Genomic DNA, 47,259 nt, shown 5'->3' on the forward strand with positions numbered 1-47,259 from the left:
GGCGCAGCGGACGGGACTCGAACCCGCGACCCCCGGCGTGACAGGCCGGTATTCTAACCAACTGAACTACCGCTGCACTTCAACAATTTTCATTGCTATACAAACGATTTATTGAACTTAAGTGGCGCAGCGGACGGGACTCGAACCCGCGACCCCCGGCGTGACAGGCCGGTATTCTAACCAACTGAACTACCGCTGCACTATAAATTCAACGTTAAAGCTTGGTGGGCGCTGACGGGATCGAACCGCCGACATTCTGCTTGTAAGGCAGACGCTCTACCAACTGAGCTAAGCGCCCTAACGACTTCATCGTTTGTGAGGTGCATTATAGAGAATCTTTACCGACTGTCAAACGCTTTTCTCCACGTTTTTCACTTTTTGCGTTTGAGTGATTAAAAAATAGATCATTTTGATATATTTTGAGCTTTTTTGTTTATTATTTATCTATTTATCGTGATTTAAATTGAATCTTTCATACTTTATTTTATTCCCCTGTTTTGAAATATTGCGATTTTTAGCTTTTATTTTGCTTTAGAAATACAATTCGGCAATTTTTATTCTATTTTGAGCTTTTATTTTCAATGCATCTTAGCACCTTAAAATGACTGAAATTTTGTAGAGCGCTTTATTTTAAAATTTTAATTTATGTTTCAACTTGCTCTTCTGGACGCGTCCAAAGCCAAATTGCCACAATTAACATGGTTAAATTGGTAAAAATTTTGACCGCTACAGGCGCATTGGTAAATAGCATTAAGATTGCACTTGCTGTCATCATGAGGCTTGCTAACCATTTTGCTTTGCGTGGCACAGTACCATGTTCACGCCATGCTCTTAACGTTTTACCGTATTTAGGATGATTCAATAACCAATCATGTACTTGTGGCCAACCTTTTGATGCTGCCCACAATGCCAAAATTAAAAAAACTGTTGTTGGCATACCTGGCAATATTGCACCAATAAAGCCAAGGACAATAAAAATAATCACCAGGCTACGCCAAAACAAAATTCGCATAGATCAACTCAATTTTTCAAACTTCGTTAGTATATATGTTTTATGATTAAACACTGTATTTTCTTTCTTTGGATCATTGCTTTTGAATGCGATCAATATCAGTTATTTTGAACCTTGGTTAAAATTTAAAACACCGATCGTTCGACAGTTAGCATTTGTGGTTGCAAGTCCTAATATTCTTGCGCAAATCCCAAATGATTTAGCGATTCAGCATTCATTTCAATTACATCCAGATCATTTTTGGCAACAACATTATCTACAATATGAAACTCGTCTTGAACAATTAGATCGAGATCCCACAGAATTACTTTATTTTATCGCACAACTGAAAAGCACACGTTTAGGCTTACGCTTTGAATATTTGATGTGGTTTTGGTTAAAAGATCACAGATTTCATGCCTTCAAATTGCTCGGACACAGCATTCAAATGTTTCAAGGGCAACGGACTTTAGGGGAAATTGACTTCTTAATTTTGAATGAAAATACTCAACAAATCGAACATTGGGAGGTCGCTTTAAAATATTATTTAGCTGAGGCAGATTTTCAACTGCAACATTGGTATGGTTTAAACCGACAGGATACGCTGCTGCGAAAACTCAAACATTTCACAGAAAAACAGTTTCAATTCACCGCTGTACAGTCGCACGAAATTCAAAAACGCTTTAGCGTGTTAAAGGGGCAATTATATTACCCAAATCATTATTTCCCATATAAAACAGAAACTTGGATAAATAAGATGCGCCGTATCGGTCATTGGGGACGCACAATTCCACAGCAAAAATATTATGCCTTAACACGCCACGAATGGATTTGTCCAAATATTACACAAAGCACAAATAATGCAATATGGTGGACAAATGGTTTATATAAGCATCAGGATCAGCAAGATTTTTATATGTACCGTCAACCTCATATCCTCAATATTCATGTGCAAAAAGTGTAAAAATCACCCGAAAAATATACAAAATATAACCAAGCACTCATAAAACAATCATATTCAACTGTATATGATTTTTTTAATCTATCTAGGCATCAGAATAATTTTAAACTGGAGATCAATGATGAAAAAAGTTTTAGCAGCTTCAATTATGTTAGCGTTTGTTTTAACAGGCTGTAATACCATTAAAGGGGCTGGTCAAGACGTATCTAAAGCAGGAAACGCAGTGACAAACTCTGCTGAAAAAGTCGAAAATAAACTTTAATTTAAATAATAAAAAAAGCCTTATCTTTTGATAAGGCTTTTTTTATTTTTATAGCAAAGAATAAATTCAACTCAGAAAGCTTTTTGGTTTTCATTCAAAACGATCTTCTCTATTATAGGCTTTCCCCTTTCAGATTTTATTTTTAACCATGAATGCCTCAGACACTTTGGATCTCAGCCTCGCACTCTTACGTCAACCCTCAGTCACACCAGTCGATCATAGTTGCCAAAACATGATGGCTGAGCGTTTAGCTGCTGTCGGTTTCAACATTGAACATATGCGCTTTGAGGATGTCGACAATCTATGGGCACGCCGTGGTACAGAAGCACCTGTTTTTTGCTTTGCAGGCCACACAGATGTTGTTCCAACGGGGCATTTAGATGCTTGGGAATCTGATCCATTTTTACCAGAAATTCGTGATGGTAAGTTGTATGGTCGTGGCAGTGCAGATATGAAAACCGCTTTAGCTGCAATGGTGGTTGCTTCTGAACGCTTTGTCAAAAAACATCCAAACCATAAAGGTTCAATTGCCTTTTTGATTACCTCAGATGAAGAAGGTCCATCGATCAATGGTACAGTCAAAGTTGTTGAGACCCTTGAAGCACGTCATGAAAAAATGACATGGTGCTTGGTCGGTGAACCTTCTAGTACTTCAACATTAGGGGACATTATCAAAAATGGTCGCCGTGGTTCTTTAAACTGCGTTCTTACTGTCAAAGGTAAGCAAGGTCATGTTGCTTATCCTCATCTTGCGATTAATCCTATCCACACAGCATCAAAAGCATTGGCTGAAATGTGTGAGACAGTATGGGACAATGGTAATGAATATTTCCCAGCAACATCTTTCCAAATTTCAAATATTCAAGCGGGTACAGGTGCAACCAATGTTGTGCCTGGCACAATGACAGTGACCTTCAATTTCCGTTATTCCACTGAAGTGACTGCGGAACAATTAAAAGCCCGTGTGCTAGAAATATTAGATCGTCATCAAGTCGACTATGAAGCACAATGGACTTTATCTGGTTTACCATTTTTAACACCTGTCGGTGAGTTGGTAAATGCGGCAACAACAGCAATTAAAAATGTCACAGGTACAACTGCTGAACTTTCAACCAGTGGTGGTACTTCGGATGGTCGTTTCATTGCACCCACAGGCGCACAAGTTCTTGAATTAGGCGTATTAAATGCAACAATTCACCAGATTAATGAACATGTAAATATTGATGAATTAGATCCATTGACCGATATTTATGAACAAATTTTAGAACAATTATTGACTTAAAATAGAAAAAATAAGGAATGTCTAGACATTCCTTATTTTATCAGCTTAGGCCGTTAAACCTAATGTTTGTTGAATTTTAGCTAAATTAGGGACATGAAATTTTTCATCGCCGACCCGTACCATATATAAGATTGTTTCATCTTTAGATTGGTTTTCTTCATCCACAACCTCAGAAATACGCAAACGAATCGAACGTGGCATTTCATTACATAATAATGCAAAACGCTCATTTGCTGATTCCCCTTCAACCACCAAGGCAACACCTAAGGCTGTATTCGGATCACTGACTCGAAAAGCAGGCAATTTGTGATCATGCCACTCTACTGTTTTCACTTGTGTTGGACTATCGAGTGCGGAAATGACAATATTTTGTGGTAATAACATTGGTGCTTTATCATAACAATCAATGATATATGCATCAATAAAACCCGTTGATACCGTAATAAGGTGCTGAAGCTCCTGCGTATTGGTTTGATCTAAAATCGATCCTTTGCCATTTTGAGACATCATTACTCCTTATTGTGCAACCAACAAATTCTGAATATTTTCCAACAAATCAGCTTCTTGGAATGGTTTACCCATATAATTCGTCACACCTAAACTAAATGCACGTTCACGATGTTTTTCACCTGTTCTTGAAGTAATCATAATGATTGGCAACTCATGATGAATTTCATGGTGGCGAATCCAATTGGTCACCTCAAAACCATCCATACGTGGCATTTCAATATCAAGCAACATTAAGTCTGGTTTGACATTTTCCAACTGCTCAATCGCATCTACACCATCTTTGGCAGTGATGACATCAAAGTTATGACGTTCAAGCAAACGCGAAGTCACTTTACGTACTGTCACTGAGTCATCCACAATCATTACCAAATGACGCTGATCACGGTGACGCGTTAACTCTCGTTGATCATTCGCTGCTTGACGTTTATTACTCAAAGCCTGACGTGCAATATTTTGTGCATCTAAAATTAAACAGACTTGACCATCACCCAAAATTGTTGCACCGGCCACAGCACCAATTGACGTAAACTGCTTGCCAATTGGTTTTACAACAATCTGTGAGCGTGAACCAATCAACTGATCGACCAATAATGCTGTATTTTTACCACTGTTATTTTTAATGAGTAACACAGGTAAAGAGTGGGCAATACCAGAGAAACGTGGCATCGGTTGGTGTGCCACAAACTCAGCCATATAACGCAAGTTATAGCGTTGCTGATCGATGACAAAGTCTTCTTTATTACTATGGAAATATTCTTCCAAGGTACTTGGTGCAATACGTACAATACGATCAATTTGCGATAATGGTACAGCAAATTGCTGATCACCCACTTTCACCATCAAGGCATCACTCACTGCAACAGTAGTTGGCACACGAATGGTAAAAGTTGAACCTTGACCAAGTACCGAAGACACTGAGACTTGCCCACCAAGTGACTTAATTTCACTTTGTACCACATCCAATCCAACACCACGCCCAGAAATCTGAGTAACTTGTTGCGCAGTACTGAAGCCATGATGAAAAATATATTGCAATATTTCTTCATCAGACACGCTTTGATCAGCTTGAATCAAACCATTTTGCAATGCTTTGGCTTTGATGATTTTCGGATCAATTCCCTTTCCATCATCCTTAAACTCAACCAAGACATCTGTACCTTGACGACTAATATTCAGCTCAATGCGTCCTGTTGCAGGCTTATTACATTGCTCGCGAATAGACGTTTCTTCAATACCATGGTCAATTGCATTACGTAACATGTGTTCTAATGGAGACATGAGCTTTTCAAGAATATTACGATCCAATTCACCTTCTGTATTATGTACAATCAGCTCTGTTGGTCGATTTAAACTTGAAGCCGTTTGACGTACCAAACGTTGTAAACGTGGTAATAAGCGGGTAAATGGTACCAAACGAGTACGCATTAAACCTTCTTGAATTTCAGCTTGAATACGTGCTTGTTGTAACAATAAACCTTCTGTATCACGAATTTTTTCAGCCAATGTGCTCTTAAAATCCACCAAGTCCGATGCAGATTCGGCAAGTGACTTAGATAACTGATTTAAAGAAGAATATTGGTCCATTTCAAGTGGATCAAAATCAGCATAACGTGAATTTGAATCACCATGCTTAGCAATAATTTGTGACTCTAATTCCCCTTCCATTCGGCGTAACTGATCTGCCAAACGTTGAATCGCCAATTCCATTTCCGACAGCGTATTACCAAACTGCCCCAAATCCATTTCAATACGTGAACGGTTAATTGAGTTCTCACCCGACAAATCGATCATTTTTTCAATCAAGTCTGCCGAGATACGAATCATCTCATTGCTGTTTTCAACTTGCTCAACTTGCCCCCATTCACCCAACATTGATGGTGGTTCAGTACCATCACCTTGAATAAACTCAACGCTCTGATTATCCCAAAAGATATCATTGCTAATTATTTTTTCAGGTAATTGTGCCGATACATCAACATACTGAATATTTTTAAGACCCGTTTTGATCGAATCAAAATGCTCATAATTATTCGACAAAATGGCATTTTTCAACCAATTAAATGCTTTACTCAATAACTGATCATAAGCATTTGAGTTGAAATTATGCAAACCAAAACGTTCAAATGTATTTTCTAATTCATATGCAATATCAGATATTTGTGTATAACCAACCATTTTTGCACCACCTTTTAAAGTGTGGGCAATACGTTGTAATTGCAATAATAGACTACGACTACTACGCTCATCAAACCATTGATCTAAAATATCATCAGCACGTGCCAATAATTCTTCAGCTTCTTCTGCAAAAGCATCTTGTGCCACATTTTCGACTGAAGAATTATTTTGTATCGCAGCGACAGCTCCCATTTCATCAACTGGCGCCTGTGCTTCAAATTGCTGAATAGAATCAGACTGCCCTACATGTTCAGGCTCTGCAACGGCAGAAGGCTCATCCGATGTATCGAATGCAAGTTTGATCGGCTGTTGCTTTTCAATGGCTTGCAAAAGACCTAAAAGATGAACAGCTGGATAATCAATCCCTTGTTCACGAATCACTTGAATACGTTCTGCAATTTCATCCTGAACCATACGAATGGTTTGCATCAACGCCGCATTTACAGGAATTTGTTGCTTAATAATTCGTTCATAAATTGATTCTAAATGATGGGCAATCAGACCAATATGCTCTGCTTGTACCATATTCGCACCACCCTTTAAGGTATGCAAATAACGCATCAAATTATTTAATGACGTCAGATTTTGGGTATCAGAGAACCATACCGTTAAATCCTGATCAATCCCCACCAACAGCTCATCTGCTTCTTCAAGGAAAATATCCAAGACCTCAGCATCAAAGTCTTTAAAACTATCGGCAGAATGTAAATATTGCTGATCTTTTGCAATCAGATTAAAGATTTGATTGCTATTAAATTCAGCTGTCGCTGCAGTTTCAGGAAGAGTGATCGTTTCCAAATCTACAGTTTCAAGTGACTCTGTCTGTGCAGAATCCACAGCTTCAATCTGTTCAATGTCTTGTATAACATAGTCATACAATTGTTCTAAAACATGTTGACCATTTTCATTTAAAACGACGCGTTGACCAGATGCTAATGCATCAAATAGATGAATAAACTCTTGATGTGCTTGATTAAACAGCTCAAATACATAATCTGTATTCAGTAAACGTTGATCAGCCAATATATGTTCATAAGCAACTTTTAATGCCAAGCTAATATCATGAATACCTTGTGCTGCGCGGTTGTCTGTATGTTCAATTAATACATCAGCTTCACGCATTAAGCTTTCAAAATATGCTGGATATTCAACTTTGGCTTTTTGATCAAAATCAAATTCAGCATCAAGCAAATGCTCAATATTTAAGTCAACCAGTTGAGAAACGAGATCTTGCTGATGCTCATTACTTTCTAAATATTCAGTTTGGAAATCATAACGTTCCCAAGCATCATTAAACTTTTGACAAATAACTTTTTGTTGTTCTGAACTATTTTCTTGCACCAGTGTATGCAAATAATCTCGAACAAATTCAGTATAATGTATTAAAAGTGCATTTTCATTGGTGCTATGCTGTGTATCGTCTTTTAACAAAATTTTAAATAATTGTTCAACTTTACTACTCGCATGAAATACATCATCCACATGCGCCATCGCTGAACTACCACGCAAGGTGTGTAATGCACGAATCAAGCGGTTATAGTGATCTGGGGTATGCTGTTCAATGCTTAAGAACGTGTCAATTGACGCCAGATGTTCTTCAGACTCTTCAATAAAGATTGCAATAGTCTCGGCCAGAAATCGACGATCCTCAGCTTCGTCAACCGCCTCCTTGTGATTCTCAAGTGAAGTTTTTTCAGACGAAATAACTTCTGGTTGTTCTGGCATAGTCACAGGACTTTCAGGAGTTACAGGCTCTACCATAGCAGTCGTTGGTTTTGCTTGTGCTATAACCTCAGCCGCATCATCGGTTGTAGAATATTCTAAGCCTGTCAAAACATCTGCACTATTTAATTGCGCTGAAAGTGCAAGTAATTCTTCAAGTGCTGGCTCAATACTCAGATTTTGTTGAATCTGTTGTCCCAACAAAACCAAAGGTCTTAAATCTAACTGATGCGCTTGTGCTTTGGCAAAATCATCATGCAGCTTAAATTTATAAATATTAAATACCGCATTGACATATTGCTGTAATGGTTGAGATAAACTCAAACTTTTAGCAATCACACGATTTAATGTATCTTCAACCGTCCAAGCCAACTCACCTGATGACTTTGCGCCCACCATACGACCAGACCCTTTCAAAGTATGGAAATTACGGCGAATTACAGTCAAAAGTTCTGCATCTGACGGTTCACTTAACCATTGTGTTAACAACGGCTGAACATTTTCGATGATCTCTTCGATCTCTTCCACAAAGATTTCTAAAATTTCAGGATCTTGGTCCACAAATTCGTCTTGGGGAAGATTTATATTTTCAACTAAATCTTTTAATATTTTTTTCATAGCTCAGGCTTCTATCATAGTTCCTTAGAGGGACTAAAACCTATCAACAGCTTAATTTTATTAACAATAAATTAAGTGATCTAAGCGTGATTAATACCCAAAGAATACTTTTACACAGTACTCTTTGGGTTGCTAAATTATTGCTCTGGTAATTTAAAGTCAGATACAGATTGACGTAACGAGTCTGCCATACTTGCTAACTCTGATACCGAACGTGCTGTATCAAACGTCGCAGTGGTCGTTTGCGATGTAATCTCTTGTACAATATTCATCGTATTTGCAATATGACCTGCTGACGCTGACTGTAGTTTTGCTGAGTCAGAAATGTTTTCAATCAATTTTGCCAAGCTGCTTGATACGCTTTGAATTTCATCCAAGGCAACACCGGCATCTTTTGCCAAATGCGCACCACGTACAACTTCCGAAGTGGTTTGCTCCATTGAGATTACCGCTTCATTGGTATCTGTTTGAATGGTTTTTACCAGTGTTTCAATCTGTTTAGTTGCTGAAGCTGAACGTTCTGCAAGACGTTGTACCTCATCGGCTACGACTGCGAAACCTCGACCTGCTTCACCTGCCATCGATGCCTGAATTGCAGCATTCAATGCCAAGATATTCGTTTGATCGGCAATATCGTTAATCAAAGAGACAATGTTACCAATCTCTTGTGATGATTCACCCAAACGTTTAATACGTTTAGACGTTTCTTGAATCTGTTCACGAATCGTATCCATACCTTCGATTGAACGGTTTACCACTTCCGCTCCATTCGATGCAATTTGTACCGAACGTTGTGCTACGTCTGCTGATTCAGTCGCATTGGCAGATACGTGCTCAATCGATTGTGCGATTTCATTAATTGCGGTAGACGCACCTGCAATTTCTTGCGCCTGATGCTCAGATGCCTCAGCCAACTGGTTAGTAATCAACTGAGTGTTTTGGGTATAGCTTGCAACTTCTTGAGACGTTTCATTGATTCGCGATACAAGGTCACGTAATTGGTCGATTGCAAAGTTAATCGAGTCGGCAATTGCACCCGTAAAGTCTTCCGATACTGTTGCATACGAACTCAAGTCACCATCCGCTAAGTCAGCAATCTCATCAAGTAAACGTAAAATTGCATTTTGGTTACGGTCATACTCATCTTGTAAACGAGTTACACGAACTTTATCAGCTTCACCACGTAAAGTTAAAAGTTTGAATACAGAGAACAAGAAAATACCAAGCATGATCACTAATAATACGCCAGGAATAACCGTCGTTGCCCAAGAGCTACTGCTGAGATTATTTAAATCTTTTAACAGCTGATCAGATTTAGCAAAAATATTCGTCGATGCTTGACGTACTTTTACAATTTTTGAAGAGTTCTTTAAAATACTATCTGATGCAGATTTTAAGACATCATTATAATCAGACTGAATACTTTGTAATGACTCACGCATAGAAGGTTGATCAATACGTGTTACACCAAGCTCTGCACTGCCTTTAAGTTGAGCATCAAGATATGCACCAAATGTTTCGGTATCAGCATTAAAGTCATCTGCCGATGCACGCGCATTTTCAGAACCACTTAAAACTGATGAAATAGAACGTAAAATACGTTCGGCGATAAACACTTGGTTTTTCGCCAACACCACCTGTGAACTTGGCATATTTTCACGTGCCATTTGGTTCACCATTAAGTTGTATTCTGCCTGAATTCCAGGAATAACATCACTCATGGTAACGTTAGTATCATATAATTGATTAATTACTTTTTGTTCAGATGCAATTAAACTGATATCTGCTGAGACTTCTGACCAAAGTTTTTCTACTTTTTTCATGTCCGCATTTGATGAGTGAATATCTTTAACAATTTCCAAGTTTTCATCAAATTTCTTTTGCGATGCAACAAGATCTTTAATCGTATCTTCTTTACCAGAAGCCGTTGCCTCTGTCGCCTGACGAGACATGGTTTGAGAAAGTAACTTTAACTCACCAATACTACGTGTTAAGTCATTGTTTCGTGGAACATTATACAATAATGTAAGCAAACAAATTACAGCGACAATGATGGTCACCAAAGCTGTAATCAGATATGGTTTCGATTTATCACTGTCGCCGAATAACTTGGAAAACTGATCCAATTGCGTTTGCAACTTTGATGCTGCAATTGGATTATTTTTCTGCGTATTTTCAGATGTATTTTTCTTTTTTAGCTTAAAGCCCATTCAGCTTCTCCCCGAAACGCTTAACCTAACATTGAGCGTAGAAACTCGTTTATTTAAATTTTTCCGATGCATTCATGTATTTAGGATCACTCAACAATTGGCTGAACAAAAATATATTCCACGCACGATTATGCTGTTGAAAATACCCTTGACAGTATGTTTTTAGCTTCTTTTCTAAATTTTTGTTTTCTGAAAAAAAACTTTTTTTATTGAAATGTTGAATCCCCAAAACTTGATCTACAATCAAACCGACATAATGATCATTATGGCTAATGCATAAAACTTTTTGTGTTGGTGTAAACTGACTTCTTTGTCCAGAAATAAAATAGGTTAAATCTGATACTGACAGTAAACGTCCCCGAATATTTGCAAGTCCTTTTACCCAATTTTGTACGTTTGGAACTGCTGTACATTTAGGTGGGTAAATCACTTCGGTCACTTCACCTAGTGGAGCAACAAAATATTGCCCCATCATTTCAAATGCAATGCCTGACCATCTATTTACTTCACTTTCTTTATCAACGTAGTTTTGATTTCCACGTTTTGACAGTCGAAGTAATTCGATAAATCCATTTGCTGCCATAATTATCCCGTAGTGAGATGCTGTTTAATCACATTGATTAAGACATTCTCATCAATTGGTTTGGTTAAATAATCACATGCACCTTGGCGTTTTCCCCAAACACGGTCAGTATCTTGATCTTTGGTACTGACAATCACCACAGGAATATGCTTTGTTGTTGCACCGCGTGCGATTTGACGTGTCGCCTGAAAGCCATTTACACCCGGCATCACAACATCCATCAAAACCAAATCTGGCTGTTCAGCTTGTGTTAACGTGACCCCATCAGCACCATTATTGGCTTCTAGAACATCATAGCCATGCCGACTTAAAATTTCTTTAAAACGATACATCTCTGTAGGAGAGTCGTCTACGATTAAAATTTTTGCCATCTTATTTCCCCATTCAGAATTTAAAATTAAACATGTTTCCGAATAGCATTTAATAATTCATCTTTACTAAATGGTTTAGTTAAATACTCATCCGATCCTACGACCTTTCCTTTTGCTTGGTCAAACAAACCGTCTTTACTTGACAGCATAATCACAGGAATGTTTTGATAACTCTGAGAATTTTTAATAAGAGCACAAGTTTGATAACCATCTAATCGAGGCATCATAATATCGACAAAAACAATATCAGGATTTGCATCAGCAATTTTTGAAAGTGCTTCAAATCCATCTACTGCAGTGATAACTTCACATCCTTCACGCTGCAATAGTGTTTCAGCCGTTCGACGGATCGTTTTAGAATCATCGATAACCATGACTTTTAAATTTTGGAACTTTTCTTCCATTTAATGCCCTTCCCCATAAATTCAGAATTTGACGTTCCGAATACATTTATTTTTTGAAATTTATCATCCTTATTTAACATGCATTTGCTCACTTTATCAATCAAGATTTCGAATAAACTTAGGAATCATGTTTAAAAGCGCTATAAAACAGCGTTAAAAGCAGATTTACAGTTGATTAAGAAACTTATATATTCTTAAAATAGATCGCAAATTATCGTCTAGTTTTAACGTAATTAAAAATAATTATTGAGCTACATTCTGCTTTATTTGGGGAATTAATCATGCTGCAGACTTGGTCTTGGCAGGTGCGATCTAAAAAGTACTCCACAGTATTTTTTCAAACACTTGTGATCGGGGTTCTAAACATCTTACTATCAACCTTATGCTTTGCTACAGATGCACAACCCAAAGCAGTTTGGTATCGTTATTATGATAAAGGTGTTGCTAATATTAGTAGTACAGTCACGCCTGCACATATTCGTCATGGCTATGAAGCTCTAGATGCAAATATGCAAGTCATTCGTCTTAATCGTCCTTATAATGCCGAAAAAGATGCTCAACAATCTACCTCGCGAGCTGCACAAGCCAAACAGTATGAGCAAAATGCGCGCCTTAAACGTGCATATAGCAATAGCTCAGTGGCGATCAATAAACGTGATGAACAATTAGCAAGTATAAAAAAACAAATCTCAATGCAACAAGCTCAAGTGAAACAGTTACAAAATGACCGTATTTTACTTAAAAGACAGGAAATGGAACATTTTCGTAAAGGAACCTCTGTACCTCTTCATTTAAAACAATCGATCCAATACAACAGTGATCGAATCAATCAAACCAAGAAAAACATTGAAACCTTGCAAAATAATTATCAAAAAACACAAGACTCTTATAACAATATTATTCAACGTCTTAAAGCAATGGAATAAGATGAAATCATGGCTTTTTTTCTTCTGCGCATGATTTATCTTCCTAAAACATTGCGCATTTTGACACCAAAAAATTTATCCTGACAGATAATTTTCATCAAAAGAACATTATCAAATGTTCCCTTGTTGGTTTTATCGTATAATCTCCACTTTAATGCTTAAAATTTTAGGACAGTTTCCATGCGCGCGAGTCGCTTTTTATTTGCAACGTTAAGAGAAACCCCAAATGATGCGGAAGTTATTTCACATCAATTGATGCTACGTGCGGGGATGATTCGTAAATTGGCTTCAGGTTTGTATACTTGGTTGCCGATGGGTGTACGTGTGCTCAATAAAGTTGAAGCGATTGTACGTGAAGAAATGGATCGCGCAGGCTCATTACAAGTATTAATGCCTGTGACACAGCCCGCTTCTTTATGGGAAGAATCAGGTCGTTATGTACAATATGGTCCTGAACTTTTACGCTTTAAAGACCGCCATAATAATGACTTTGTCCTTGGTCCAACACATGAGGAAGTCATTACCGACCTCGCTCGTAATGAACTTAAAAGTTATAAGCAACTTCCTGCTAACTTTTACCAAGTACAAACTAAATTCCGTGACGAAATCCGTCCACGTTTTGGCGTAATGCGTTCACGTGAATTTGTGATGAAAGATGCTTATTCTTTCCACGTTGACCAAGCGTCTTTACAAGAAACTTATGATGTGATGTACGATGCATATTGCAAAATTTTCACACGTTTAGGCCTAAACTTCCGTCCTGTTCAAGCAGATACAGGTTCAATTGGGGGTTCAGGCTCACACGAATTCCACGTGTTAGCTTCAAGTGGTGAAGACGATATTGCTTTTTCAACTGAGTCTGACTATGCAGCTAACGTTGAAATGGCAGAAGCTGTACTTGTTGGCGAACGTGCTGCACCAACACAAGAAGTAAAAATCATTGATACACCTGATCAAAAAACAATTGCAGATGTTTCTGCATTTTTAGGAACTGATCCTACTCATTCAGTAAAAGCTTTGTTGGTTCAAGGTATTACAGATGAAAAAGGTCACGTCCCTGTAGTCGCATTATTCTTGCGTGGTGATCATGAACTTAATGAAATCAAAGCAGAAAAGCATCCTTTAATTGCAGCACCATTAACTTTTGCAACTGAAGCTCAACTGCAAGAAAATGGCTTAACAGCAGGTTTTTGTGGTCCACAAGGCCTTGTTGAAAAAGGCTTAACAGTCATTATTGACCGCGCGGCTTCTGTACTTTCTGACTTTGTTGCTGGTGCAAATGTGGTTAACAAACATGCAACAGGTTTGAACTGGGAGCGTGATGCCAAATTTACTGAAGTTTATGACTTGCGTAATGTGGTTGAGGGTGATCCATCACCCGATGGTAAAGGCACAATCCTAATCAAACGTGGCATCGAAGTTGGTCATATTTTCCAATTGGGTAAAAAATACTCTGAAGCACTTGGCTGTAAAGTATTAGGTGAAGACGGTAAGCCGATGGTCGTCACCATGGGTTGTTATGGTATTGGTGTAACGCGTGTTGTTGCATCTGCCATTGAACAAAATTTTGATGAAAAAGGCATCATTTGGCCTGCTGCGATTGCGCCTTTTGAAGTGGCGATTGTACCCATGAATGCACATAAATCTCCTCGCACTTTAGAGGCGGCAGAAGCATTGTATACAGAGCTACAAGCTGCGGGTTATGATGTATTACTTGATGACCGTAATGAGCGTCCAGGTGTGAAATTCTCTGACTTAGAGCTTACAGGTATTCCACATCGTATCGTGATTGGTGAAAAAGGTTTGGATGCAGGAACTTTTGAATATAAAGGTCGCCGTGATGCCGAATCTGTGAATATTTCTAAAGAAGAATTATTGGCTAAAATCGCTCAATAACCCCATATCAAAATGAAAAATCCCGCTCAGTGCGGGATTTTTTATGCAGACCAACTTAAAAATTTAGCAAAATGTGAGAGAACCGTAACAGTTACGATAAGCAGGTTCCAATAATGTAATATTACCGTCTCGAGCATTACTTGTACTTGCAATATTATGAACCAAACTGCTTACTTTATCTTCAATATTAAGCGTAAAAGCATCCTGTAAATACATACTCCACCCTGTTGGTACTGCTTGTGCATACCCTGGATATTTAATCCCTTGTTTAGATAATGCAATACCAAAAGTATTTGAGTTGACGTCAATCTGATGCACATTTTTAAGATTATATGGCATGATATAATCATTTAAGGCTGCTCGGGTTGTTCCTAAACCACCTGCCAATTGATCTTTAATATAATTACCCACCCCACCTTTTAATACAGGCATCAAACCATTCGCTAGAGCTGTACCTAGACTCCCACCACAAATAAAGCCAATGAGTCTGACACAAGAGCGATCCACTACTAGCCCATTCATAATCTCATCAACTACGCCGCCTAGGCCAATACCTTGAATTTGTGCCTGTGTGACTCGATTTCCAATCACAGAAACGATTAAATTATTACGTTTTACCGTCTGATAATCTACTGTTAAATCTCGATAATCAACATAAGCAATGAGAGGAATACCTAAAATTTGTGCATTATCTAAACCCAAATAAGCACTTGCATCAGTATAACGACTTCGTCCTGCCGCATCACTACATACATCTGGGGCTTTACAGGTGACAGCCACATCCGTTTCACCTAACATAGATAAGTTAGCTACACCTGTTAAGTAACCACTAAAACTAGTTAAATTACCAAAACTTAAAGGACCTACAGCTTTATCTGCACCAATCCGCACACCCACGACTTCACGTGTTGCTGCTGTGTCTGCATTTTTTACTGCAAATTGAAAAAATGGATTTGTTAAAACAAAATCTTTTAAATTACTTTGGTTAGAAGCGGCATTATTTGAGTCTGCCCCTTTAGGTTGATTAGTTAACGTCGTCGGTAAAGTAATACAGGTACCACTTGCATTGGTTACACAACCAAAGGAAACATCAGAAATATCAATATCACATCCCGCCTTGCCTGTAGCAGAACTATTCGTACCGCCACAACCCAATTGTAGAGATTTCATATTAGCATTGAGTTGAACCTCAGCTTCCATTCCTAATGTATAAAATGATAATCCATCTTGCTCTTGCCGATTAAGAGAATACAAAGCCTGTCCTTGGGTTGCAGACAACTCATCATCGGTCATTTGCACCAAATGTGTGTTTGCGGCTACATTCACGTCAGATGTATTTTCTAAATCTGCCGAATGTGCATAAGCAAATGACGTCATGATTGACAATATTGCTATAGATAAACTTTTCATAAGTTCACCATTCCTTCATTTTTGTTTTTCTTGCTCATCCCAACCATGAGATAACTGTTTATTTCTTACCTCAGTATAGGCTAGCATAACTTAATAATAAATGTAAAAAATACAATTTCCGATATATCGTAACAAAAAAATCTAATTTTTACATTTATAAAATTTTCAACAACTTAGTCAAATTTCACATTGCGTAGCAATTTCAATATAAAGATTAAAATATTACGATGACATTTATCAGATTAATTCAAAATATCACTCACTAAATGACAACATTTATTATGAACACTTAAAGCGCCGATTACGGCGCTTTATAGGCACTCTACAATTAGATTATCGTGGAGAGATTCCCAAAGTACTACGGATATTTCCACCCGTCATGACAATTTGTCCTAAAGTTTGAGCTGGAGGTAATACTGTGCTGCCTGTATTTTTAGGATATAAATTTACATCTGCACGTAAAACATTTGCAGGTGTTTTTGTCGTATTTAAATTTACAGAATTCGTAAACTCTACGGTTGTAGCACTCATATTTAATTTACTACTTAAGCTCATATTGCCAGAAAGACTTTCCAAGCCTAATTGGGACGGTGAGTCTGCACTTGTACTACCCGATTTATCACTTATTCTTAAATAATTTCGATTAGTATTCCCCGGCTGATCTGCATTTAAAGCAACATCACCATAAATCAATAAGCCTGATCCGCTACTTGGTGCGACAACCAAATTTGCTGTTCCATCTATACGTGCAGCAAGACCAAACAATACATCGGTATTTTTACTAAAGCTATCACTCGCCACAAAGCAATTACTTGCAGTAGAATCCTTACAAGTTGATGAAACAACACGAGAACCCGGTAATTGTCCAACAGCCAACTCTGCATCTAAAGCAGCGACTAATTTTGGTACATATATCCATAATCCACCAGTAATAAAACTTATATTCCCAGTTAAGTCTGCAAGTAAATTAATATTTCTTAAACCTGCATAATAGTTTACTGTTTCATTGTTATTAAATTGGTTTTTTGCACCATCAATCAATAACATGGAAGTCGTTTGAGAACCTGTACTGTTACGTCCCTCTGTACTCATGCTTAAGCCAAAACCAATACTCTGCTTATTATTATTTGCATCTTTTACACCATATATACCAAGGTTTGCATTCAAGTTATAAATAGGTAGACCTAAGCCCCATGAACTTCCTGCATTCGTTACAGGATTTATTATACTGTTATCAGCGACAAATAATCCTTGACGTGCAATAGCTTGAAAGTCCATGCCCCGCACAGCAACAACTAAAGCATTTGATGGCGTAGAACCTGGCGTGTTATACAAAGCTGTTTTCAGTGTTGAAGCAGCAGCAGATGAATTTCTAGCATATATCTTATTTAAAAGTGTACTAATAGGAAAATCAATCGTATTGGTCTGCGCAGCATTGATATAAACATCACCGAAATCTATAAATGCCGAATCACTATTCAAAGCTAGACTTGTCGCTGTATTACTTCGAATTTGTAAAGGTGTTAAATTACCATAACGTAAAACATACGCATTTTTACCTGACATTCCTATATCAAAATACGTTTTTTGGGTACTTGCCGCATCATTTTCAAAATCAGCTTTCATTTGTAGATGTAAGCCACCTTTACCCGCTAAATTACCCGTGCCTGTATTTGCTGATCCCGAAGTTGCTGCACCTAAAGTTGAGTCTTGTGTACCATTAACTTTTATATATGCATTTTTTAATGTGCCTGAAGCACCAATTCGACCAAAACTTGAAATATTAGAGTCTAATCCTGTTGCCTGATAGGCTTTATAATCCGAACCTACATTTTTTTTGTAGCGTAAATCTAAATTAAGACCTGGTTGTTTCTTACCAGAAAAATCAGGGTCATCGACATCAGCAAGAACAACTCTATTTATATTCGAAGTCTCATTCTTTTTATTGGTGGATAAAACCAAACCTTCCGCTGGGTCTATATACAAATAGCCATTTCCAGCAAAATTAAAGTTAAAGTCTTTAAATATGAGTTGATTATATTCAGTCGCATTATTTAATGTATAAAAAAGATTTGCATTTTTTAAGCCAAAACCTAAAGAGACTGGACTCCCCCCATTAAACAAGCCATTTTGAGTTTCTAAAGAAAAGGTTAAATCCTTTCGGTTCTGAAAAGTTAATGCACCTAAAGACTGACTGCCAGCCCCTGTACAATCTGCAGTAATACCCGCACCATTAGGGCATACAGCCAAATTACCAATATGCATCGTTGCAGGTCCAAAAACTGCACTTAAACCTAAACCATTCGATGCTGTCGCACTTGCTCCTGGTTTTCCCCCCACATCCGCAGTAAATTTTGCACTTAGCCCACCGGAACCATAAGGGGTAGTTTCGATATTTCGCATACTCACATTCAGTACGTCGTCCACACCTGTCGTGGTTTGCGTACTATCCTTCCAATTTACCTCTCCAATTTGAACTTTGTTTGCTTCAATCTGTAAACTGATACCATCTTGACCTGAGATCTCACTCAAAGAACTATCTTCTAATTCTTGCAATGCAAAACAATGTTGCGCACATAAAATACTCAACGTTAAAATATTTAACTGTATTATTTTTTTTCTCATCACTTATCCCTACCTGTGACATTTATTTTCGCTTAAATGCTGATAAGCGGTTTTTTTAGCAACGTGAAGCACTCGAACCATTACAACCAAAAATTTTAAGCGTTCCTGCGATTGCTAAATTTCCATGCATATTTAGACCTGTAAAGCCTGTTTCCTTACCTTGATCAAAAACAGAAGCATGATTGGCAGCATAAGTTGTATTGTTTAAATAACCTTTTTGGGTGGTACTATCTGTCTCAATCTGTAAGGCTGCATAACCAAAATTACGAATTTTTAAAGGCTGAAAATAAGTTGGCGTTGTTGCACCATCATCACCAAAACGTAATTGAAGTGCTGTACGACTACCATCACCCGTTTGTGCCAAAGAAACTCCATCTAGTTGGAATTTTTCTAACTGTAAAGTTCCTTGCAATTGTTTAAAGACCAACCACTGTATATTTCCTGAGCCATCTTTACGATTATTCGGTGAAATTGCTAAACGACAATAAGCAGTATCACCAGAACATTCATATACTCTAGATAAAGAACCATCAGTGGTTGCCTTATGATTTAAAGACAATGTCCAACTTAAATCTGCACCACCTTGACCATTGATCTCACTCAATGTTTGATTATCTAATCCTATCAACCCTGCATGTGCGGTTGAAACCAAGAGTAACAAAGAACTCAATACTATTTTCATCATTAAGCTCCTTATAAACCCGTAGTGGTCATTTTAAAATGCTGAATTAATAAACCATCAATGACGGCAGAGCCTAAATTGACATCTGCGCCTGTGCCCTTCATCACAATGCCTGAAGTCGTTGATGCTTTATCTGCATTCATGATTCTATCATTATTTGAAAACGCAACTTTACCAATAGAAATACTACTATGCGTTGCGGTTGTTCCTTGATAATTAGCACCACCTATTGAAACTGTAGTACCACAATAACGTACGTTACACGTTGAACCGGTATAAGTGGTACTATCTAGGTTGCCATAATCAGTATAAATTTTATTATATACGGCTGCTTGATTTGGAATACGTGTCAATTCTAAACTGAGATTTTTTCCATCGGGTGTATCAATAATTAAAGGTTGATAGATACTTCCTAAAACAAGATTGATATTTGGACTATATATATACAGACCTTCATTTGTATCAAAGACTGCTGCTGCCCCACCATCAATCGCAGGCGTCTTTAAGTCTTTAGCTGCACCCGTGGTTTCACGGGTACTGATTCTTAATACTTTATCTGCCCAAGTACCACCATCTGCATTAAAATGCGTATTTAGACGCAATAATAGTCCAGCGCCTAAAGTATTATTATAGGTTGATGACAACCCACCTGTCCCTGTTGTTGCACCATCTAAAGTTTGAAATAGGCGTATTTGAGAACCTTCTAATAGCAAACCATTTGCAATCATTTGGACACGAAGCTTTTCTTCTAAGCCTTTTGAATCTATTGGTGCACCTGTATCAGGGTTCACAGCAGATGTTGAACCAGCTGTTGTTTGGTTACGCGCAAAAATATCACCCCATAGACCTAATTTAATCGTTTGAGTATTTAAAGGCTGAATACCGACTTGCGCTAAAGGTGCTTCTAATTGTAAATAACTTAGATCTTTTGACGTACCTGCAAAATTTGGAACATTTTTGGTATCAACACTCAATATCCATGGATTTTTTTCTGTGCCAGAACTCACACCGACATTACTAAAACGTGTCGTTACGTTATTATCATTTTGAGAAAGTGCTAAACCATACAAGAAAATATCTGCTTTTTTAGCACCTGCATTCGTTGCAACTGAAGTTAATGGACCGACGGGAATGATACGGATTAAACCTGTATCTTTTGTTCGATCGCCCCATGATGCTTGTGGGTTTGCCACATTATCTTCAGCTTTTTGGAATACCATTTTAAAATTTTCAGGTAAAAAGGCCACGCCTTCACCTGTTGCCTCACTCAAGCTTTCATCGGTCAATGCTTCTAAGGCAAAACATGACTGTGATAACCCAAGTCCTAGCAGTGAAGCCAGTACCGTCTTTTTCAAGTTTACTGTATAACCGAGCTTAGTCATCTTGACCTTCCTATGTATACAATGCTCCGCACCATATTTTATTTTTCTAAAATTTCTTTGTTTTGAACAAATGACCATCTTTTTGTTCAAATAGGGCAATAATCCAATTCTGCCAACCTTTTCTCATTTTCCATTATGCTGAAAAATTTATCAAATGCAAAAAAAATACGATTTATCGTCCATTTTTCCGACAAACGTATGTTTATATAAAAAATCATAAATTAAATCAATATATTACATTTAAATAAAATCCACATTTCCACGATAAAATCGTATGTGCTGAATTAATATTTATATACAAAAAAAGCAAGTGAGTGACACTTGCTTTTAAATGCTAAGGAGCTTTTAAGCCTTAGGTAAAGTCACACCTCTTTGACCTTGGTATTTACCACCACGGTCTTTATAAGAGGTTTCACAGACTTCATCAGATTCAAAAAAGAGCATTTGTGCCACACCTTCACCTGCATAAATACGTGCTGGTAAGTTTGTGGTATTTGAAAACTCTAAAGTTACATGACCTTCCCACTCTGGTTCTAGCGGGGTGACATTTACAATAATGCCGCAGCGTGCATAGGTTGATTTTCCTAAACAAACCGTCAAAACATTACGTGGAATACGGAAATATTCGACGGTACGTGCTAAAGCGAATGAGTTCGGTGGAATAATACACACATCAGATTCGATATCGATGAAGCTTTTATCATCAAAGTTTTTTGGGTCGACAATTGCAGAGTGCACATTGGTAAATACTTTAAACTCACGTGCGCAACGAACATCATAACCGTAGCTAGATACACCGTATGAAATTAGCTTTTCACCATTTGCATCTAAACGAACTTGGTTTTCAGCATACGGTTCGATCATCCCGTGTTTTTCGCTCATTTCACGAATCCAACGATCAGACTTAATTGCCATGTATTTTTCCCAAAATGCTTAACTGTATAACTGAATGTACTTTAACTTAAAATGCGTTTGATTGAAATGTTAAGCGCTTTAAAATTCAGGATTGCATGATATTCATACAAACCGCTATAGACTCAAAATTGCCGAATAACCAATAGGCACAGAAAATCCAAACAAGATTACAGAAGCTGTGCGCTGCATATTAAATGGGTTAAGCCAAGCAATTTTATTTGAAGTTAATTTTTTCCCTAAAAAGATCCAAAAGAACGCAATGGGAATAATTAAAACCAAGAAAACGAGCATGTGTGATACATAAGCAGCAAAATTATGCCAAACAAAACTTGGAAAAATTGCAGATGCAAAAAGTAAGGCTTTTGGATTCAGCAAAGTTGCACAAAATAATGCGCTTGGGCGAATAGTCGCCTGAGAATAATTTGGCTGTCGCTCTGCCTTATCCCAAAGTTTAAATGCTAAATAAATAATAAATACTGCACTAAACAATTTTAAAATGACAGGAATCATCGGAAATTGTTTGGCTAAACTGCCAATCAAAGCACCCCAAATCGTAATCGAAATAAAATAACCCAATGCTTCCGCAGGAATCAGGCTTAGAGATTTACGCACCCCCACTTGGATGCCAGAAGATGCCAACAATGTGTTGGTCGGACCCGGAGTCAATAAAATGGTGACAATGAGCCCAATAAAAAACCATGAAATCATTAAATGACCTCACTAAATCATTGAGCGCAGATTAAATCAGTTGCTCAGACTTATCAAAAAAATAATTGTAAGTAGAGATCTAAATTTTGGAAAAATATTGAAAATAATATTAAATATCAATAAAATAAAAAATATTTACAATTTATTACTTTTAAGTCATTTTATCGTAACAATCGAGATAAACTTTTATTTTTGAACATTATTTATGCAAAAAACTGAATATTCTGTACTTTTAAGCCATTTTTCAGCTGAGCTTATTATGATTTATTCATATTTTTAGAGAAATAACATTTTCCTATTGTTTTTATAAACAATCATGCACAATAACCTCTTACGATTTACGTTTAATGATTATGGCGAAAAATTTCTTCAAATCATGGCTTCCTTCCCCAGAAAAAGTCAATCATCTGAAAATTATGAAAATTTTCGGTCAACATACATTGAACCCTCAGCTTTGGTATGTGAATCGTCGCTCTATTTCCAATGCCATGTTTATTGGTACATTTTGGGGTATCCTGCCAATTCCCTTACATAGTGCTTTAATTATTTTAACAGTCTTAATGTTTGAGGCGAATTTGCCTATTGCCTTACTCTTGGCGTGGATTATGAACCCATTTACGGTTGTTCCTATTCTCATTTTTGCCTTTTGGATTGGTGCAAAAATTTATCAAGTGAAAATGATCAATCAAGACATGCTTCTAGGTGTATTTCATCAAATTATTCATTGGATTCAAAACTTTGGTCATGGGCATATTGATTTTAGTCTAGCTAAAATCTTAGCCACAGGTTTATTTTTTGAAGCTTTATTGTTTGCGATTTTATTTTTTCTCGGTACACGTATTTATTGGCGTTGGAGTGTCGTGCGCAAATGGCAAAATCGACATTTAAAATTAGACTAATTTTTAATTCAAGACCACTTCAATCAATTCAGAATATCCTGTGGATAAATCACCATTTAACCATTGCCAATTTTCAACCAGTTTGATGACATCGTTTTCTAATAATTCGATTTTGGTTTGACACTTTCCTGTACGTAATTCACCAGAAACTGTTAAATGTTGATAACAAATTTCAAAGCGATCATCAGACAGCATTTGCCCGATAATTGAGCCAATTTGTACCACACCACCCTCATATTTTGCGGTAATAACTTTACCTTTTTGTGTGTAATAAAACCGTGTTGCACCATTCACATCACCATTCGCTGTATTGGCAAGGCTCATAAATACTTTATTATTGAGTAAATTTAAATTTTTCATCGTCTGATCCCACAGTTTATCATTGTCCTACGCCATGACAAAAAGCAAGGCGTAGGATGACAATATCAGAAAATTCTTTGTGGGTCTTTTTCGACTTTAGTCAGTGATTGGGCAATTTTTTCTGCTATCGCAATATAGTGAGGTGCAGCATCATCTCCAACCACCACAGAAGGCTTACCTGCATCTACATTTTCACGAATTTGCACATTTAAAGGTAAGCGCCCAAGCAGTGGAATGTCATATTGTTCCGCAAGCTGATCACCGCCACCTGTACCAAAGATTTGCTCTTCATGACCACAGTTCGAGCAAATATGTGTAGACATATTTTCGACTACACCTATCACTGGAATTTGTGCTTTATTAAATAATTCAATGCCTTTTACCGCATCCATTAATGCGACGTTTTGCGGTGTTGTTACAATCACTGCTCCTGTCACTGGTATACGCTGCGCCATCGTTAATTGGATATCCCCTGTACCTGGTGGCATATCAATCATCAGCACATCTAAGTCAGGCCATAATGTTTGATTAAAGAGCTGCATTAAAGCGCCTGTTGCTTTTGGTCCACGCCAAGCGACAGGTGTATTTTCTTTACCAATCAAATGCCCAATAGAAAGCACTGCCATGCCATAAGCTTCAAGCGGGACAAAATTTTCAGCTTCAATCATTGGGGTTTGCCCCGAATTTCCAAGCATAGTAGGAATACTCGGTCCATAGATGTCTGCATCGAGCACACCGACTTTTAGCCCTAATTTTTGTAAAGCCAAAGCTAAATTTACAGTCGTTGTCGATTTACCTACACCACCTTTGCCTGAAGACACCAAGATGACATTTTGAATCCGTGGATGCTTAGGTACATCACGTTGTTGGGGTGCGGCTTTTTGGATAGGCGGATTATTGGGATCATTTTCAGCTTGTGGCTGCGGTGCTGAAGCATCAACGACAGGCGGTAACTTTTGGCTTTGATTCTGAGTTTGTGGTTTAGAAGAACAGCTATGACCTTCTTTGCCATGTTGATCACTTGAACAGCTATGACCGTGTTTATGATCATGTTGAATTTTTTGTTGGATCACATGCATATTCAATTCTTGAATACCACATTTTTCCAAAGCATCAGCCAAATCATCATGAATTTTTTGTAAATGTTCAGCTTCCTCAGGAAAAGTATTAATCGTAATTTGTAAAACTTGCCCTTGTACATTGACCTGTGTAATACGATCTTTTAAGGCATTTTTTGAGTTTGGCAAAATATAATTTTGAAGCACATGTTGGATTTCGTCCTCTTTCACCTCTTGTGCAGGAGAAAAAACCGATTTTAAAGAAGAAAGCCACGACATATATTTGCTCCAAAAAGTGAAAATGCACCTAAAACACCTATAGTCTATCTGTAAATGAAGCTTAGGTTAAGTGAAGTTATATCAAGCTTTTTGAATGTACTTATAAATCTTAGTCATTTGGTTGGTTTTAGTTTCATTTTCATCATCAAAAATGAATAAAAATTAGATTCTTAGTCTTTAAAAATGCACTTCATTCATCTCAATAAAGTGCATTTTTTAAATCGCTTCAGCAAATTTCACATTAAACTTGTTGATCTTTATCTTGCTCATCCACTTTTGCCGAATCCTCTTTTTTGAATGAATTAATTTTTTCAGTTGCAGCTTTTTTTAATTCGTCAAATTTCGTTGTCGCTTGTGCTTTGAGTTCATCAAACTTGACCGATGCTTCTTGCTTCAGTTCATTGGCTTTAAGTTTAGCCTCTTCAAACTTATGTGATGCTTCAGTTTTCAAATGCTCTAATTTTTCCTGTGCCTGCTGCTGTGCATCACTCCATTTGGCTTTAGCATCCTCTAACTGTGAATGTGCAGCATCTGACTGTTCTGCACTCTCTTGTTTAAGATCATGTTTTAAATCATTTAGTTTTTCTTCACCTGCAAGTTTTGCCTCATCTGCTTTCAACTTAAGATCATCTTTTAACTCAGATGCTTTTTCTTTTAAATCATTCACTTTTTTTTCAATTGTCATGTCATTATCCTCTGAAGTATCGGTATGCTGTAAATTTTAAGCTTAACAATGCTTATCAATGATTTAGTTATACACTGTTTTTACAGTGATGAATTATTACACAGCAATTTGCAATAAATACCATACGCAATGTTACGTATGTAACTTTTTGCTACTCTATTATTTATAATCTATTTTTAAATCATTGACGAATCATTTATTGCGCTGAACTTTTTCAATTTTAAGATAAGATGCTAAATTCTATATGATCATGATGGAATAGCTCATGACACCTGAAATGACTCGCAAAATGATTGCGATCTGCAATGAAAAAATTGCGAAGAAAGGTGAAAATGTCGGACTGTCTTTTTTATGCGTTTTTTGCTAATAAAAATGATGACCCCAAAACTTTAATGCAAGTTGCAACCTAGTGGATTCAAACCCACAAATTAGATCATTTTGAAAAAGCTATCAAAATTAAGCTTTTGGTTCAGAATAAAATGGATGAATAGACTTATACAACACCATTGGTGGGGAATTGAGTTACATTCAGCTATTGTGACATACAATACCCTTTCATGGCTCAGTGATGCTTATCAGTTAAACTCACAATCCTTCTATGAATTATCTGAGGATTTATTACAAATTGAATTTCCTCAAAAAGATTTGATCATCGATGTCGGTTGGTATAACCCTTTTGGCACTCGAAAAGGTTTTTTTCGTATAGTCGTGATTAAAAATATGGACTGGGAAAAACCATTATTCATTAAAAATTTTAGAAAAATAAATACACTGAAACAGCAAGTTTCAATGCTGATTCAAACTATTGAACAAGGTCAATTTCAATAAAATGCAATCTGAAATAAGAGGTTATTTGTCATTTTTATAGTGGTGGAAACTGTAATCGTTTATATTTTCGGAATAATGGCAAAGCAGGTTTAAACACCCATTTTTTATTTAATATTTTCAAATAGATATAATTTCCACTCCAAATACCAATCAACAAGGGTACAGCAAAAATACTCAGACTGATAACCGCGAAAATCAGGCTTTCCATGATTTCAGCCATTCTGCCATCCAGAAATTGAAACAAGAAAATCAGACTCAGCCAAAGTGGAGAAAAGTAATGTATAACTTTAAAAAAACGTTGTATTTCAAATATTTTATGTGGCGTTTTTAAACACCTAAACAGCAAGCAAAAACTAAAAAATGCCATGATCATTAAAAAAGGCGTGAGATAGAGCATAACTTCTATACCCCGTTGTGCACTACGCGCTGAAGCAGCCACAAATAAATCGCCATGGTAAAAGTTTAAAAACAAACAAAAAGGGATCACAAGACTAAATACCGACACGATACTGGCGAAAAATGCCGAAAATAATAATGACCAAGATCTCATTTTTATGATCCTTTTTGAACTTGGTCTTATTCTGCCTGATTAAATTGTGATTTATATGAGAGAAATGTGAAATTTAAGTGAATTTGCTTAAGATTTAACTGCCCCCATAAAACTGATTGCACCAAACAACCAAATAAACAAGACAAAACAACGCCCTTGATGAAAATGATTTAAATCAGTGCCATGTAAAATATTATGCCGTGTTGCTGTGACTATAGAACTGGTATCCATTTTATAGGCAGCAAGTTCTGAGAAATACGGGTTTAGCTCATGCGCAATTTTTGCCTTATGCCACAAGCTCTTAATTTCATGACCTTTTAAACCAGGTACAATTTTATAGACATCGACAAATTTACTGTCTTGCTGTTTTAAATAACCATGTTGAAGCAAAATATCAGTGAGCAAACCTTCCAATTGTGCATACAATATTGGCGCACAACCTGCATAAAAACCCAGTTCGTACAATTTAAATGCTTCTTGAATCACATTTTTGCGTAATGCTTTATTGTCACCGATTTCTAAGCGATCGAATACTTGAAAAAATTCAGTTTGAAAATGCTCGGTATTGACCACTTCTAAAAGATTAAAGCTTTTTAAATCTTCAACGCGATGAATATCCTGCCAAAAATAGAGTAAATACAATGCATCATTGGCGACCTTCGCATCCAATTCCTGATTTAATTCGTCTGCAAGTACAGCAAAATAAGGCTCCTCCTCTGCCAATTGATGTAAGCATTTCTGTAAATAGCCATATTCATCTTCTGCAATCTCTTCAAGATAGAACTGTGCTTCTTTTAAGATCTGTTTTCCAAGTTGTTGCTGGCTGCCTTTATTTTGTGGAATACGGGTGACAGGTTGGTCAAAATCAAAATCGTCATCATAAATCATGGTCTTAGCACTTTTCCGAAATCAGGCAAGACTCAATATCATAATGTATTCATAAGACAAAAAAGTGATTTAAAAAACATTTCACCTATTCTGTTGTGCATCTTGCTAGCAATTACGCTAAAATCAATGCCCTTGCATTAACTTTGAGAAAGAGAGTTATATCCGTGCGAAATATTTTAGTCACTAACGCCCTTCCATACGCAAATGGTCCTATTCATATGGGTCATTTACTCGGTTACATCCAAGCAGATATCTGGGTTCGTGCCATGCGTGCAATGGGTCATAACGTGACTTATGTCTGCGCGGATGATGCACATGGAACAGCCATCATGCTGCGTGCAGAAGCGAACGGGATTACACCTGAAGCGCAAATTGCCAATGTGCAAAAAGAACATATCCGTGACTTTGATGGCTTCGGCGTACATTTCGACCATTATGATTCAACCAACAGTGACGAAAATAAAGCACGTTCTTCTGAGATTTATATCAAAAACCGTGAAGCGGGCAATATTGCAATTCGTCCTGTGACACAGTTGTTTGACCCTGAAAAACAAATGTTCTTATCTGACCGTTTTATTAAAGGGACTTGTCCAAAATGTAAAGCAGAAGATCAATACGGCGACTCGTGTGAAGTTTGTGGTACAACATATAACGCAACAGAATTATTAAACCCTCGCTCAACCTTGAGCGGTGCAACGCCTGTAGAAAAATCATCTGATCATTACTTCTTTAAACTGCCAAATTTCTCAGAATATTTGCAAAAATGGACACGTGATGAAAATCGCTTACCTGTGTCCATTGCCAACAAATTAGATGAATGGTTTGAAGCAGGTTTGTCTGATTGGGATATTTCGCGTGATGCGCCATATTTTGGTTTTGAAATTCCTGATGCACCAAACAAATATTTCTATGTTTGGGTCGATGCGCCGATTGGTTATATGTCAAGTTTTGAAAACTACATCAAAACCAAACGTCCTGACTTAAGTTTTGATGATTATTGGAAAAAAGATTCACAAAATGAGGTGTATCACTTCATTGGTAAAGACATCGTTTACTTCCATGCATTGTTCTGGCCTGCAATGCTAGAAGGTGCCAACTACCGCACCCCGACAAGCTTGTTTGTGAATGGCTTCTTGACTGTCAATGGTCAAAAAATGTCAAAATCTCGTGGTACGTTCATCAAAGCGGAAACCTATTTACAGCATTTAAACCCTGAATATTTGCGTTATTACTTCGCATCGCGTTTGTCAGATAAAGTTGAAGATTCTGATTTAAATCTTGATGATTTCGTTCAAAAAGTAAATTCTGACTTGGTTGGTAAAGTGGTAAACATCGCCAGCCGTTGTGCAAAATTCATCAATACTAAATTTGACAATAAATTATCTGCGACTTGTGCAGAGCCTGAGTTGGTACAAAGCTTTATTGATGCAGGGACATCGATTGCTAAAGCCTATGAAGCGCGTGAATTTTCGACTGCAATCCGTGAAATCATGGCACTTGCAGACCGTGCCAATCAGTATATTGATGAGAAAAAACCGTGGGCACTTGCGAAGATTGAAGGTGAAGAGCAACAAGTCCATGACGTTTGTTCTGTCGGTATTAACCTATTCCGTCAATTGGCGGTTTACCTTGCACCTGTGTTACCGACACTTGCAGCACAAGTTCAAGACTTCTTAAAACTTGAATCTTTCGATTTTGCTTCAGCTGAAAGCATTTTGGTTGATCATGAAATTGCACAGTTCCAACCGTTAATGCAACGTGTTGACCCGAAAGCAGTTGCGGCCATGGTGGATGCGTCTAAAGAATCGCTAGGTGCTCCTGCTGAAGCACCAAAAGCTGAAAAGAAAAAAGAGAAAGCCAAAGAGAAGAAAGCTGAGCCTAAAGTGGGTGAAGCTGAAATTATCGGTATCGACGACTTTATGAAAGTTGACCTACGTGTAGCGGAAGTTTTAGACGCTGCTACGGTTGAAGGTTCTGACAAGTTGCTTCAACTCACGTTAAATGTCGGTGAAGCTGAACCACGTAATGTATTTAGCGGTATTCGTGAGTTCTACCAACCTGAAGACTTAAAAGGCAAATTGGTGGTGATGGTGGCAAACCTTGCACCTCGTAAGATGCGTTTTGGGATTTCAAACGGTATGGTTTTAGCTGCAGGTAATGGCGAAGGTGTTTGGGTGATTTCACCTGAAACTGGTGCTAAAGCAGGCGATAAAGTGTCTTAAGGTTTTAAATCTTAGATAAAAAGCCTCTACAATGTAGGGGCTTTTTTATGAAACATGAAATTTCATTATTCATATTTTATAGAGAATTATAAATTAATATTTCCATCACATTTAAAAGTGGTTTTTTCAACTAACTCGATATCAGATCCTGTACTAATAGAGGCATTATCAACATCAGCATCATAATGATTTTCAAAAAATTTAAGCTCAATAAGTTCTATATTTGCTTTACCTTTATAATAACATTGCTTTTCATACTGCATTTCTTCTTTAGGTATAACTGCTTGAGGATTATAAATTGCCAACTTATTTAAAATAGGCAACCATTCATTCTCATCATCTGACTCGGCGTTATGTAATTTTGCAACCACGATATTTCCTGCTATTTTTGCGGGTGATATTGGCTGTAATAATTTTAATTCTAAGATACTTTCATGTATATCATGATAATAATATAAGAATTCAACCAATGATGTTGTACCATCACGTTTAGATTCATAACTAACCATTTTCGTGCTTTCAGCAAAATTTTGTGCAAAAATAGAAGGTGAACATCCTAAGATGAACAATATAAATAAGAATTTAAAACTAGACATAATTGACTTTTAAAATAAAATTAAACACTTATATTATAAAATAAATATTTTAATTTAATATATTTTTATAAAAATGCATTTCATATCTTCATTAATTAATTTAAATACATATTTTGCATCAAAAAGCCTTAAAAATAAGTCTAATAATCCATTTTTTAAAGATAACTAAAAAATGGAACTTCAATCATGAATATCTTGATGATTATTAAAATATCAGAGGCTCAAATCACTCTCAAACATCTAAAAATTTTGACTATCCCACTCACTACCAAAATGATCAAAATCCAAAGTTACAATAATTGTCATTTATAAAAGTCAACCAATATAGCTCTAATTTTCATCATCTCTGAAAATTAAGACATCAATTAATTCTTTTAATTCTATTTGATTGTTAATAATACAATGCACCTTGTACTTGCTTATCAGCAACTGATATTTGTGAAATCGGCCTCAGTTTTTCACCCATTTTTAATAAATTTTGTATAAAAATATTCTGTAGAGGCGTTAATTCTACTTTGCACACTTCACATTGATAGCTATAACTCACCGAATTATTCATAAAAATGAGAGAATATCCCTCTCTATTCTTCACAAATAAAAACTCATCTTTCACATATTCGGCACTTTGTGTCAAATACAAATAATCATCCCATTCATAATAAGAAATTTTAGATCTATCTAGATTAAAATAACCTTCTAAGCGCTTATCATTAGATACATGAAGCTGAGATAAAATTTCAATTATTCGATGAACTGAAATTATTTTCACCCTAAATTTTTTCTCAGTTAAATACCCATATTCATTTCTAAGCCATTCCCCTTCAACCAGTTCAGCTTTTATTACATGCGCTTTCAATACCTCAGTTGGTCGATCATCTAGACCATTAAGTTCAGCATGAGGTGGAAGCCAAAGCAAATCATAAAGACCATTTTGAGTCTGCTCAGCTTCAGAATCCTGTAAGGTAATCTCATAGCATTCACCTACTTTGGGCAAAAGCTCAGACAATTCAATAATTGATTGCCAGCTTAAGTCCCATTTGGTTCGTGTCCAATTTGCCGATGCAAGTAATTCAATTTTATTCTGATTCATTGCTAGCCTTATGGATGGATTACTTCATCCCAAAAATTAATTTCAAGCCAAGCACCGTCATCACCCCACCTGCAACACGGTCAAACACTTTCTTAAACTTCAAATACACACGACGCGGCTTTTCGGCAGACAAAGCAACTGCAACGAGTGAATACCAACCTGCATCAATAAAGAAGCATAGCATTGGTAAAACTACATAAAAATAACTTGGAATCTCTTTCGGTAAAAGTGCAGTAAAAATACTGGCTAAAACAATCGCAATTTTCGGATTACTCATCTGCGTAATCAAACCTAAACGATACGCTTGTTTATAACTCATTACAGCAGTTACACCATCTGCCTGTTCCATCGGCTCTTTGGCATGTTTAATAATTTTATAAGCTAAATAAAGCAAATACAGACCACCACAGATTTTTAAAGCCAAATATGCAGAGGGCACAGCAAGTAAAATTGCCTGTAAACCCATGACTGCCAACAAGCCAAAAATTGCTGCGCCTGTACCCGTACCTAAAGCAGTAAAAAGACCATGCTTACGTGAAATCGCAATCGAGTTTTTTGCTACATAAATAAATGTAGGACCCGGACTTATTGCACCTAGCATTAGTGCTAAAGTAATCGAGCCTAAAACAATCAAAGATTCCACGAAATCTACCTAAATTAAATTTTGAACTATTTTAACCGATACTAAAAAGAAATAACGAACTTATTTATATTTTCTTCCCTCTATAAATTTTCAAAATAAATCTGAAAAATTAATTTTGGGCAAGCAAACGATAATCTTTGTCATGCACAGGTACACCCCCGATGATCATAGTACGAGATTGTTCCTGCATTTTCTGAGCTGTAGATTCTTGTGCGCTACAACCGACTAAAATAAAAGTGAATAATAAACTGAATGTGATCGATATTCTTTTCATGACATATCCCCTGTCATTTTCTTATCCATTCAGCATAGCAGCTTTGATTAAAAATACAGCAAATAAAGATTACTAAATTGTTTTAATTTTATACAAAATGAAATTTGTTAATCCATCACAATTCTATAATTTGCAGCACAAGGATTTTGCACAACTACATTTTGAATTGCCAATTCATGATCCATCGTATAAGTATATTCAAATCTAAAATCACCATTCGTCTCAAAATTTACATTTGATAATGTACTGAATTTTTTAAATTGCGGTACTTTATTATTTAAGACTAAACGTACTCTAAAATCAGGCACACTATAAAATACCAATGAATGAGGCATATTTTTTAAGCCTGTTTCGTAACTTACCATACAGCTTTGAGCCTCATTGATCGCTTGAAAATCTGTATAGTCTTTCCGTTGGTTCTGTGCATTAATCACCGTTAAAATATGCCCTGAACCCGTTGCACCCAATAAAAAACCCATTAACGTTGGACTAAACTGATACACATTGGCTGTTCTCGACCAATCTTCGATTAAAACTTCACGATGACCTTGAGCGTCATATAAAACATAGTCACAGTTATAACCCTCCGTATTACAAAATTCTCGTTGGATTTTGATTTGACCTGCCTGCCCTAAAACCTGTGCTTGAGGATCTGCTTCATAGGCAATCGGTTTAATTTGATTTTTTGCTAAAACCACATGACTATTCATCAAAATCACCATGACCACAAGTGTTTTATAGTGCCACTGCATCGTATATTTTCCTTATTGTGAATGAGCTTAATTATTTAAACACGGCGATGATTTTACAGTGTAATCTTTCCCCCACGTCCGATAGGATTGGGTATCGATATGAAAACGGTTATTGCCATATACGCCAAATCCCATTTTATATCGCTTCCCTTCTTTGCGCCAAAAATCACATAATTTTTTTTGCAATTTTTGACTGTCGGCTTTGTGTGTTTCTTTAGGATTTAAGATATGAAAATCCACTGCAAAATTTTGTAGATGTTTACTTTTTTTAGCACCTTCGACACAGCCATTTAATTCAGGATTTCGATAAGTCGCTGTAATCGTATAGGTTTTAAAATATTCATTTTGATGTAATTTTTCTAATAGTATTAAACTTGATTTGAGATTATTCCAATATTTTTTGGGTGGAATACTAAAGCGTACATGCTCACAACTTTTCGGTACAAAGTTTCGATTGGTCACTAACTCCATCAATGGAGGTGGTGCTTTCATAAAACCAGCAAAAAAGAGCTGATATTGTTTTAAAGCATTTGGGTCTTGCTTTGATTTCCATGCCTGATATTGTGCATTTAATGCTGAGTTTTCTTGTCCTTTTTGACTATTTTGCTGTTCTAGATTGGGCTGTTTTGAACAACTAATCAGTAAAAGCATACTGCTTAGAATAAAACTGCTTCGGATAAAATTTTTTATTCTGATTTTGCTCACAATATGAATACTCTAGTTATTTTAAATCAATAGATTAGCTCAAATATTTTAGATAGTTTTGATATAAAAACATATTTTCATTTACAAAAAAGTACAGAGCCTTTTATTTACAACGGACAAAAATGTCCGTTAAATATAGCTAAACCTTTTGCGTCATCGTCCAATTATGCTTAAACGCCAACAACAAGCCGCTCAAAATCGAGAAATCTTACTTGATGCAGCCCTGACTATTTTTAGAAAACATGGTATTCGTGCGCCACTACAAATGATCATGGATGAAGCAAATGTTGGACGCGCAACCTTTTATCGTAATTTTGCAGACCGTAGAGCTTTAGTCATCGCCTTGATGCAACAAGCTTTGCTGCGCTTAGAAGAACGTGCAGCACAATTTGCTGATCGTCCTGATGGTTTTATTTTATTGATTCAAAATCATGTGCATAACTTGCCCTATTTAACGGCTTTAATGGAATATTGGCGAGTCATCGAACGGCAAGACCCTGTCTTAGTCGACCTTTATAAAAAGCGTGATGAGATCTTACAACCTCTCATTGATTGTGCAATCAAACATGGGGTGTGTCGTGCTGATTTAACACCTAAAGATTATGGTTTAGCGACAGCGATATTACGAGCATCTTTTCAAGGCTTAACTGATGATGAACAAATCAAACTGGCTACCCGTGCTGTTGAATTGTTAATCAGCGGTATTAAAGCCTGAGTTAGCATCCCATGGATCGTACACCTCGTTTACTTGAACCTGCACCCGATTGGACGCCTGAAGAACGCCCTACTTTACCGGGTTCTCCAGCTGCAATTGCGCATTCAATGCCAAAAAAGTTTTTATACTTCTTTATTGGTTTATTTGTTGCACTGATGGGTAGCTTAAGTAATGGTTTTATTACAGCCAATTTACCCTTAATTCAAGGTGAATACTCTCTTACACCAACACAAGCAGCATGGATTCCTGCTGCCTATGTCATGGCAAATATCAGCTCGAACTTGGTTTTATTCAAGGCGAGACAACAATATGGGTTAAGACTTTTTTCAGAAGTTGGGCTCGTACTGTTCATCTGTGCCTTAGTGCTACATATTTTTGTACACACCTTTGAAATGGCGGTCTTTGTTCGTGTAATCAGTGGTTTAGTTGCCGCACCCTTAAGTTCATTAGGCATGTATTACATTATGCAAGCTTTTAAACGTGCCAATTTTGGTCGTGGGCTGTATTTAGCTTTAGGGTTTCAACAGTTAGGTATACCGATTGCATGGATCATTTCCCCGTATATTGTGGATGTCAATGATTGGTCAATTTTTTATACCTTTGAACTAGGCTTGGCACTATGTTGTTTAGCGATGGTAGTGTCACTCAAACTCCCTCGTAGCTTGCGTATTGCTGTCTTTGAAAAACAAGATTTTTTCACTTTTGCCTTGCTTGCACCTGCTTTCGCTCTTATTTGTATTGTGCTCACACAAGGTCCTATCGTGTGGTGGTTTGAAGCAAAATGGTTAGGTTATGTACTGATCCTAGGTTTTACCTTGTTAATGATTGGACTGACCTATGAGCACTTTCGGGTCAATCCCCTGATCATCACACGTTGGCTAGGGACATCCTCTACATTGCGCTTTATTTTAGGTGCATTTGCAATCCGTTTTTTAATGTCTGAGCAAAGCTATGCAGCGGTGAATTTTCTTAAAGCGATGGGTATGGGACCTGATCAATTTGTATCGTTATATATTGTGATCTTGCTTGCGATTGCTTCTGGTACTATTTTCAGCGCTTTGACTTTTAAACGTGAGCGGATTGTGTGGCATCTGCTATTTGCAGTGTCTTTGGTACTGATTGCTTGTGCTTTAGATTATCATCTGACCAGTGATGTCCGTCCTGAAAATTTTTATTTAAGCCAATTTCTCATGGGTTTTGCCAGTGGCTTATTTATTGGACCTTTGTTATTAACAGGTATAGTCAATGCACTGCAAAAAGGTCCTTCGCACATGGTCACTTTTATTGTGTTGTTTTCTGCAACACAAAGTTTTGGTGGCTTAGTGGGCAACTCATTTTTTTCAACATATCAACAATATCGCACTCAAAATTATAAAGTAGAATTGATGAGTGATTTATCTCAAACCGATCCTGTGGTTGCACAACGTTTGGCTTTGTATCAAAAAAATGCCAGTCAATATACGTTAGATCCAAAGTTAGAAGATGTTCAAGCACAACGAAATTTAGACCAAATTATTAGCCGTGAAGCACAAGTACGTGCCTATAACGATGTGATTGCTTTAAATGGAATCTTTGCAATTTTATTGCTGATTTGGGGTAGCCTCAATATTGCACGAACGTATTATCAAAATAAAAAACAGCAAGTACTCAATAATAGCAGTTAGCTTTACTTGCCAACTTAGATGGAGCAGATCCAATTTTTAGCAGATTGAATAGATTGAATGAATGAGTATAACCATGAGCCAAGATCAAAACAGTGAACAAAGCACGACCACAGAAAAAGAGATGACACCGACAGCGCCACAAGCTGTGCCATCGAGTAAATTGATTCCCACCGCCAAACGTACGTTATTTTTCATGTTCATTGTCCTGTTAATGGGCATTGCTTTGATCATGTATGCTTGGAAAATTGGTCCATTTCAAAGTGCTATTGAGTCCACCGAAAATAGTTATGTCAAAGGTAAAACCACGGTTTTATCCTCACAAATTAATGGCTATGTTAAAGATGTCCTTGTCACCGATTTTGATCATGTGAAACAAGGTCAAATACTGATGCACATTGACACTACAACCTATGATCAAAAAGTCACACAAGCAAAATCAGGTGTAGATCAAGCACAAAATAATCTATCCAATCAAACCCAAACTATCGAACAACGCAAAGCAGATATTGTGGCAGCACAAGCCAAAGTTGAACAAGCGCGCGCAGCTTATGAACTCTCAATCGCACAACAGCAACGCTATCAACAACTCGGCAATAGTGGTGCCGCTTCAAAGTCTGAACAAGACAAAGCCGCCGCAGATGCAAAAAATAATTTAGCCTTACTTCAACAAGCTCAAGCCAATGTGCTAGTAACACAGCAAGCCCTCAAAACAGCACAAGTTTCTGAAACTGGTTTGGCTGCTCAAGTGACCAATGCCAAAGCACAGCTCGACCAAGCCGTGACCACCAAAGACTATAGTGTAATTCGTGCACCCATGGATGGACAATTAGGTGAAGTCAATCCTCGGGTTGGACAATATGTTGCCGCAGGTACACAACTGATGTATCTGATTCCACAACAAAGATGGGTGACTGCAAACTTTAAAGAAACCCAAATTGCCAAAATGAAAATTGGTCAAACTGCAACATTTACTGTTGATGCAATGAATCATCAAAAATTCACAGGAAAAGTTGAAGAAATATCACCTGCCGCAGGCTCAGAATTTAGTGTGCTTAAAGCAGATAATACAACAGGTAACTTTACCAAAGTGGTACAACGAATTTCTGTGCGTATCGCGATTGATGCCAATCAAAAAGGTTTAGAGCATTTACGTCCAGGAATGTCAGTGGTCACAAGTGTCGATACAAACTCTTAGTATGGTATGTCAGAATATCTTTTTAAAGCCTAAGGTTTTTAATGGTTACAATAGGCTTAAATTGTTTTGATGATCACTGTACATGTTTGATGATATTGCCCAAGGTATTACAGATCAGCAGATTTTTGTTGATGCACCTATTCGACTGACCATTCGGCGGCTTGATCAGATTCATCCGCAAATTTCAGGTAATAAATTTTTTAAACTGAAATACAACTTTTTAGCAGCCCAACAACAAGGCAAAACCTCACTGATCACTTTTGGTGGTGCATTTTCCAATCATATTGCGGCTACGGCTTATGCTGCAAATCGCTTTGGCTTTCAAAGTATAGGCATCATTCGTGGTGAGGAACTTGCCACTCAGCCACTCAACCATACGCTTGCGACAGCACAAAAATTGGGTATGCAACTTCACTTTGTGTCACGTAAAGACTATCGTTTAAAAGACAGTGCCGCTTATTTAAATGCACTTGAAACCCAATATCCAAACAGTTATATCATTCCTGAAGGTGGAACAAACGCTTTTGCCATCCAAGGTTGTACTGAAATATTATCTGCGAATGACCTAAATACTTACGATGTAATTTGTTGTGCGGTGGGTACAGGCGGTACGATCACAGGTTTAATCGAAGCCAGTACAGCACAACAACAAATTTTAGGATTTTCCGCGTTAAAAGGAGATTTTCTCAGCACCAATGTCGCACAGATGACAGAAAAAAGAAACTGGAAAATTTTAGATCATTATTGCTGTGGTGGGTATGCCAAGACGACCATTGAACTCTTACAATTTATTGAAAATTTTCAAAAAAAATATCAGATTCCACTTGAGTCAATCTATACAGGAAAAATGCTTTTGGGTATTTTTGATTTGATTAGTCAACATTATTTTGCAAAAAACAGTCGAATTTTGGTGATTCATAGCGGCGGTTTACAAGGTAGATCTTTATAAGCTACTGTTTAATTGCAAATCGCCACTTAAAAATCAAATGACCGTAGAATTAGTTTTGCACGAGCTTATTATCATTCAAAGCAATCAAACCTTTGATTAAACGATAAACATCCCAAATAAATACAACCAATAAAATCACAAAACCAACCAAAACAACGGCTAAAAGTGCACCTACGATATAGCCTACCAAACTGATCCAAAAGGTTTTGATTTGATAATTCACATGACTTTCTAGCCATGTACCACGCATATCATCACGTTTAACATAGTTCATAATAATTGCAATAAGCCATGTAAAACCGACCACATAACCTGCAAGATACAAAATATATGTGATTTGATTATATTGTTTTAAAGATGCAATTTCTGCATCTGTCTTTGTTAAATGATTCATGATTTTACCTTATATTTATGTACACTATTTATACTACAAAACATTTTAAGTTTCATTTAAGCTGTCGTACAAAAGTATATTATTTGCAAATTTGTTTTACCTTAGGGCTTTTATTTCATCCTGTGATCACTGAAATTTCATCGCATTTTGTCTATAATGCGCTGCTTTCCTATTTTGATTTGAGTGTATTTATGTCTTCCAACGCCTATGATGTTGTTGTCCTTGGTGCAGGTGCTTCGGGCTTAATGCTTGCAGCCAAAGCCGCACAACGAGGTCGCAAAGTTTTAGTCGTGGAAAAAGCCAACAAAATTGGTAAAAAAATCCTAATGTCTGGCGGTGGTAAATGTAACTTTACCAATCTCTATGTCGAGCCTGAAAATTTTATTTCGCATAATCCCCATTTCGTCATTTCAGCACTCACTCGTTATACCAACTGGGATTTTATTGGAATGGTCTGTGAATATGGCATCGAGTATGAAGAACGTAAACACGGGCAACTCTTTACGCTCAATGGCGCCAAAGAAATTTTAGCCATGTTACTCAATGAATGTGAAAAAACGGGTTTGGTCGAAATCAAAACCAGCTGTGAAGTCAAAGCAGTCAATGCCATTGATGAACAAAATTTCCAAGTCGTAACCAATATTGGCTACTTCCAAGCACAATCTGTGGTGGTGGCAAGTGGTGGCTTGTCTATTCCAACACTCGGTGGTTCAGACATTGGCTATAAAATTGCTCAACAATTTGGCCATCATATCTTCCCCACACGTGCAGGCTTAGTTCCCTTTACTTTTTCAGATCAATTTAAAGAAGTGACCACGCGTTTAAGTGGGAATGCCGTTGAAGCAACCTTATCGAATGAATTAAATAGCTTTACTGAAGCACTCTTATTTACCCATCGTGGACTCAGTGGTCCAAGTTCATTGCAACTGTCTAACTATTGGAATGTCGGACAAAGCTTTAAAATCGATTTTTTACCTTCAGAAGAATTATTCACATTTTTAAAAGCTAAAAAACAAGCACAACCCAAAGTTCTGCTTCGCACCCTGTTGGCTGACTTATTGCCCAAAAGTGTCGTACTTGAACTGCAAAACTTAATTTGGGCAGAATTTGCAGAGATAGCGATTGGACAACTCAGTGATGAAAAACTAGAAAATATTGCCCAGAAACTACATCAGTTTGAAGTTAAACCCTCAGGGACAGAAGGTTATCGTACTGCCGAAGTCACCTTAGGTGGGGTCGACACCACAGAAGTTTCTTCAAAAACCATGGAAAGTAAAAAGCAAAAGGGCTTGTTTTTTATCGGTGAAATCTTAGATGTAACAGGTCATTTAGGTGGCTTTAATTTTCAATGGGCTTGGGCTTCAGCACATGCAGCTTCAGAATATGTGTAATATGGTATAAATAAAGAGCACTCTTTTAGATGTTGACCTTATGAAACTTCATCCCCAAGTGTGAAGTTTCATAAAAGATCTGCTGACAATTACTCCAAATAATCTGTTCTGAATAATATGATCTGTTGATTGTTTGCAACACGTTGCATTGCAATATTCATCAATACATATTCTGTATTTTCGGTTGTTTCAGCTTTACAAATCTGTTGATAAATATGATGTACAAAAGCAATAATTTTCATTTTAATTCCTTTTTAAATTTCATGTTTTATTGAAACTTCACATTAATATAAATCCAATTTATTTCATAAATATGAATGCTTTAAATTTATCCAATAAAAACAAAATTATCTACATTTTGTACACAATATTTTCTATATATTCACTTAAATATTGTGAATATTCTCACTCTTCTGGTGCTTTTGCTGTTTCATCTGTTTCTTCAGGCTGGATGATTTCTGCTGTATGCGTTTTTTTAGGCTTAGCAAAAACAAACTTATAAGCACTGACTAAAAATCCCACTGTAATTCCTGCAATCACAATAGGAGCAATAAATTTATTCGGCTGTTTTTTTGACACGTTATTTCTCCTCATTTATGTTTCATTTTTCAAATAAAAAGATCGATCAGAACATCCTGATCGATCTTCATCCTAAATTACAGGTTAATTCAGGTCATCTTTTAACGGATAATCAGAATTTAAATCTGCTGCAGGCTTTACTTGATCTAAAGTAGATTGATATTCAGATTCAATGGTCGGTGTATCAGTCGTGACTTGATTTTCTACAGGACTTGCTGTTGTTGATTTTTGAGCCAAAGGATTCGGTTTATTACCTTCTTTCTTTGCTTTATCAATCAAATCCGTCAATACACGCTCCGCAGGTTGACGACCACCTAAACCAAATGCCAAAGCAAACGCAACTGCCACTGCACCCAAAGTTAAGCCAAATGCTAGATTTACAATCGAGTCAGCAATACCCATTGCACGTAGACCCATTGCAATGACAAGCCCCATGATCAGGATACGAACTAAATTACCTAACCAACGTGAACTGTTGTATTCACCGCGTTGCACCACATTTGCCACAAGGTTTGCCAACCAAAACCCGATTACTAAAATCACAGCACCGAGTAAGATATCAGCACCGAACTGGATAAACATCGAGATCAAGCCACTGACTTGCTCGAAGCCTAGACGGTTGGCTGCTTCTGATACAGCAAACAGCATGGTAAAAAATACAATCAGATAACCAACCACGCATGAAATTTTGGTTTGACCGAGAAAACGCTGTACATCGAGTTTTGCAGGAATCTCATCTACACCTGTCCCTGCAATGATTTCAGCAACCAAACGCCCAACAAAGCGAGAAACAACATATGCCACAATTAAGATCAGACCTGCCGCAATAATATGCGGAATGGCATTCATGATTTCAGCCAACATTGCAGTAGCAGGCTGAGAAATCGCTTGAATGCCTAATGCTTCAAATGCCACAATCAATGACGTAATCATCACAATGGCAAAAACAAATGAACCTAGTAGTTTAGATAAACTCCCATTTTTAAATAAACCAATTTTTTCAGCTTGCGCTTGTAGATTTAAACTATTGCTTAACCCTTCTACAATGCCACGTACAATTTTTGCTAAGATATAACCAACAAAAATAACCACACCCGCGATGAAAATGTTTGGTAAATAAGAAATAGCCTCATTGACCATATTTTGCACAGGAATCAATAAGCCTTGTAGACCTAAAATTGACAATACAATTGGAAGGAAAAGCAATAAAATTAACCAATAAACAATATCTGCAATATTGTGACTAATTGGATTTACACCGACTTCTGCACTCAGCTTTTCATCGAGCTGAGTACGGTCTAATAAATTTTTTAGCCCGACTTTGACTAAATTGGCAACAATCCAACCCACAAAACCGATCGCAATGGCGGCAAGAAGCTGTGGAATAAACAATAAAAATTGCTGAATCATGTTACTAAATGGACTGCTGATACTGCTCAGATTGAGTACATTTAATGCACCAATCACCGCGATCACCATCACTACCCAAAAAATAACTCTCGAGACAATATTTTCAATATTTGAACGATGACCTGTCGCATTAGACAATTTTTGGTTTGTGCCTAACTTGGTCAATATCTTTTTAATCCCTGCTGCAATAATCAGTGCAATAATCCATCCCACCAATAAAATGACGATTGCAGCAATAATGGGTTGAAATTGCTCCCAATAATACATGGCATCTAAATGACCACCACGCGCAACTAAAAATTCATTCATTTGTTATCCCCTTTTTTATGTTGAGGTTTTAAGTGGCTTAATTCAATTTCGTTTGATCATTTTTAAAGCACACCCTCACGTTATCTTGTGTTGTTTTTTTATTCAATTTTTAGCAGCATAAATACAACAAATATAAAATTTAAAAACTCTAACGAGCTGAATGCTGTTAGAGTTATTTAGGGTTTTCGATTATGAATTTTCAGCGTTTAAGTATATAAAAATATAATAAACAATAATTTACAAAACAGAATGAGCTTACATCCAATCTGCAAGCATATACACAACTAAAGCAACAAGAAATAACCCCACAAGAATCAACATATACACAGGTAAACGTTTTTTCTGTGTGGTCTCTTCAGTACTTATAACATGTGCTGGTCTAGAAAAGTCATGTTTCATTTCTATACTCCTTCTCCATGTGATGCATTTTTATACTATCAGGTGATCATGTTGCGGTGTGTAAATTAATTTAAATGAAAGTAAAGCGTCTATTTCATGGCAAGATTTTGAATATAAGCTATACTAATGACCCTCTTATTTGGCTATGGACAATATGGCTTATCAACGGCAAAGTGTCTGTTTAGACTTAGACACAGATGTCACTCACCAATGCTTTTTGCATACCACACGTGATGAACATTTAATTGGGATCATTGAGTTTACAAAGCAAAGCTATGTTCTCAAATGGGGAGATTTAGAATATTTTCGCCGCCGTACTGAAGAATTATCCGTCATGCCATTTCCTGACTGTATTAATGCCATGATTATTGATATTCGTAATGTTGCGCCTTTTTTAGATGCAGAAGTCCCGATTATTCCTTGGCGTTTGGTTGAAGAAGAATGTCCGATTCGCATCGTTGTTCCACAAGAGCGTTTAGAGTTTTATTCTGGTTTTTTTGAACCCACATGGCTCAGTACGGACATGGAGTCTGCCATTTATGAATTACGTGAATTTATGGATATGTTCGTACATTAAACATCAAAAAAGAGCATTTATATCATCTATAAATGCTCTTCATTCTAAAATCTAAGCTTTAGAAATATTCTACCAATAATTTTCTACAGCAATATTACCTTCACCACGTCTATTCATGCTCAAACCACGTGCCTTTAAAGCATCTTTGGTGTCATCCACCATTTGTGGATTTCCACACAACATCACGTGTGTCGTTGTAGGACTAAGGTTTAAACCGACTGCCTTTTCCAATTCACCATTTTCAATCAAAATTGGCAAACGATCATGTAAAGCAGCCTGTGGGTCTCGGGTAATAATCGGCACAAATTTAAAGCCTGTGTGCCCTTCCCCAAAAGTCTCAACGATTTCTTGAATACGGTCTACATAAGCCAGCTCAGCAGCTGAACGTACACTATAAACAAGCGTAATAAATTGATATTTCTGCCAAGTTTCAAAGTCTTGTAGCATGGAAATAAAAGGCGCTAAACCCGTTCCTGTCGCCAACAACCATAAATCATGCGGCAAAGGTAATTGATAGCGAGTTAAAGTTAAAAAACCATAGGCCACTTTTTCCAAATACAATTCATCTCCCACTTGTAGATGTTGTAAATTAGAAGTAAATGCACCATCTGGCACAACGATCGAAAAAAACTCTAAGGTTTCCTCGAACGGAGAAGAAACAACAGAATAGGCGCGCACCACCAAATCATCTGCAACTTTTAACCCAATACGTGCAAATTGCCCTGCGGTGAATTTAAAGTGTGCGGGTCGTGTCATGGTGAAGCTAAATAAAGTATTGGTCCAACGGTGTACAGATAAAACCTTTTCTACACTAAATTTTTCAATTGACATGATTTCAACGTGGCATGAATGACTATGCTCATGGTAGCATGTCAGGATAATTTATCGTATTTATTTCAATTGACTTCTTTCATCAAATCCAGTTTTTTGTTCATAAATCACCAATTAAATGGATTTTTAAAGGTTATGAAAAAACGTCTCAGCTTAAGGCTATTCACATGCGCATGACTTTACGTCAACTGGCTGTTTTCGTAGCAGTCGCTCAAGAAGGTACAGTAACCAAAGCCAGTGATGCTGTGCGGCTGACACAAAGTGCTGCCAGTATGGCTTTGGCAGATCTTGAAGATGGGTTGGGTGCACCTTTATTTGACCGCTTAGGCAAAAGACTACAACTCAATGATTTAGGTCGTTTTTTACTTCCACAAGCTTTAGAAATTTTAGGTCGTTGTGAATCTTTTGAACAAGCGGCCAAAGGTGAATTACAAAGTATCGACTTACGTATTGGTGCAACACTCACGATCAGTGATTACTTAATGCCTGATCTAATGGCCGATTTTTTACAAATCCGCCCACAAGCACATTTACAGTTACAAGTCGGTAATACCCGTCAAATGATTGAGGCAGTCAATCAATTTCAATTAGATTTAGCACTCATTGAAGGGTCATGTCATTTACCACAGTTACAATGCATTCCTTGGCGTGATGATGAACTCGCTGTGTGCTGCTCGTCTAACCATCCTTTGGCAAAATTAAATCGTCCATTGACCCCTGAGGATTTTTATACTGTCCAATGGATTTTACGTGAAGAAGGTTCAGGAACACGTGAAGTCTTCGATAATGCGATTTTACAAGATATTCCTGATGCCAATATACGTTTAACACTTGGACACAATGAAGCTATTCTAAAAATTGTCGCAGGTGGTTTAGGAGTATCATGTATTTCTAAATTAGCCATTGAGCCTTTATTAGAAAAACAACAATTGGTTATTTTAAAAACACCTTTTTGGACACTGACTCGCCCGCTATATATGCTGGTACATCGCCAAAAATATCAAGGTCCAGGTTTACGTTCATTCTTGCAGTTCTGTGAAGATCAAGTCGAAATCCATACACATTAACCTCATCATGGTATAGATTAAAATGATCAATGCTGCCGATTATCTTAAGGCAGCATTTTTTTGTGCAGCATTTTTCTTTTCTTGCTCTAATTTATATAAATTCAGCTTAGCCTCTTGCGCTTGTTGGTGCTTTTGATATTTTTGATATGCCAAATAACTCACGGTTGCACCAAGCACTATGATAATCACAGCGATCAAATAAAGTGGATTGACATAAATTTTACGTTGTTTTTTTTCTTTGATGGGCTGCCATTTGCCATATAAAATTTGGGTTTTTAGATTTAGATATACCGAGTTTTCTTTAAAACTTGATATTTCCTTCAGTACTTGCTCCTTCGCTACTCTTGTCTCTATATTATTTTGCTTTACATCACTTTTAGTCACTGCTGCCTTATCTAAATCGACTGTTTTTAAGATTTCAGATGACTCTGTTTTGCTCACAGCACAGGATGTAACATTTTCATGTTCCACTTTAGACTGTTCAGGCACAGCATTGTAATGTGTTAATTTTTCCACTTGATCTGAAGAGACTTCTAGACTTGCTTGTTCTTGTATAATTTCAGGCTGCTTCGAGACATCAATCGGATGCTCAGACGGCATCATGATACTTTTTTGTACTTCGTCACCTGTCTTTAACTCAGTAAAAGGCTCATCCGTAATTTGTATGACTTTTTCAGCGAGATCTACATTTTCAATAATTTGAAAAGATAACTCTTCTTGCTTAACAGATGAAATACACTCTATATCATCGTTGATATTATGCTGTGGTGGATGATGCTCAAATATAGGCATATCTTGTTTTTTTACAACAGAATGATCTAAATCAATTTCTAAATTTGATGAAGCTTGAGAAGCATCAATTTCATGGATCACTATACTTTGAACTGGTTCTAATACTTTAGCCTCAACCTCCAGGACAGCATCCTTGGAATTAACCTCTTGTATAATGCTATCTTGTGCTAAAGACGGTATATCAACTTGAATTTGATCATCTTTCAAAAAAGCGTGGGTTAAGGGCTGTAACTCTACATCGAGCAATGCTGTACTCGAAAGTGCTGTATCGGGTAATGGAGCTTGCTCTAAATCACTTGATGCTATTGCTATTGAGGAATCTCTATCTATCTTAGATCCATGACGATGATCTAAAGTTTTATCAATCTGTGCCTGTGGATGTGAGGAGCTTTCACGTTCTACATCATCTGCTGGAACTGATGATAAATATTCATTCAGTTGCAATTTTGCTTGTGGTGTCAGCTGTCGAATCACTTCCGCAATATTGTTTTGTTCTTCAACTGCTTCAACTACTTCAACTGTCTC

45 protein-coding genes, 3 tRNA genes and 2 pseudogenes are annotated in these 47,259 nt (G+C 37.0%); 16 read left to right on the plus strand and 34 right to left on the minus strand.

Features of this window, described 5'->3' with window-relative positions:
- Positions 1 to 2 precede the first annotated feature (2 nt).
- The 4 genes from HX129_RS00440 to HX129_RS00455 all read right to left on the minus strand — a co-directional run bounded on the left by HX129_RS00440 (position 3) and on the right by HX129_RS00455 (position 1,012).
- A tRNA-Asp gene (locus HX129_RS00440) sits at positions 3 to 76 on the minus strand.
- Positions 77 to 122: 46 nt separating this feature from the next.
- Positions 123 to 199 (minus strand) — tRNA-Asp (locus HX129_RS00445).
- Between the two features lie 23 nt (positions 200 to 222).
- Positions 223 to 298: transfer RNA gene (locus tag HX129_RS00450), tRNA-Val, on the minus strand.
- 345 nt (positions 299 to 643) lie between these two features.
- Entirely contained in the window at positions 644 to 1,012 is a 369-nt protein-coding gene (locus HX129_RS00455) for a YbaN family protein (RefSeq protein ID WP_286435895.1), read from the minus strand.
- Between the two features lie 76 nt (positions 1,013 to 1,088).
- Here HX129_RS00455 and HX129_RS00460 point away from each other — a divergent pair, with 76 nt between their 5' ends.
- The 3 genes from HX129_RS00460 (at position 1,089) to dapE (ending at position 3,496) form a co-directional block, all read left to right on the plus strand.
- Positions 1,089 to 1,955: a DUF1853 family protein gene (locus HX129_RS00460; RefSeq protein WP_286435897.1), complete on the plus strand. Its 867-nt coding sequence runs from the start codon at positions 1,089 to 1,091 to the stop codon at positions 1,953 to 1,955.
- 118 nt (positions 1,956 to 2,073) lie between these two features.
- Complete coding sequence (locus HX129_RS00465; protein ID WP_130074048.1) at positions 2,074 to 2,214, plus strand: entericidin A/B family lipoprotein; 141 nt, start codon at positions 2,074 to 2,076, stop codon at positions 2,212 to 2,214.
- A gap of 148 nt (positions 2,215 to 2,362) precedes the next feature.
- On the plus strand, positions 2,363 to 3,496 hold the full coding sequence (gene dapE, locus HX129_RS00470; RefSeq protein WP_130073886.1) for a succinyl-diaminopimelate desuccinylase: 1,134 nt from the start codon (positions 2,363 to 2,365) through the stop codon (positions 3,494 to 3,496).
- 45 nt (positions 3,497 to 3,541) lie between these two features.
- Here dapE and HX129_RS00475 read toward each other — a convergent pair whose 3' ends face one another.
- From HX129_RS00475 to pilG, 6 genes are all read right to left on the minus strand, one after another.
- Entirely contained in the window at positions 3,542 to 4,003 is a 462-nt protein-coding gene (locus HX129_RS00475) for a hypothetical protein (protein ID WP_286435901.1), read from the minus strand.
- A 9-nt stretch (positions 4,004 to 4,012) separates the two neighbouring features.
- Positions 4,013 to 8,521, minus strand: a complete 4,509-nt coding sequence (locus HX129_RS00480; RefSeq protein ID WP_286435903.1) for an Hpt domain-containing protein — start codon at positions 8,519 to 8,521, stop codon at positions 4,013 to 4,015.
- Between the two features lie 137 nt (positions 8,522 to 8,658).
- Positions 8,659 to 10,731, minus strand: coding sequence for a methyl-accepting chemotaxis protein (locus tag HX129_RS00485; protein ID WP_286435905.1), 2,073 nt, complete (start codon positions 10,729 to 10,731; stop codon positions 8,659 to 8,661).
- Positions 10,732 to 10,780: 49 nt separating this feature from the next.
- Positions 10,781 to 11,314: a chemotaxis protein CheW gene (locus HX129_RS00490; RefSeq protein WP_130073890.1), complete on the minus strand. Its 534-nt coding sequence runs from the start codon at positions 11,312 to 11,314 to the stop codon at positions 10,781 to 10,783.
- A gap of 2 nt (positions 11,315 to 11,316) precedes the next feature.
- Complete coding sequence (locus HX129_RS00495) at positions 11,317 to 11,685, minus strand: response regulator (RefSeq protein ID WP_286435907.1); 369 nt, start codon at positions 11,683 to 11,685, stop codon at positions 11,317 to 11,319.
- Between the two features lie 26 nt (positions 11,686 to 11,711).
- On the minus strand, positions 11,712 to 12,089 hold the full coding sequence (gene pilG / locus HX129_RS00500; RefSeq protein ID WP_130073892.1) for a twitching motility response regulator PilG: 378 nt from the start codon (positions 12,087 to 12,089) through the stop codon (positions 11,712 to 11,714).
- A gap of 281 nt (positions 12,090 to 12,370) precedes the next feature.
- Here pilG and HX129_RS00505 point away from each other — a divergent pair, with 281 nt between their 5' ends.
- Together HX129_RS00505 and HX129_RS00510 are read left to right on the plus strand one after the other, a co-directional pair.
- A complete protein-coding gene (locus HX129_RS00505) occupies positions 12,371 to 13,015 on the plus strand; it encodes a hypothetical protein (protein WP_286435909.1) in 645 nt (214 codons plus the stop codon).
- Positions 13,016 to 13,195: 180 nt separating this feature from the next.
- Positions 13,196 to 14,911 carry a proline--tRNA ligase gene (locus HX129_RS00510; RefSeq protein ID WP_286433136.1) on the plus strand — a complete coding sequence of 572 codons (1,716 nt, stop codon included), beginning with the start codon at positions 13,196 to 13,198 and terminating at the stop codon, positions 14,909 to 14,911.
- A gap of 63 nt (positions 14,912 to 14,974) precedes the next feature.
- Here HX129_RS00510 and HX129_RS00515 read toward each other — a convergent pair whose 3' ends face one another.
- From HX129_RS00515 to HX129_RS00540, 6 genes are all read right to left on the minus strand, one after another.
- Positions 14,975 to 16,321 carry a hypothetical protein gene (locus tag HX129_RS00515; protein WP_227554771.1) on the minus strand — a complete coding sequence of 449 codons (1,347 nt, stop codon included), beginning with the start codon at positions 16,319 to 16,321 and terminating at the stop codon, positions 14,975 to 14,977.
- 333 nt (positions 16,322 to 16,654) lie between these two features.
- Positions 16,655 to 18,946: a DUF6160 family protein gene (locus HX129_RS00520; protein WP_286435911.1), complete on the minus strand. Its 2,292-nt coding sequence runs from the start codon at positions 18,944 to 18,946 to the stop codon at positions 16,655 to 16,657.
- A 55-nt stretch (positions 18,947 to 19,001) separates the two neighbouring features.
- The gene (locus HX129_RS00525) at positions 19,002 to 19,631 is read right to left on the minus strand and encodes a hypothetical protein (RefSeq protein ID WP_130073895.1); all 630 of its coding nucleotides are present in this window, start codon (positions 19,629 to 19,631) and stop codon (positions 19,002 to 19,004) included.
- Positions 19,632 to 19,639: 8 nt separating this feature from the next.
- Positions 19,640 to 21,010 carry a hypothetical protein gene (locus tag HX129_RS00530; protein WP_130073896.1) on the minus strand — a complete coding sequence of 457 codons (1,371 nt, stop codon included), beginning with the start codon at positions 21,008 to 21,010 and terminating at the stop codon, positions 19,640 to 19,642.
- A 345-nt stretch (positions 21,011 to 21,355) separates the two neighbouring features.
- A complete protein-coding gene (gene dcd, locus HX129_RS00535; RefSeq protein ID WP_130073897.1) occupies positions 21,356 to 21,925 on the minus strand; it encodes a dCTP deaminase in 570 nt (189 codons plus the stop codon).
- 114 nt (positions 21,926 to 22,039) lie between these two features.
- Positions 22,040 to 22,633 carry a LysE family translocator gene (locus tag HX129_RS00540; protein WP_130073898.1) on the minus strand — a complete coding sequence of 198 codons (594 nt, stop codon included), beginning with the start codon at positions 22,631 to 22,633 and terminating at the stop codon, positions 22,040 to 22,042.
- A gap of 353 nt (positions 22,634 to 22,986) precedes the next feature.
- Here HX129_RS00540 and HX129_RS00545 point away from each other — a divergent pair, with 353 nt between their 5' ends.
- Positions 22,987 to 23,532: a DUF2062 domain-containing protein gene (locus tag HX129_RS00545; RefSeq protein WP_130073899.1), complete on the plus strand. Its 546-nt coding sequence runs from the start codon at positions 22,987 to 22,989 to the stop codon at positions 23,530 to 23,532.
- 3 nt (positions 23,533 to 23,535) lie between these two features.
- On the opposite strand, the gene HX129_RS00550 is transcribed toward HX129_RS00545, so the two are convergent.
- From HX129_RS00550 to HX129_RS00560, 3 genes are all read right to left on the minus strand, one after another.
- Positions 23,536 to 23,892 carry an avidin-fold protein gene (locus HX129_RS00550; protein ID WP_130073900.1) on the minus strand — a complete coding sequence of 119 codons (357 nt, stop codon included), beginning with the start codon at positions 23,890 to 23,892 and terminating at the stop codon, positions 23,536 to 23,538.
- 65 nt (positions 23,893 to 23,957) lie between these two features.
- Positions 23,958 to 25,229 carry an iron-sulfur cluster carrier protein ApbC gene (gene apbC / locus HX129_RS00555; protein WP_286435914.1) on the minus strand — a complete coding sequence of 424 codons (1,272 nt, stop codon included), beginning with the start codon at positions 25,227 to 25,229 and terminating at the stop codon, positions 23,958 to 23,960.
- A gap of 241 nt (positions 25,230 to 25,470) precedes the next feature.
- Complete coding sequence (locus tag HX129_RS00560) at positions 25,471 to 25,914, minus strand: hypothetical protein (RefSeq protein WP_286435916.1); 444 nt, start codon at positions 25,912 to 25,914, stop codon at positions 25,471 to 25,473.
- A gap of 265 nt (positions 25,915 to 26,179) precedes the next feature.
- On the opposite strand from HX129_RS00560, the pseudogene HX129_RS00565 reads away from it, so the two are divergent.
- Together HX129_RS00565 and HX129_RS00570 are read left to right on the plus strand one after the other, a co-directional pair.
- Positions 26,180 to 26,405, plus strand: a pseudogene (locus HX129_RS00565) (DUF6500 family protein).
- Positions 26,398 to 26,742: a hypothetical protein gene (locus HX129_RS00570; RefSeq protein WP_286435918.1), complete on the plus strand. Its 345-nt coding sequence runs from the start codon at positions 26,398 to 26,400 to the stop codon at positions 26,740 to 26,742. The pseudogene HX129_RS00565 and the gene HX129_RS00570 overlap by 8 nt, the downstream one beginning before the upstream one ends.
- 34 nt (positions 26,743 to 26,776) lie before the next feature.
- On the opposite strand, the gene HX129_RS00575 is transcribed toward HX129_RS00570, so the two are convergent.
- Together HX129_RS00575 and HX129_RS00580 are read right to left on the minus strand one after the other, a co-directional pair.
- Entirely contained in the window at positions 26,777 to 27,292 is a 516-nt protein-coding gene (locus tag HX129_RS00575; RefSeq protein WP_286435920.1) for a hypothetical protein, read from the minus strand.
- Between the two features lie 87 nt (positions 27,293 to 27,379).
- Positions 27,380 to 28,180, minus strand: coding sequence for a hypothetical protein (locus HX129_RS00580; RefSeq protein WP_286435922.1), 801 nt, complete (start codon positions 28,178 to 28,180; stop codon positions 27,380 to 27,382).
- A 164-nt stretch (positions 28,181 to 28,344) separates the two neighbouring features.
- Between HX129_RS00580 and metG the strand changes: the two genes are divergently transcribed.
- Positions 28,345 to 30,402 carry a methionine--tRNA ligase gene (gene metG, locus HX129_RS00585; protein ID WP_286435924.1) on the plus strand — a complete coding sequence of 686 codons (2,058 nt, stop codon included), beginning with the start codon at positions 28,345 to 28,347 and terminating at the stop codon, positions 30,400 to 30,402.
- An 86-nt stretch (positions 30,403 to 30,488) separates the two neighbouring features.
- On the opposite strand, the gene HX129_RS00590 is transcribed toward metG, so the two are convergent.
- The 6 genes from HX129_RS00590 to HX129_RS00615 form a co-directional block, all read right to left on the minus strand.
- The gene (locus HX129_RS00590) at positions 30,489 to 30,998 is read right to left on the minus strand and encodes a hypothetical protein (protein WP_286435926.1); all 510 of its coding nucleotides are present in this window, start codon (positions 30,996 to 30,998) and stop codon (positions 30,489 to 30,491) included.
- 391 nt (positions 30,999 to 31,389) lie between these two features.
- On the minus strand, positions 31,390 to 32,088 hold the full coding sequence (locus tag HX129_RS00595) for a hypothetical protein (RefSeq protein ID WP_286433147.1): 699 nt from the start codon (positions 32,086 to 32,088) through the stop codon (positions 31,390 to 31,392).
- A gap of 19 nt (positions 32,089 to 32,107) precedes the next feature.
- Complete coding sequence (locus HX129_RS00600; RefSeq protein ID WP_286435954.1) at positions 32,108 to 32,689, minus strand: LysE family translocator; 582 nt, start codon at positions 32,687 to 32,689, stop codon at positions 32,108 to 32,110.
- 151 nt (positions 32,690 to 32,840) lie between these two features.
- Positions 32,841 to 33,005 carry an NF038215 family lipoprotein gene (locus HX129_RS00605; RefSeq protein WP_165353063.1) on the minus strand — a complete coding sequence of 55 codons (165 nt, stop codon included), beginning with the start codon at positions 33,003 to 33,005 and terminating at the stop codon, positions 32,841 to 32,843.
- Between the two features lie 107 nt (positions 33,006 to 33,112).
- Positions 33,113 to 33,757 (minus strand): hypothetical protein, encoded by a 645-nt coding sequence (locus HX129_RS00610; protein ID WP_286435928.1) that lies wholly within the window; start codon positions 33,755 to 33,757, stop codon positions 33,113 to 33,115.
- Between the two features lie 27 nt (positions 33,758 to 33,784).
- On the minus strand, positions 33,785 to 34,408 hold the full coding sequence (locus tag HX129_RS00615) for a D-Ala-D-Ala carboxypeptidase family metallohydrolase (RefSeq protein WP_286435930.1): 624 nt from the start codon (positions 34,406 to 34,408) through the stop codon (positions 33,785 to 33,787).
- A 220-nt stretch (positions 34,409 to 34,628) separates the two neighbouring features.
- Between HX129_RS00615 and HX129_RS00620 the strand changes: the two genes are divergently transcribed.
- The 4 genes from HX129_RS00620 to HX129_RS00635 all read left to right on the plus strand — a co-directional run bounded on the left by HX129_RS00620 (position 34,629) and on the right by HX129_RS00635 (position 38,985).
- Positions 34,629 to 35,177 (plus strand): TetR/AcrR family transcriptional regulator, encoded by a 549-nt coding sequence (locus HX129_RS00620; protein ID WP_286435955.1) that lies wholly within the window; start codon positions 34,629 to 34,631, stop codon positions 35,175 to 35,177.
- Positions 35,178 to 35,188: 11 nt separating this feature from the next.
- Positions 35,189 to 36,841, plus strand: coding sequence for an MFS transporter (locus tag HX129_RS00625; protein ID WP_286435932.1), 1,653 nt, complete (start codon positions 35,189 to 35,191; stop codon positions 36,839 to 36,841).
- A 73-nt stretch (positions 36,842 to 36,914) separates the two neighbouring features.
- Complete coding sequence (locus HX129_RS00630; protein WP_502872666.1) at positions 36,915 to 38,036, plus strand: HlyD family secretion protein; 1,122 nt, start codon at positions 36,915 to 36,917, stop codon at positions 38,034 to 38,036.
- Positions 38,037 to 38,118: 82 nt separating this feature from the next.
- Positions 38,119 to 38,985 carry a 1-aminocyclopropane-1-carboxylate deaminase/D-cysteine desulfhydrase gene (locus HX129_RS00635; protein ID WP_286435934.1) on the plus strand — a complete coding sequence of 289 codons (867 nt, stop codon included), beginning with the start codon at positions 38,119 to 38,121 and terminating at the stop codon, positions 38,983 to 38,985.
- Between the two features lie 49 nt (positions 38,986 to 39,034).
- Here the strand turns inward: HX129_RS00635 and HX129_RS00640 are convergent, their stop codons facing one another.
- On the minus strand, positions 39,035 to 39,379 hold the full coding sequence (locus HX129_RS00640; protein ID WP_130073915.1) for a DUF4870 family protein: 345 nt from the start codon (positions 39,377 to 39,379) through the stop codon (positions 39,035 to 39,037).
- 191 nt (positions 39,380 to 39,570) lie between these two features.
- Here HX129_RS00640 and HX129_RS00645 point away from each other — a divergent pair, with 191 nt between their 5' ends.
- A complete protein-coding gene (locus tag HX129_RS00645) occupies positions 39,571 to 40,770 on the plus strand; it encodes a BaiN/RdsA family NAD(P)/FAD-dependent oxidoreductase (RefSeq protein ID WP_286435936.1) in 1,200 nt (399 codons plus the stop codon).
- A gap of 89 nt (positions 40,771 to 40,859) precedes the next feature.
- Here the strand turns inward: HX129_RS00645 and HX129_RS00650 are convergent, their stop codons facing one another.
- The 4 genes and pseudogenes from HX129_RS00650 to HX129_RS00665 form a co-directional block, all read right to left on the minus strand.
- A complete protein-coding gene (locus HX129_RS00650) occupies positions 40,860 to 41,012 on the minus strand; it encodes a hypothetical protein (RefSeq protein ID WP_286435938.1) in 153 nt (50 codons plus the stop codon).
- A 163-nt stretch (positions 41,013 to 41,175) separates the two neighbouring features.
- A complete protein-coding gene (locus HX129_RS00655) occupies positions 41,176 to 41,364 on the minus strand; it encodes a hypothetical protein (RefSeq protein WP_218946308.1) in 189 nt (62 codons plus the stop codon).
- A gap of 69 nt (positions 41,365 to 41,433) precedes the next feature.
- Positions 41,434 to 43,068: a mechanosensitive ion channel gene (locus HX129_RS00660; protein ID WP_286435941.1), complete on the minus strand. Its 1,635-nt coding sequence runs from the start codon at positions 43,066 to 43,068 to the stop codon at positions 41,434 to 41,436.
- Between the two features lie 264 nt (positions 43,069 to 43,332).
- A pseudogene (locus HX129_RS00665) lies at positions 43,333 to 43,467 on the minus strand (hypothetical protein); the annotation flags it as partial.
- Positions 43,468 to 43,621: 154 nt separating this feature from the next.
- Here HX129_RS00665 and HX129_RS00670 point away from each other — a divergent pair.
- Positions 43,622 to 44,044, plus strand: coding sequence for a hypothetical protein (locus tag HX129_RS00670; protein WP_130073918.1), 423 nt, complete (start codon positions 43,622 to 43,624; stop codon positions 44,042 to 44,044).
- A gap of 69 nt (positions 44,045 to 44,113) precedes the next feature.
- On the opposite strand, the gene HX129_RS00675 is transcribed toward HX129_RS00670, so the two are convergent.
- Positions 44,114 to 44,875: a ferredoxin--NADP reductase gene (locus tag HX129_RS00675; protein ID WP_180045873.1), complete on the minus strand. Its 762-nt coding sequence runs from the start codon at positions 44,873 to 44,875 to the stop codon at positions 44,114 to 44,116.
- 167 nt (positions 44,876 to 45,042) lie between these two features.
- On the opposite strand from HX129_RS00675, the gene gigC reads away from it, so the two are divergent.
- Entirely contained in the window at positions 45,043 to 45,942 is a 900-nt protein-coding gene (gene gigC, locus HX129_RS00680; protein ID WP_130073920.1) for a LysR family transcriptional regulator GigC, read from the plus strand.
- 39 nt (positions 45,943 to 45,981) lie between these two features.
- On the opposite strand, the gene HX129_RS00685 is transcribed toward gigC, so the two are convergent.
- A partial coding sequence (locus HX129_RS00685; protein ID WP_286435944.1) for a hypothetical protein occupies positions 45,982 to 47,259 on the minus strand: 1,278 nt, incomplete at its 5' end.

The organism is Acinetobacter sp. 251-1, from assembly GCF_030329305.1.
Classification (GTDB): Bacteria; Pseudomonadota; Gammaproteobacteria; order Pseudomonadales; family Moraxellaceae; genus Acinetobacter; species Acinetobacter piscicola_A.

What these genes read in the sequence shown, in the direction of transcription:
- HX129_RS00455 (WP_286435895.1), bottom strand. Translation starts at nt 1,012, where the DNA reads ATGCGAATTTTGTTTTGGCGTAGCCTGGTGATTATTTTTATTGTCCTT.
- HX129_RS00465 (WP_130074048.1), top strand. Translation starts at nt 2,074, where the DNA reads ATGAAAAAAGTTTTAGCAGCTTCAATTATGTTAGCGTTTGTTTTAACA.
- dapE (WP_130073886.1), top strand. Translation starts at nt 2,363, where the DNA reads ATGAATGCCTCAGACACTTTGGATCTCAGCCTCGCACTCTTACGTCAA.
- HX129_RS00475 (WP_286435901.1), bottom strand. Translation starts at nt 4,003, where the DNA reads ATGTCTCAAAATGGCAAAGGATCGATTTTAGATCAAACCAATACGCAG.
- HX129_RS00480 (WP_286435903.1), bottom strand. Translation starts at nt 8,521, where the DNA reads ATGAAAAAAATATTAAAAGATTTAGTTGAAAATATAAATCTTCCCCAA.
- HX129_RS00485 (WP_286435905.1), bottom strand. Translation starts at nt 10,731, where the DNA reads ATGGGCTTTAAGCTAAAAAAGAAAAATACATCTGAAAATACGCAGAAA.
- HX129_RS00490 (WP_130073890.1), bottom strand. Translation starts at nt 11,314, where the DNA reads ATGGCAGCAAATGGATTTATCGAATTACTTCGACTGTCAAAACGTGGA.
- HX129_RS00495 (WP_286435907.1), bottom strand. Translation starts at nt 11,685, where the DNA reads ATGGCAAAAATTTTAATCGTAGACGACTCTCCTACAGAGATGTATCGT.
- pilG (WP_130073892.1), bottom strand. Translation starts at nt 12,089, where the DNA reads ATGGAAGAAAAGTTCCAAAATTTAAAAGTCATGGTTATCGATGATTCT.
- HX129_RS00505 (WP_286435909.1), top strand. Translation starts at nt 12,371, where the DNA reads ATGCTGCAGACTTGGTCTTGGCAGGTGCGATCTAAAAAGTACTCCACA.
- HX129_RS00510 (WP_286433136.1), top strand. Translation starts at nt 13,196, where the DNA reads ATGCGCGCGAGTCGCTTTTTATTTGCAACGTTAAGAGAAACCCCAAAT.
- HX129_RS00515 (WP_227554771.1), bottom strand. Translation starts at nt 16,321, where the DNA reads ATGAAAAGTTTATCTATAGCAATATTGTCAATCATGACGTCATTTGCT.
- HX129_RS00520 (WP_286435911.1), bottom strand. Translation starts at nt 18,946, where the DNA reads ATGAGAAAAAAAATAATACAGTTAAATATTTTAACGTTGAGTATTTTA.
- HX129_RS00525 (WP_130073895.1), bottom strand. Translation starts at nt 19,631, where the DNA reads ATGATGAAAATAGTATTGAGTTCTTTGTTACTCTTGGTTTCAACCGCA.
- HX129_RS00530 (WP_130073896.1), bottom strand. Translation starts at nt 21,010, where the DNA reads ATGACTAAGCTCGGTTATACAGTAAACTTGAAAAAGACGGTACTGGCT.
- dcd (WP_130073897.1), bottom strand. Translation starts at nt 21,925, where the DNA reads ATGGCAATTAAGTCTGATCGTTGGATTCGTGAAATGAGCGAAAAACAC.
- HX129_RS00540 (WP_130073898.1), bottom strand. Translation starts at nt 22,633, where the DNA reads ATGATTTCATGGTTTTTTATTGGGCTCATTGTCACCATTTTATTGACT.
- HX129_RS00545 (WP_130073899.1), top strand. Translation starts at nt 22,987, where the DNA reads ATGGCGAAAAATTTCTTCAAATCATGGCTTCCTTCCCCAGAAAAAGTC.
- HX129_RS00550 (WP_130073900.1), bottom strand. Translation starts at nt 23,892, where the DNA reads ATGAAAAATTTAAATTTACTCAATAATAAAGTATTTATGAGCCTTGCC.
- apbC (WP_286435914.1), bottom strand. Translation starts at nt 25,229, where the DNA reads ATGTCGTGGCTTTCTTCTTTAAAATCGGTTTTTTCTCCTGCACAAGAG.
- HX129_RS00560 (WP_286435916.1), bottom strand. Translation starts at nt 25,914, where the DNA reads ATGACAATTGAAAAAAAAGTGAATGATTTAAAAGAAAAAGCATCTGAG.
- HX129_RS00570 (WP_286435918.1), top strand. Translation starts at nt 26,398, where the DNA reads ATGAATAGACTTATACAACACCATTGGTGGGGAATTGAGTTACATTCA.
- HX129_RS00575 (WP_286435920.1), bottom strand. Translation starts at nt 27,292, where the DNA reads ATGAGATCTTGGTCATTATTATTTTCGGCATTTTTCGCCAGTATCGTG.
- HX129_RS00580 (WP_286435922.1), bottom strand. Translation starts at nt 28,180, where the DNA reads ATGATTTATGATGACGATTTTGATTTTGACCAACCTGTCACCCGTATT.
- HX129_RS00590 (WP_286435926.1), bottom strand. Translation starts at nt 30,998, where the DNA reads ATGTCTAGTTTTAAATTCTTATTTATATTGTTCATCTTAGGATGTTCA.
- HX129_RS00595 (WP_286433147.1), bottom strand. Translation starts at nt 32,088, where the DNA reads ATGAATCAGAATAAAATTGAATTACTTGCATCGGCAAATTGGACACGA.
- HX129_RS00600 (WP_286435954.1), bottom strand. Translation starts at nt 32,689, where the DNA reads ATGCTAGGTGCAATAAGTCCGGGTCCTACATTTATTTATGTAGCAAAA.
- HX129_RS00605 (WP_165353063.1), bottom strand. Translation starts at nt 33,005, where the DNA reads ATGAAAAGAATATCGATCACATTCAGTTTATTATTCACTTTTATTTTA.
- HX129_RS00610 (WP_286435928.1), bottom strand. Translation starts at nt 33,757, where the DNA reads ATGCAGTGGCACTATAAAACACTTGTGGTCATGGTGATTTTGATGAAT.
- HX129_RS00615 (WP_286435930.1), bottom strand. Translation starts at nt 34,408, where the DNA reads ATGCTTTTACTGATTAGTTGTTCAAAACAGCCCAATCTAGAACAGCAA.
- HX129_RS00620 (WP_286435955.1), top strand. Translation starts at nt 34,629, where the DNA reads ATGCTTAAACGCCAACAACAAGCCGCTCAAAATCGAGAAATCTTACTT.
- HX129_RS00625 (WP_286435932.1), top strand. Translation starts at nt 35,189, where the DNA reads ATGGATCGTACACCTCGTTTACTTGAACCTGCACCCGATTGGACGCCT.
- HX129_RS00630 (WP_502872666.1), top strand. Translation starts at nt 36,915, where the DNA reads ATGAGCCAAGATCAAAACAGTGAACAAAGCACGACCACAGAAAAAGAG.
- HX129_RS00635 (WP_286435934.1), top strand. Translation starts at nt 38,119, where the DNA reads ATGTTTGATGATATTGCCCAAGGTATTACAGATCAGCAGATTTTTGTT.
- HX129_RS00640 (WP_130073915.1), bottom strand. Translation starts at nt 39,379, where the DNA reads ATGAATCATTTAACAAAGACAGATGCAGAAATTGCATCTTTAAAACAA.
- HX129_RS00645 (WP_286435936.1), top strand. Translation starts at nt 39,571, where the DNA reads ATGTCTTCCAACGCCTATGATGTTGTTGTCCTTGGTGCAGGTGCTTCG.
- HX129_RS00650 (WP_286435938.1), bottom strand. Translation starts at nt 41,012, where the DNA reads ATGAAAATTATTGCTTTTGTACATCATATTTATCAACAGATTTGTAAA.
- HX129_RS00655 (WP_218946308.1), bottom strand. Translation starts at nt 41,364, where the DNA reads ATGAGGAGAAATAACGTGTCAAAAAAACAGCCGAATAAATTTATTGCT.
- HX129_RS00660 (WP_286435941.1), bottom strand. Translation starts at nt 43,068, where the DNA reads ATGAATGAATTTTTAGTTGCGCGTGGTGGTCATTTAGATGCCATGTAT.
- HX129_RS00670 (WP_130073918.1), top strand. Translation starts at nt 43,622, where the DNA reads ATGGCTTATCAACGGCAAAGTGTCTGTTTAGACTTAGACACAGATGTC.
- HX129_RS00675 (WP_180045873.1), bottom strand. Translation starts at nt 44,875, where the DNA reads ATGTCAATTGAAAAATTTAGTGTAGAAAAGGTTTTATCTGTACACCGT.
- gigC (WP_130073920.1), top strand. Translation starts at nt 45,043, where the DNA reads ATGCGCATGACTTTACGTCAACTGGCTGTTTTCGTAGCAGTCGCTCAA.